We start from the raw sequence: 56003 nt of genomic DNA, 5'->3' as shown, positions 1-56003 counted from the left end.
GCGACACGGTGCGGTCGAAAAGCCGCACCGGCAAACCCTCACGCCAGCTTCGCTCGCCATGGACCGACGCGTGGGAAGCCGAAGGCGCGCCGAAACCGCTCCCGATGCCGCTCCAGTCGCTCGTCAGCGAACCCGCGCTGCGCAAGGTCGATAAATTGTCCGAAGGCGGCCACGAGGGGGCAAAGGCGCTCGCAACCTATTGGGTCGGCCAGGGCGTTGGCCTGATGAACGAGGCGATGGGCGCCGGACAGGTGGTGCAGGAGTTCAAGCAGGACTGGGTCTCCGCCTGCGAGCGGCTCAACAATTTTATCGGGGACTAGCCAAAAATCCCCGCCGAAGCGGGGATTTTCAAATCAGCTGACGGTCGCCTTGACGATCTTGCCGGGTTCGCGCGGCGGCTCGCCCTTGGGCAGCGCATCGACATTGTCCATGCCTTCGATCACTTCGCCCCAGACGGTATACTGGTTGTCGAGGAAGCGTGCGTCGTCGAAGCAGATGAAGAACTGGCTGTTCGCGCTGTTCGGATTCTGCGCACGCGCCATCGAGCACACGCCGCGGACATGCGGTTCGCTGCTGAATTCCTGCGGCAGGTCGGGCAGCGGGCTACCGCCCATACCGGTGCCCGTCGGATCGCCGCCCTGCGCCATGAAGCCCGGGATCACGCGGTGGAAAACCACGTCGTCGTAAAAGCCTTCGCTCGCGAGGCCCGTGATGCGCTCGACATGCTGCGGTGCCAGATCGGGGCGCAGGCGGATGACGACATCGCCGGTGGAAAGCGTAAGGGTGAGGGTCTGGTCGGACATAAGATGCTCCTGCATTGGGGTTGGCGGTGCCATAGCGGGGCGAATTCGCCAAAGCCACGCATTTAATACGCACCCCGCCTCCCCACCGTTGCCATATGGCGGCTCCGGCACTAGGGGAAGGCACGGCCCGCCGGCGACCAGCGCCGCAACAGGACAGGGAGGACCGCGATGGATAAACGCGAAGAGTCCCTGCCTCCCGAAGATATCGACATCGTCGACGATCGCGATCGCGAACCGTCGCAGCGCGAGACCGAAACCGAACTCGACGAAGACGACCGGCTGAAGCCCGAATTCGTTCGCGACGTGATCGATCTGGCCGAGGCGGGCGAAGGCGAAGCCGCGCGCGAGCGGATCGGGCGCCTTCACCCCGCCGACATCGCCGACCTGTTCGAGCTCGCCCGTTCCGACGAGCGCCCGATGCTCGCCGCGGTGCTCGGCGACATGCTCTCTGCCGACGTTCTGGCGGAAATGAACGATTATGTTCGCGAAGAGCTGATCGATCTTCTCGCGCCGGAGCAAGTGGCCGAACTGGCATCCGAACTCGATACCGACGACGCCGTCGCGATCATCGAGGATATGGAGGCCGACGAGCAGCAGGCGGTGCTCGAGGCAATGGAGCCCGAAGATCGCGCCGCGATCGAGGACGCCCTCTCCTTTCCCGAGGAATCTGCCGGCCGCCTGATGCAGCGCGACCTCGTCGCGGTGCCCGAGCATGTGACGGTCGGCGATGTCATTGACCGGTTGCGCGAAGATGCCGACCTGACCAGCGATTTCTGGGAGATCTTCGTCGTCGACCCGATGCACCGCCCGGTCGGATCTTGCCAGTTGAGCTGGATCCTCCGTACGCCGCGCGACATCGCGATCAGCGACGTGATGAAGCGCGAGCAGACCCTGATCCCGGTCGACATGGATCAGGAAGAGGTCGCGCTGCGGTTCCAGAAATATGCACTGATCTCGGCGGCGGTCGTCGACAAGGGCGGGCGCCTCGTGGGCATGATCACCGTCGATGACGTCGTGCATATCATCCAGGAAGAAGCCGGCGAGGACATCCTGCGCCTGTCGGGCGCCGGCGACGGCGACATCAACGAGCCGATCCGCGAAACCTACAGCGCGCGGGTGCGCTGGCTGATCGCCAACCTCGGCACCGCGCTCGTTGCGTCGACGATTGTTGGCCTGTTCGGCGGCGCGATCGAGCATATGGTTGCACTCGCCGCGCTGATGCCCATCGTCGCCGGCGTCGGAGGAAACGCGGGGACGCAAACGCTGGCGGTTACGGTCCGCGCACTCGCGATGAACCAGCTTACCGATTCGAACAGCTGGCGCGCGATCTGGCGCGAAATGAAGATCGCGCTGCTCAACGGCGGAACGATTGCCCTGATCGCCGGCACGGCAACCGCACTGTGGTTCGCGAACCCCATGCTCGGGGGGGTCATCGCCGCGGCGATGATCGTCAATATTTTCGTCGCCGGGGTGGCAGGCGTCGCGATCCCGCTCTTGCTCGACCGGCTCGATCAGGATCCCGCAGTCGCGAGTTCGATCTTCGTGACCATGACCACCGATTCCATGGGCTTTCTGGCGTTCCTGGGGCTGGCGGTGCTCAGCGGATTGACCAGTCTCTGATCGCAAATCTCTGGAATCCAAGCGATTCAAAAGATTCACCAAAAAAATTTCATCGCGGCGATTTTTTTCGGGAACTTATCGTCCGCATCGGTCGTTTTCCCTTCGAGCAGCGGTCATCGCCCCCCCGCAGCGCTGCTCAGCAACATTGGCCCGGCCCGCATTCCCTCCCCCCCCTCGAAAGCGTGCCGGGCCATTTTGCACCACATCCTGAGAGGTTGAATATATGACGAGCTTCCGCGCAATCATACTCGCCCTGTTGGCAAGCGTCCTGGTAACGGGCTGCAACACCGTCAAGGGCGCCGGCCGGGACATCGAGTCCGTCGGCCAGGCTGGTAGCGACGCCATCGATTGATCGGGTCTGACCCGCTTACCTAAGCCTCTTCGAGAGGTTCGACAGGCGCCTCTTCGGCGCCTGTTTTGCGTCGGCGCTGGGTAAACCAGATCGCGAAGATCGATATTTCGTACAGAAACACCAGCGGCACCGCGAGCAGCAGCTGGCTCAGGATATCGGGGGGGGTGAATACCGCCGCAATGGCGAACGCCGCGACGATCATATAGCGCCGCGCCGAGATGAGTTGCTCGCGCGTGACAAGCCCCGACCGTTCGATCAGCATCAACAGGATCGGCAGCAGGAACGCGATACCGAACGCCATGATGAACTGCATCGTGAAGCTCAGATAATTACCGACCGAGGGCAGCGCTTCCTGCGTGATGCCGCCGACATTGCCCTGATAACCAAGCAGGAATTTCAGCGCGATGGGAATGGTGATGAAATAGGCGAAGCTCGCCCCGATCGCGAACAGCACCGGCGTCGCGAGCAGGAAAGGCAGCAACGCCCGCTTTTCCTTGCGGTAGAGCCCCGGCGCGACGAATTTCCAGAGCTGGTTCGCGATCACCGGAAAAGCAAGCATCGTCGCCGCGAACAACGCGACCTTGATCTCGACGAAAAACGCCTCGAACAGCTGGGTATAGATCAGCTTGCCCTGCCCCGCGCGCACGAGCGGCTGAACGAGAATACCGAAGATCGGCTTGGCGAAATACAGGCAGACGCCAAAGGCAATACCAACCGCCAGAAGCGATTTGAGCAGCCGCGAGCGGAGTTCGATCAGATGATCGAGCAGCGGCATCTTGCCGCCAGCGCCATCCTCGATCCCGGCAGTGGCCGGCGTTTCCCCGGTCATGGCAACGGGCCATCCCGGGGCGGCACCGCGTGCGTTTCGGAGGGATTGGCTGCCGCCGCCTCGTCCATGTCGGTTTCGGTGGCGGGCTTGGGCCCTGTGGTCGGCGTCGACGCAGAGTTTGGCGAGGCGTTCAGGTCATCGATACGCGGAAATTCGCGCATGATTGCATCATTCTGCTCGCGCCACTGCTTCTCCAGCTCTTCGAGCTCGGCCTCGCGCATCATCGTGTCGAGCCCGGCGCGGAAATGGCGAGCCATGCCGCGCGCCTTTCCCATCCATTTGCCGACGAAGCGCATCGCCTTGGGCAGGTCCTTGGGGCCGATGACGACCAAGGCCACCACCACGACGAGCAGCAACTCGGTGGGCGCAACATCGAACATTCAGAAGCCCAATCCCGCAGTCAGCTGATTATCAGCGGTTTTCGGTTTCCGCAGTCGGGGTCGGCGTCGCGGTCAGGTCAGGCGCTCGCTGACCCTCGATATGCTTCGGTGCCGGCGTCGGCGCATCGTCTTCCGACATGCCCTTCTTGAAGCTTTTGATGCCCTTGGCGACATCGCCCATCATGTCCGAAAAACGGCCCTTGCCGAACAGGAGCAGGACGAGAATCCCGACCACGAGCCAGTGCCAGATGCTGAAGCTACCCATCTCAAATTCTCCTTGAAGGGCTCATCTAGGCCTCTTCACCGTCTTTTACTAGGTCCAGTTCGCCCATCGCTTCGTCGAAAGCGAGATCGACCGGGTCGAGCAGTCCTGCCGCGCGCAAATCTTCGATGCCCGGCAGATCCTTGCGGCTCGTGAGGCCGAAATGTTGCAGGAAAGCGTCGGTCGTCTTGTAAATCAGCGGTCGGCCCGGAACCTCGCGCCGTCCCGCGGGAGCGATCCATTCCGCCTCCATCAGCACGTCAAGCGTACCCTTCGACGTCTGGACGCCGCGGATCGCCTCGATCTCCGCGCGACTCACCGGTTCGTGATAGGCCACGATCGCAAGTACCTCGGCCGCCGCGCGCGACAGCTTGCGCGGGTCGTCGCGTTCCCTGCGGAGCAAGTGCGCGAGGTCCGCGGGAGTCTGGAAATGCCAGTGCCCGCCGCGCTCGACGAGTTCAATACCACTCCCCCCATGGCGCGCCGCAATCGTCTGGATGATCGCACGCACCTCGGCCGGAGTCATTTCGTCGCCGAGCCGCGCCGCAAGCTGCCGTGCATCGAGCGGCGCATCGCTGGCAAACAGCATCGCCTCTATCGCGCGTTCGAGATCGTCGATCATGCCCGCTGCTCCACAATTGCGGCTTTCAGATAGAGTGGTTCGAACGCGCCGTCCTGCTTCAGGTCGACGCGGCCCTGCCGCGCCAGTTCGAGCGCCGCCACGAAACTCGATGCGATCGCCGACCGGCGGAGCGGCCCGTCATAATCGGGCGGCAGGAAATCCGACAGTTCGGCCCAGTCGAGCCTGACACCGATCATCCGCTGCAAATGCTGGAGCGCCGCATCGAGCGTGATCACCGGGCGCCGCGATACCATATGCACGACAGGCTCGCTGCGCAGCTTGACCTGCCCATAGGCGGAGAGGAGGTCATAGAGGCTGGCATCCCACCGCCGCACCCGGACATCGCGCAATCCCTCGGGCTTCGCGCGCAGGAACACATCGCGGCCGACGCGGTCGCGGGCAAGCAGCCGCGCCGCGGCCTCGCGCATCGCCGCGAGGCGCTGCAGCCGCAATTGCAGGCGGAGCGCGAGTTCATCGGGCGACGGATCCTCAAGCGGATCCTTGGGGAGCAGCAGCGCCGATTTGAGGTAGGCAAGCCACGCCGCCATCACAAGATAGTCGGCCGCCACCTCGAGCTTCAACTCGCGCGCCTCGGCGATGAAGGTCAGATACTGCTCGACGAGCGCGAGGATCGAAATCTGCTTGAGGTCGACTTTCTGACTGCGCGCGAGGGCGAGCAGCAGATCGAGCGGGCCCTCCCAGCTTTCCAGCGAAAGTTGCAGCGCGTCTTCGCGCTCGGGCGCTGCCGGCGCGATTTCGAAATCGAGCGGCAGTTCTTCCATCACCCGGATCAGGCCGTAGCCAGCAATGCGTCGCGCTGGTCGACCAGCGTCGCGAAAGTCCGGTCGTCGCCGCGGCCCGAAATCCGGTCCATCGCGCCTTCGAGTCGTGCGAGCGAGACGGTACTGATCGGGTCCAGCGCGTTGGCGATGCCCACCATGTCGTCCATCTTGCCCCAGCAATTGAGCGCGATATCGCAGCCCGCGGCGATTGCATCGGCGGCGCGCGAGGGGACGTTACCCGACAGCGCTTCCATGTCGAGGTCGTCGCTGAGCAGCAGGCCATGAAAACCGATGCGCTGGCGGATCACGCTGTCGATGATCAGCGGGGACAGCGTTGCAGGCCGTTCGGCATCCCATGCGGTGAAGACGACATGGCACGTCATCGCCATCGCCGCATCGCGCAGCGCCGCAAAGGGTGCGAGATCGGTCTGGAGATCGCGGTCGGGCGCCGTGACGACAGGCAGTTCCTTGTGCGAATCGAGCAAGGCGCGGCCGTGACCCGGGATATGCTTGACGATGCCGACGACACCGCCGTCCTGCAGTCCGCTGAGGATTGCGCGCCCCAGTGCGGCGACGCGCATCGGTTCGCTGCCGAGCGCGCGGTCGCCGATCACATCGCTCGCACCCGGCTGGCGGACGTCGAGCAGCGGCAGGCAATCGACCGTGATACCGACTTCGGACAGCATCGCGGCGAGCGCCATCGCGTTCAGCCGCGCCGCCTCGATCGCGCTCGCGGGCGCGCGCTCGTAAAGCGCGTCGAACGCCGCCCCGCTCGGGAAAGCCGGCCATTCGGGCGACTTCATTCGCGCGACACGCCCGCCTTCCTGATCGATCAGGATCGGCAGGTTGTCGCGCCCGTCGAGACTGCGCAGTTCGTCGGTAAGCCGCCGCAATTGTTCGCGATTCTCGATATTGCGCCCGAACAGGATATAGCCTGCAGGGTCGCTGTCGCGAAAAAAGGCGCGCTCGTCGCCGGTGAGGGTCAGGCCCGACAGGCCAAAAACAGCGGGTATCATCGTGCGTCAACCTCCATCGGCCGGCGCCCCCTCAGGCGACAACCAGGGCAGGTAACATGCCACAGGGCCGAGACCGCACCAACGGAGTCTGCGGCCAAGCGGGCCGAATCAGCGGACGACGACGCAATTTTCACCGGCAACGCGCAATTTTCCGCACAAATTCGTGGCATTGGCTGCCGTTCCTGCCGATACGCGCAGGCGATAGACCGTTCCGCCTCCGACCTTGGCGGGCGACACCGATTTGTTGAGGTCCGCGAGATAGGCGAAGCGCTTCGACAGGTTCGTCCATGCCTTCGCGGCGGCCGCGTCGCTGCTGAAAGCGCCGAGCTGGATCATCGCCCCCGACGTGGCCGGCGCCACCTTGGCTATTGCTTCCGGAGCCTTGACCGATGCCGCAGCCGGCTTCGCCTTCCCCTTGTCGGCCGCCGCACGCGCTGCTTCGGCCTTCCTTGCAGTTTCCGCCTTCGCCGCCGCCTCACGTTCCGCGGGCGTCACTGCGGGCTCTTCGGGCATGCGCGTCGGATCGACCTTGCCCGCCGGCTCCGCACCTTCGCTGGCCGAGAAGCTTGCATCGCCCTCACCCTCGAACGCCTTGGCGCCATCGTTCGCGGGGGCGACCTTGTAATCGCCTTCCTGTGCGGCGATCAGCTCGCCCTTGCCGCGCGTGCCGCCATTCTGGATCCACCAGAGGCCGCCCAGCACCGCGCCGATCAGCAACAGTCCGCCAAGCACCATCACCAGCAGGCGCGCCGGCGACACTTCGCCGTCTTCGTCGAACCCGTCCGCCGCCTCGAGCCACGGCAGACGATCCTCGTCCTCCAGCCCCAGTCCGGCATCCCCCTGCTCGGCGTTCCTGTCCCCGGCCATCAAACCATCTCCTCGAGCGCCTCTACCCCCATCAGGTGCAGCCCGTTACGAATAACCTGCCCGATTCCGTCGGCCAGATAAAGCCGCGTCGCAGTCAATTCGGGATCATTGTCGAGCACGATCCGCGCCGCGGGATCGTCATTGCCCATATTGTACCAGGCATGGAACGCCGCTGCGACATCGGCGAGATAGAAAGCGATCCGGTGCGGCTCGCGCGCCGACGCCGCCGCCTCGACGGTCCGGGGGAATTGCGCCAGCAGCTTCACCAGGTCCAGTTCATGGGCGCCAAGCCGTGCCGGCGCCGGCGCCGTCAGCGTGATGCCCGCCTCCGCGGCCTTCTTGCGAAGGCGCGAGATCCGCGCATTGGCATATTGCAGATACCAGACGGGATTGTCGCGCGAGGCCTCGACCACCTTGGCAAAGTCGAAATCCATCTGCGCGTCGGCTTTCCGCGTCAGCATCGTGAAGCGCACCGCATCCTTGCCGACCTCGTCGACGACATCGGCGAGCGTGACGAAATTGCCGGCGCGCTTCGACATCTTGAAGGGCTCACCATTTTTGAGCAGACGAACCATCTGCACCAATTTGACGTCGAAGCGGGTCTTGCCGCCGGTCAGCGCCGCGACGGCCGCCTTGATCCGCTTGACCGTCCCTGCATGGTCGGCACCCCATATGTCGATCAATTCGTCGGCATTCTGGCTCTTCTGGAAATGATAGGCGAGGTCGGCGCCGAAATAGGTCCAGCTGCCATCCGATTTCTTGATCGGGCGGTCCTGATCGTCGCCGAACTGCGTCGAACGGAACAGCGGCAACTCGACCGGCTCCCAATCCTCGGGCGTTTCGCCCTTCGGCGCTTCGAGCTGGCCATCATAAACGAGATCATGCTCGCGCAGCCATTTCTCGGCGGCGGCAGGCTTGCCCTCGGCCTGCAACTCGGCTTCCGACGAGAAGAGGTCATGATGGATACCGAGCTTGGCAAGGTCGGCGCGGATCATGTTCATCATCGCGCTGACCGCCTCGGCACGAAACAGACCGAGCCAGGCGCTCTCGGGCGCGCCGACGAAACGGTCGCCATATTCGGCCGCGAGCTTGCTCGCGACCGGGATCAGATAATCGCCCGGATAAAGTCCCTCGGGGATCGTGCCGATCTCTTCGCCAAGCGCTTCGCGGTAGCGCATGTGGACCGAGCGCGCGAGCACGTCGACCTGTGCGCCCGCGTCGTTGACATAATATTCGCGGATCACCTCATGCCCCGCATATTCGAGCAACGCGGCGAGCGCGTCGCCGACGACCGCGCCGCGGCAATGACCGACGTGCATCGGCCCTGTGGGGTTGGCCGAGACATATTCGACGTTGACCCGGCGCCCCTGCCCCATTGTCGAGCGGCCATAATCGCCGCCTTCGCTGAAGATCAGCGCGAGCTCGTCGCGCCAGCTATCGTCGACAAGACGCAAGTTGATAAAGCCCGGACCAGCGACGCTGGCTTCGGTAACCTCAGCGAGTGCACCGAGTTCGGCGACAAGCAGGTCGGCGAGCGCACGCGGATTCATGCCCGCCGGCTTGGCAAGCACCATCGCCGCGTTCGTCGCGACATCGCCATGCGCGGGATCGCGCGGCGGCTCGACGCTGATCGCCGCGCGGTCGAGATCGGCTGGCACAGCCCCGCGCGCGGCGAGCGCGTCGAGTGCGGCGTTGATATGGTCGGAAAAGCGGCTGAACAGGGTCACGGGCAGGCCTATCTTCGGTCGAAAAGTCGTGAGCGCGCCCTATCGCAGCTTGGCAGGCGCGAAAAGCCCTGCGTCACCGGTCGGCGCGCAGGGCGTAATGATGCGAACGCCGCCGGGACGCCGCCACGGTTCTATCGTCGGACGTTATATTCCAGCTGTTCCTGCGTCAGCTGGAAACCGACGAGCAGTTCGAAGCTGGCACGCTGTACTGCGGCGCGCACCTCGGGAAGACTGAGCGGATCGATCGCGGCATCCTGGTCGCCCGCCTTGCGCTTGCGGGTGATGCGTTCCTGAATGTCGGCGGGAAGCGTCGCTGCGGCGCGATCGACATAGGCCGACGCCTGCCCGCGGCCGGTGCCACGGGTCTGGCCTTCGGCAAAGGTCACCGCGACATTGCCGAGACGCTTTGCGACAACGACGGTGCCGCCCTGCAACACGGTGGCATAATAGGGAAGCGTAACGGTGCGTGCCGGGCCGGCATCGCGGCGGGTGGCGATGACGTCGAAGCTGGCGAGCTGATACACTTTCTCGCTGGCGTCGTTGCACTGCGGCGTCACATTGGTGATCGCAGCGACGACATCGACAGCGCTGGCGTCGCGGCTCGTCGCCGGGTCGAACAGCGTGATATCGCCGGTGTGCAGCGGTACCGCCACCGCCGGGCAGGCGCTGCGTGTCGCGGTGATACCGACGCCGCCCGCGACGTCGATTTCATTGTCCTTCGCGCAGCCCGTCACCGTCGCCATGGCTGCCGCGCCGCACAGCACGGCCATGAACTTACGCGACGGGAACGAAATGGACATCATGATAATCGGACTTTCCAAACAGGCGCACAGTCAGGTGTCGGGACAAATGATCCCGCTTCATGCGCGCCGCTTCTTATCGGCGCGATGAACAAGGCGCAACGGTGCGAAGTGGCTTTACCGCATGGCGGGGGCTGGGCTAGAGCGCCCGCGAGATGAATGCACCCCATCATATCGGCCCGACGGGCGACGGCCAAACGGCGGAACTCAAGGTCTTGATCGCCGCACCGCGCGGTTTTTGCGCCGGAGTTGACCGGGCGATCCGCATCGTCGAGCTGGCGATCCAGAAATATGGTTCGCCCGTCTATGTGCGGCATGAAATCGTCCACAACCGCTACGTCGTTGACTCGCTGAAGGCAAAGGGCGCGATTTTCGTCGAATCGCTTGACCAGGTTCCCGATGGCGTGCCGGTCGTGTTCAGCGCGCATGGCGTACCCAAGGCCGTGCCTGCGAAAGCCGAAATGCGCGGCCTCGACTATATCGACGCGACCTGCCCGCTCGTTTCCAAAGTCCACCGCCAGGCAGAGCGCGCGCACGAAGGCGGACGGCATATCATCTTTGTCGGGCATGAGGGACACCCCGAGGTTATCGGAACGCTCGGCCAACTTCCCGAGGGCGCGATGACGCTCGTCGAATCGGTCGACGACGTCGCGGCGCTGTCGCCGCCCGATCCCGGGATGCTGTCCTTTCTCACGCAAACGACGCTATCGGTGGACGACACGCGCGATATCGTCGCCGCGTTGCAACACCGTTTCCCCGCGATCACCGGTCCGCGCGGCGAGGATATCTGCTATGCCACGTCCAATCGCCAGGAAGCGGTGAAGGCGATCGCCGGGGAGTGCGACCGCATGATCGTCATCGGCGCACCGAACAGCTCGAACAGCCTGCGGCTTGTCGAGGTCGCGCAGCGGCTCGGCACCCCCGCGCATCTCGTCCAGCGCGGAACCGACGTCGATCCGGCGTGGCTGCAGGAAATCACCACGCTGGGCATCACCGCGGGCGCGAGCGCGCCCGAGACGCTGGTTCGCGAAGTGATCGACGCGGTTGCCTCGGTCCGTCCGATTGTCGAAGATATCGTGGTGACCGCCGAGGAAAATATGGTGTTCAAGCTGCCGCGCGGGCTCGACGTGACCTGATGGCGGTTTATACCCACGTCGATCCCGACGACCTTGCCACGCTTGTAGCCCGATATGATATCGGCACCGTCGTGTCGTGCAAGGGCATCGCCGAAGGCGTCGAGAACAGCAATTTCCTGCTCGAAACGACAGGCGGGCGTTTCATTCTCACGCTCTACGAAAGGCGCGTGAGCGAAGCCGACCTGCCCTTTTTCGTCGACCTGCTCGACCATCTCGCAAAACATGACAGCCCGGTCCCCGCGATGATCCGCGACCGGAACGGCGCCGCGATCCAGCAAATCTCGGGGCGCGCAGCTTGCGTCATCCAGTTCCTCCCCGGCATTTCGCTTACCCACCCCACGCCAGGACAATGCGAAGCGGCGGGCGCGGCCCTTGGCGCGATGCATCGCGCGGTCGCCGATTTCGGCGGGGCACGCGAAAACAGCATGGGCCACCGGCATTGGCGCGCCGTCGCCGGGGGCGCGGGCAATCTCGATACGGTCCTCCCCGGACTTCAGGCGATCGTCGATGATGAACTGGCCTTTCTCGACGCGAACTGGCCCCGCGACTTGCCGGCGCACGTCATCCATGCCGACCTTTTCCCCGACAATGTGCTGATGCTGGGCGAGCGGGTCACCGGCCTGATCGACTTTTATTTCGCCGCGAGCGATTTTCGCGCCTACGATCTGGTGATCACCCACGCATCCTGGGCCTTTTCGACCGACGGCACGCATTGCGACCCGTCGCGAGCGCGGGCGCTGATGCGCGGCTATGCCGGCGAGGTCACGCTGACCGGAGCGGAAATCGCGGCGCTCCCGGTGCTCGCGCGCGGCGCGGCGCTGCGTTTCCTGCTGACCCGCTCGCACGACTGGATTCACACACCCGCCGACGCGCTTGTCACGCGCAAGGATCCGTCGCCCTTTCTGGCTCGTCTTGAGCGATATCGCGCCGCCGATGCCGCCGGCCTGTTCGCCGCTGCATGACCGAAAGCACGGGCAAGACGGTGATCGTCGCCACCGACGGCGCGTGCAAGGGCAATCCCGGTCCCGGCGGCTGGGGCGCGGTGCTGCGGTGGGGCGACGTGGTGAAGACCCTGTCGGGAGGCGAACCCGACACGACGAACAACCGGATGGAACTGATGGCCGCGATCGAAGCGCTCGCGGCGCTGAAACGCGGCTGCAGCGTCGAACTGTCGACCGACAGCGTCTATGTCCGCGACGGCATCACCAAATGGGTTTTCGGCTGGCAGAAGAATGGGTGGAAGACCGCCGCGAAAAAGCCGGTCGCCAACGCCGACCTGTGGCAACGGCTGGTCAAGGAGGCCGCGCGGCACAAGATCGAGTGGCTGTGGGTCAAGGGCCATGCCGGACACGGCGATAACGAGATGGCCGACCAGCTCGCCAGCGACGCGGCGCTGGAAATCGCGCGGGCGCGCTGACGCCCGCACGCATGGCCTATTCGGTTTCGCGTACTTCGGCGCCCGGACCATTCTTCAGAATCGACTCGATTGCGTTCCTGGCGGAGGCCTTGCTGCTATACCCTTCGGTCCAGAAGATCGGCTCGCTATTATATTTGAAATAGGCGACAAATTCGCCGGCCTTGTTCTTCTTGATCTCGAAATAATGGGCCATGCCATCCTCCACGGTCGAACCACGCCGGGGGTGGCGCGGGCAAGTCGATGTTAATCGGGTAATTTGGTCGTGCAAGTCGCCCGGCGGCTCAGCCAAAACGTGTCGGTGCATAGGGAGAGACATCGACGCGGCCGATATCGCCGACAGGCGCCGGAGCCCCGAGCTGCGCCGCCAGCAATCCCGCGATCGCGGGGGCAGTCTGGATACCGAAACCGCCCTGCCCCGCGCACCATATAAAAGCGGGTTCATGGCGATCCGTGCCGAACACGGGAGCCCGGTCGGGCGCAAAGCTGCGCAGTCCCGCCCATTTTCGCTCGACCGCATCGATCGGCCAGTCGACAACCGACTGCAGACGCTCGATCGCAAGCGCGACATCGATCTCTTCCGGCGCCGCATCATGGGGGCCCGTCGGGGTTTCATCATGCGGGCTCAGCCAGATGCGCCCTTCGCTCTCGCCCTTGAAATAGAAATCGCCGCCGACATGGACGACGAGCGGCAGTTCGGCCGGGACCGGAACGCCCAGACGCAGCTGGATCACCGTGCGGCGGTAGGGTTGAATACCGACAGGGACGATGCCGCACGCCATCGCAACCTCGTCGGCCCACGCGCCGGCGGCATTCACGATCAGCCCGGCCTGGACATGATCGTCGCCCAGCCGCACGTCCCATCCGCTGCCCAGGCGCCGCGCGGATCGTAACGGTGCACGCGTCGCCAGCACCGCGCCCCCCTTTCTTGCGGCTCGCAGGCAGGCGGCGTGAAGACGGCCGACATCGATATCGCTGCACGCCGCTTCATAGGCAGCGTCGCTCCATTCGGGCCGCACGCCGGGTACTCTTTCAGCGATTTCGTCGCCCGCCATGCGGATCACATCCACGCCTTTGGCAGTGAATTCGGCGGCAAAGGCGTTGACCGCTGCTGCCTCCGAACGCCGCCCCAGCGTCAGCGCGGTGCGCGGCGACAGGAACCCGCGCTCGGCAAAGCCGGGGGCCGGATCGTTCAGTGCCCCGAAAGAGGCGGCCGAAAGCGGCTGTACAGCAGCGCCGCCATAGGTCTCGTGCCAGAAAGCAGCCGAACGCCCGGTTGCATGATAACCCGGCGCATCCTCCGCCTCGACGAGCAGGATCCGGCGCCATGGCGACAGCGCGGCCGCAAGGCTGGCGCCGGCAATACCCGCGCCGACGATCAGCACGTCGGTAGCGGAGGGCGGCTTCTCGGTCATGCCCGCCGCATATCCTCTGGACCACGGATTGCAAGCCGCGCCGGCGCCCCGCCGAACATGGTTACTCTTTGGTAAGCCATAATGGGTACGAGAGCGCCGATGGACAGCACCGCGATCTCTCTGGCCCTGATGGCCCTGCTGGGTCTGCTGATGATCGCCGCGGCGATCAGCGACCTCAGGTCGAGAAGCATATCCAACGAGCTCAATGCGGCCATGGCGCTGCTCGCCATTCCCTTCTGGATCGCGAGCGGCCTGTCCCCTTGGCCCGACGTGCCGGTCCAGTTCGGCGCGGCCTTTGCGGTCTTCCTCGTCTTCGCGGGCCTGTTCGCGATCGGCGCGATGGGTGGCGGCGACGTGAAAATGATCGGCGCGGTGATGCTCTGGATCCCGCTTCCGCTCTTCCTGCCCACGCTTACGGTCATGGCGTTCGGCGGCGGTATCCTGTCGGCAGTGATGCTTATCCATATGAAATTGCGCCCTTCGGACAAACTGCCCGAGGTTCCGTACGGGGTCGCCATCGCGGCGGCAGGCCTTTGGGCGCTTCACCAACAATATCTTAACCAGTTTCAGGTTATCGGATGACCTGAGGGAAAAGCACGACCGTCTCTGGTGGGTGCAGGAGGGCGAAAACTCGTCATGGATACGCGAAAGATAATGCTGATCGTCGGCGCGCTGGTGATTGCCATCAGCGCAGCGTTCGGGGTCAACCAGGTCATGCGCGGCGCAGCCGCTCCGCCCGCTCGCGCAGCCGCGGCACCAGAGATCACCGGACCGATGATCCTCGTCGCGACGCGGCAGTTGCCGATGGGCACGATCATCGGCCCCGATAGCTTCCGTTTTCAGCCCTGGCCGAAGGATCTGGTCGAAAAGGCCTATTTTCTGAAGGAAAAGACCAACGTCAATACGCTGGTCGGCACTGTCGTGCGCTATCCGGTCACTGCGGGTCAACCGCTGACCCAGGGCGCGCTTGTCCATCCGGACGACCGCGGCTTCCTCGCGGCGGCGCTTGGCCCCGGCATGCGCGCCGTGACGGTCAAGGTATCGCAGGAACAGGGCGTCGCAGGCTTCGTCTTCCCGGGTGACCGGGTCGATGTCCTGCTGGCCCAAACGCTCTCGGTCAAGGAGGGCAGCTCCTATCCCGACGATCAGCTTTTCACCGCCGAGACCATTGTGCGCAACGTTCGCGTGCTCGCCACCGACCAGCGCTATGATGCCGAGGACGAAACGGGCAAGACCCCGGTGCGTACCTTCGGTTCGGTCACGCTCGAAGCGACGCCCGAACTCGCCGAACGCATCGCAGTCGCACAGAGCATGGGCAAATTGTCACTCGCGCTGCGCCCGCTCGCGGAAAGCACCGGCGAACTCGAGGCGGCGATCGCGTCGGGTGACGTCAATGTTCCCGAAAAGGGTGGTGCCGCGGCTGAGCGCCGCATGCTGGCGGAAGTCCAGGCCCGCCCGATAACCGCCAAGACGGCGACCACGGGCGGCGATGTTTCGCGCTTCTGGGTCCCCGTTCGCGGCCGGGTCGGCGGCGACGCGCGCCCGCGGCCGATGGAGAATGGCGCGCCAGCCGCATCGTCGGCGCGAAATCAGGGGTCGGGATTCGGTGGCGGACCGGTCGTTCGCGTCACGCGCGGCGACAAGGTCACCGAAGTTCCGGTTGGGGGAAAGTAAGATGAACAGCAAAGCCAGTTTCAAGGGCGCGGCGATAGCCCGCACCCTCGCCATCGGCCTGATGGCGGCCGCCCTCGTCTCCGCCCCGTCACAGCAAGCGGCAGCGCAGGCGGTCCAGAATGCGAGCAGCAGCATCGACCTTTCGGTCGGTCGTGGTCGCCTTGTCAGCCTCCCCGCCTCGATGTCGGACGTCTTCGTCGCCAATGACGAAGTGGCGGACGTTCAGGTGCGCTCGGGTCGCCAGCTCTACATCTTCGGCAAGAAGGCGGGTGAAACCAGCATCTATGCCACCGATGCCAGCGGCCGCGTCGTCTATTCGACCGTCGCGCGCGTCGGCAACAATATCGAGACGATCGATCAGATGCTGTCGCTCGCAATGCCCGAAGCCAGCATTTCGGCGAACACGATGAACGGCTTCGTATTGCTCACCGGTACGGTTCAGTCGCCCGATGACGCCGCAGAAGCCGAACGACTGGTGCAGGCCTTCGTCGGCGAAGGCACCAAAGTGCTTTCGCGGCTTCGCACCGCAACGCCGCTGCAGGTCAATCTGCAGGTTCGCATTGCCGAAGTGAACCGCACGCTGGTCAAGGAAATCAGCGGCAACGTACTGACCGCCGACCGTGACGGCCCGCTCGGAAACGGTTTTCTCGGCGGCGTGTTCCGCGGGCGCAACGCTGGCAAGATCACTTACAATCCCGACGGCACCACCACCTATGAAATCGCTTCTGCCGAGGGCAGGAACACGCTTGCGGGCGCTGGCCGCCTCTTCGGACTTGACCTGATCGCCTCGCTCGATCTGGGCGAACGGTCGGGTATGGTCGCAACTCTGGCACAGCCGAACCTGACCGCAATCTCGGGCGAAACCGCCGACTTCCTGGCGGGCGGCGAATTCCCGATCCCGGTCCCCGGCAACCTCGCCGGCACGACGATCGAATATCGCAAATATGGCGTCAGCCTGGCGTATACGCCGACGGTACTGTCCAACGGCCGGATCAGCCTGCGCGTCCGTCCCGAAGTGTCGGAACTGTCGACCGAAGGCGCGATCCTGATGGATGGTTATCAGGTCCCTGCCCTGACCGTCCGCCGCGCCGAAACGACGGTCGAACTCGGGTCGGGCGAAAGCTTCATGATCGCCGGCTTGCTGAACAACCGTTCGATCGGCGCGATCGACAAGATGCCCGGCCTTGGCGACGTACCGCTGCTCGGCATGTTGTTCAAATCGGACAGCTTCCGCCGCGGCGAGACCGAACTGGTCATTGTGGTGACACCCTATCTCGTCAATCCTGTTTCGGCGAACGAGATCAAGCTGCCGACCGACGCCTATCAGGCCGCAAACGATCTCTCGCGACTGCTGCTCAATCAGGAAAGCGAGGGCGTGACGGGCGGTGATCGGCCGAAGCCGCGTCTGGACACCTCGGTGGGCGATGCTGACCGACCCCGCGGCACCGGCGACGCGTCGCCCGGCTTCAGCATCAAGTGACGCGGGATTTCAGGAGCAAAGTGATGAAAAAAATCGCAACTTGGACGGTCCTGGCCCTGGCCACGTCGCTCGCAGCATGCAGCACCGGCACCGCCTACAGCAATCGCGGTCTGGATTCGGTGCATCAACCGGTCGTACGCAACAGCATCTATCAGTTCGACCTTGCCACGGCGAACGGCGACCTGGCCCCCAGTGAACAGGGCCGCCTGCAAGGCTGGCTCGACGCGATGGGCGTCCGCTACGGCGACCGGATCGCGATCGAGGATCCTTCGGCCTATGGCGCAGGCGCGGCGCGGTCAACGATCCGCTCGATGGTCGAACGCCGGGGATTGCTGCTTGCCGCCGACGTTCCGGTCACCACGGGCGCGGTGCCGCAGGACCATCTTCGCGTCGTCGTCACGCGGGCGTCGGCCTTCGTGCCTGGCTGTCCCAACTGGGACAGCAAATCGGCGATCAATCCGGTCAATGCAACCTCCTCCAACTATGGTTGCGCGTCGAACGCCAACCTGGCCGCAATGGTCGCCGACCCCAACGACTTGATCAAGGGCGCCCGCAACGACGGCAGCGATCCCGCGGCCGCCACCCGGGCGATCCGTACCTATCGCGAAAAACCGCAGACCGGCGCCGGCGAACTGCGCAATAACGCAACAAGCAACAGCGGAGGTGGCAAGTGAACGCTCCTTTCAAAATGGCGGGCGCGCGGGACCCGTTCAACGCGTTCGTCTGCGACGAAGACACGCTGGAGCTGATCCGCGCCGCGGCGGCCGACATGGGCTGGCCGGCTGAAAAATGTAACAAGGGTGGTCTGCGCAATGCCGTACAGTCGCTGTCGGTTTCCGCCAGCCCGAACGTCCTGTTCGTCGACATGTCGGAATCGGGCGACCCGATAAACGACATCAACGCGCTGGCCGAAGTCTGCGAGCCCGGCACGGTCGTGATCGCCGCTGGCCAGGTGAACGACGTTCGCCTGTACCGCGACCTTCTGTCGAGCGGTATTCAGGACTATCTGCTGAAGCCGCTGTCGATCGAGCAGGTGCGCGAATCGCTGACGATGGCACAGGCCATGCTTGCCGCGCCGAAGCACGCCGACATGCACGATGACAAGCCGCACCACATGATGGGTGTCGTGGGCGTGCGCGGCGGTGTCGGCGCATCGCTCGTGTCGACGTCGCTCGCATGGGCGATCAGCGAACAGGCCGGCCGTCAAACCGCGCTGCTCGACCTCGACGTGCATTTCGGCACCGGCGCGCTGACGCTCGACCTCGAGCCCGGCCGCGGCCTGATCGACGCAATCGACAACCCCAGCCGCATCGATGGACTGTTCATCGAGCGCGCGATGGTGCGCGCATCGGACAAGCTCAGCCTGCTCTCGGCCGAAGCGCCGATCCATCAGCCGGTGATGACCGACGGTTCGGCCTTCTTCCAGCTTGAGGAAGAGCTTCGTGGCGCCTTCGAGATGACGATCGTCGACATTCCGCGCCAGGTCCTGATCCCCTTCCCGCACCTCGTGTCGGAAGCGGGAACGATCCTGCTCGTCAGCGACGTGACGCTGGCCGCGGCGCGTGACACGATCCGACTGCTGTCGTGGTTCAAACAGAACGTCCCCGGCGCGCGTGTAATTCTGGTCGCCAACAAGTTCCAGAACGCCATCGGCGAGCTGTCGCGCAAGGAGTTCGAATCGTCGATCGAGCGCCCGATCGACATCGTTATTCCGTTCGATCCGAAAATGGTGAGCCAGTCGGCAAAGCTCGGCAAATCATATGCCGAGGTCTGCAAGGGCACGAAGTCGGCGCAGGTCTGGAACAATCTGATGCGCCTCATCCTCGACGGCGCCGATGTCGAAGCCGAAGAAGCCCGGACCGCAGACGCAAAGGGCAAATCGGGCGGCTCGCTGCTCGGCAAGCTCGGCCTGATGACCAGGAAGGGTGCGAAACAGGCGGCGTGAGGTTCCACGAGGACCATGCACGGCCTACAGCGATAGAAGCGGACATCAGCCGACCATGAATCTGCCAATCATCCTTATCATCGCAGGGGCCTTCCTGGCCTTCGCCCTGCTCGTGCTTCTGCTCGGCGGCCCGTCGGTCGGCAAGGCGAAGACGCGGAGGCTGGCGTCGGTCAAGGATCGTCACGCGGCCTCGACCGAAGCGGTGGTGGCGGCACAGATGCGCAAGACCATCGCGTCGGGCGGCCAGGCGTCGGCCCTCGCCAGCATGATGCCGCGCCGCGAAGAGATGGAAAAGCGGATACGCCGAACCGGCAAGAACTGGACGGTCACGCAATATATGTTCGCTTCGATGGCATTGTTCGTCGTCGTGACGGGTGCGATGCTGGCGGTGCGCGCGCCAATATTGATGGCGGGCCTCGTAGGGCTCATGATGAGTCTCGGCATACCCTATTTCATTGTCGGACGCGCGATCAAGAAGCGCGTGACCCAGTTCAATGCCCGCTTTCCCGATGCCATTGACCTGCTGGTTCGCGGCCTCAAATCCGGCCTGCCCGTCACCGAGACCTTCCAGGTCGTGAGCAACGAACTGCCCGGCCCTGTCGGGGAGGAGTTCAAGGGTGTCGTCGAACGCATCCGTATCGGTAACACGATGGAAGCGGCGCTGCAGGAATCGGCGGTTATGCTTGGAACGCCCGAGTTCCAGTTCTTCTGCATCACGATCGCGATCCAGCGCGAGACCGGCGGCAATCTGGCAGAAACGCTGGGCAATCTTTCCGACGTTCTGCGCAAGCGCGCGCAGATGAAGCTCAAGATCCGCGCCATGTCTTCGGAAGCGAAAGCGTCGGCCTATATCGTCGGCGCGCTGCCCTTCTTCGTCTTCGGCATCGTCTGGACAATGAATCCCGGCTATCTGCAGGGCTTTTTCTTCGAGCCGCGCCTGATCATCGCCGGCATCGGCGGATTGATCTGGATGAGCATCGGCGGCGCCATCATGGCCAAAATGATCAGCTTCGAAATCTGAAGGGGCAGTATCCGTGAACAGCAGCCTCCTTCTCGCGACTTTCACCGGCGCCCAGAGCGGTCCGACGCTGATGGGCGTCGATGTCGTCTGGGCCGGCACCATGCTGGCCGCAGTCGGCGTATTCGCCGTCCTGTTCGCCATCTACAACGCGCTCACCGTGCGCAATCCGATGACCAAGCGGGTCAAAGCGCTGAACGAGCGTCGCGAACAGCTCAAGGCCGGCATCACTGCTTCGACCGCCAAGCGCCGCGCGAAACTCGTTCGCAAGAACCAGCATGCCGACAAGATGCGGACCTTCCTGGGCAAACTGCAGGTGTTGCAGGAAGAGCAGATCAGGGATGTCCAGCAAAAGCTGGCGCAGGCGGGCATCCGATCGAAGGATCTCGCCGTTGCGGTCATTTTCGGCCGCATGGTCCTGCCGATCGTGTTCGGCGGCCTCGCCGCCTTCCTGATCTATTGGGTCGACATGTGGCCCGATATGACCCCATTCAAGCGGTCGGGCGCCACGATGGCGATGCTCGTGCTCGGCTACAAGGCGCCCGACCTGTTCGTGCAGAACAAGCGGGCCAAGCGCACCGACGCGATCCGCAAGGGGCTTCCCGATGCGCTCGATCTGCTCGTTATCTGCGCCGAAGCCGGTTTGACCGTCGACTCCGCCTTTTCGCGTGTGTCGAAGGAACTGGGCCGCGCCTATCCCGAACTGGGTGAAGAATTCGCGCTGACCTCGATCGAACTCGGCTTTCTGACCGAACGACGCCAGGCCTTCGAAAATCTGGCCTACCGTGTGAACCTGGAATCGGTGAAGGGCGTGGTCACGACCATGATCCAGACCGAGAAATACGGCACACCGCTCGCTTCGGCGCTGCGCGTGCTGTCGGCCGAATTCCGCAACGAACGCATGATGCGCGCCGAGGAAAAGGCCGCACGCCTTCCCGCGATCATGACGGTGCCATTGATCCTTTTCATCCTGCCGGTGCTGTTCATCGTGATCCTCGGCCCTGCGGCCTGCTCGCTCAGCGACGCCATGTCGGGCGGCAGCTTCGGCGCAAAATAGCCCGGCGCACCGGGATCATATCGAAAGAGGGTGGAAGCCGGTTCCACCCTCTCTTCCGTCAGGCCACGCTCTGCTCGATCGCACCGAAGATGCTGTGGTGCCGGTCGTCATCCATCCAGATCCGGACCGTATCGCCCTTCTGCATGAAGGGTGTCTTGGGCTCGCCCTTCAGGATCGTTTCGACGGTCCGCACCTCGGCCAGGCAGCAATAGCCGAGCCCGCCTTCGGCGATCGGTTTGCCCGGGCCGCCGTTGGCATCGCGGTTCGACACCGTACCTGAGCCGATGATCGTGCCGGCGCCCAGGTCGCGCGTCTTCGCGGCGTGCGCGATCAAGGCGCCGAAATCGAAGGTCATGTCGACGCCCGCATCGGCCCGGCCGAGCGGCTGGCCGTTCAGGTCGACCGACAGCGTGCCGTGGAGCTTGCCGTCTTTCCAGCGCGCGCCGAGCGCTTCGGGCGTCACGAAGACCGGCGACATCGCGCTCGACGGCTTCGACTGGAAAAATCCGAAGCCCTTGGCAAGTTCGGCGGGAATCAGGCCGCGCAGAGAGACGTCGTTGGTAAGGCCGACGAGCAGGATCTTCGCGCGCGCCGCGACCGCGTCGATGCCGGCGGGCACATCGCCCGTCACGACGACGACCTCGGCCTCCATGTCGCAGCCCCATGCCGGATCGCCGAGCGGGATCGGGTCGCGCGGGGCGAGAAACGCATCGCTGCCGCCCTGGTACATCAGCGGATCGTGCCAGAAACTGTCAGGCATTTCGGCGCCGCGGGCCTGCCGTACCAGCGCGACATGGTTCACATAGGCGCTGCCATCGGCCCACTGATAGGCACGCGGCAACGGCGAGGCCGCTTCGCGCTCATGGAAACGCTCTTTGGGAATAGCATCATGATTAAGATCCTCAGCCAGCGCCGCGAGCCGGGGTGCCGCATAGGCCCAATTGTCAAGGGCTGCCTGCATTGTCGCCGCGATCTGGCCGGCGTCCGCATACCAGGCAAGATCATCCGAAACGACGACGAGACGCCCGTCGCGACCCTTTTTGAGTGAAGCTAGTTTCACGAAAACTCCCTTGTCTGACGATGCCGGCCGAAACCGCCATCGCCTGTCGGGGAGCGATAATCAGCGCGACGTCGTGATCGATGCGAAACAGGTAAAGCCGCTCTGCCCCGCCTGCAAGCGCCGGATATACTGGAGGTATGCCTGCGACTGATTGTAGGTCGCCCCCGGCAGCGTCTGGCCGCGAAATGCGCGCTTTACTTCCTCGCCCGTGAACGGCCGCACCGCGCCCGGGAATGCGCCCTTGGTTCCCGGCGGAACCAGCTTGCCGGCGGCATCGATATATTTGCCCGCGCCCGTCGGGCCCGGAACGGGAATCTGGCAGTTCATCACCGACACGGCGGTCTGCGCGAAAGCGGGACGGATCGTGAGAGCGGCCGACACGCCGACCGCGCCCAGCGCCAGCATCCGCCGCCGCGAGGGAATGGCTTCTTCCGCGTTCACGGGGTTTTCGGCCGGAATGTCGCTGTTATCCATGGCGCGCGCATAACCCAATGAAGCGACAAGGAAAAGCAAAACACCGCCCACACCCCTCCGCATCCCGCTTTGGGACATTCGTCAATCGGGTGTTAACGGCCGCAAAGCCGCTTGCGCGAATCCCCCGCTTCGTGCGACGCGGGCGGAGCATGTTCGATCGCCTGTCCAGCCTGGTCATCGCCCTCACCCTGATTGCCATCGCGGCGATTTTCGCGGCGCTGACCGGCGGTGACGCCCTGTCGATCGCGATCATGGCCGTAGCAGGCGCCGTTGCTGCCGTAACGGTCCATGGCGCGCTGCCCGCCGCCTTGCCAGACGCGCCGGGTGCAGAACCCGCAACGCCCGCCCCCTCGCCGGTCTCGCTGCTACGTCATCCCGACTTCGCGCATTGGGTCGATCAGGAGAAGGAGCCGTTGCTCGGCATCGCCGACAATATCGTCACGATCGCCAACGACGCGGCGATCCGGCTGCTCGGGCGGCATATCGTCGGCGCCGATATCCGCACCGCGATCCGTCATCCCGCCGCTGCCGAATGGCTGTCACGCATCGACGACAATGTTCCGCTCGAAACGATCAACCTCGTTGATTTTCCGCGCCCCGGACAGCGCTGGACGCTGCGCATCGCCGCCTTGTCGGGCGGCGAGAGGATCGTCTTTCTGTCCGACCGTTCGGCGATCGACTCTGCCGACCGGATGCGATCGGACTTTGTCGCCAATGCGAGCCATGAGCTGCGCACGCCGCTCGCCGCCATCCTCGGCTATGTCGAAACGCTGCAGGATATGAATGGCGACGCAGACGCGTCTACGCGCGAGCGTTTCCTGTCGATCATCCATCGCGAGGCGGGGCGGATGCAGCAACTCGTCATTGACCTGCTCTCGATCTCGCGCGTCGAGGCCGACCGCTTTCGCCGCCCGACCGCGACGGTCGATCTCGCCGCCACCGTCCAGACGACGATCACGCAGTTGCGCGACAGTGAACAGCTGCGCGCGAAGGATATCGTCGCCAGACTGGGCGACGATATCCAGCCGATGCTGGGCGACGGCGCACAACTCGGACAACTCGCCCACAACATCATTTCGAACGCGATGAAATATGGCCACGCCGATACGCCGGTGACCGTCGAGCTGACGCGCGAAGGACGCCGCGTCCGGCTGTCGGTCAGCGACGAAGGCGACGGCATCGCGCCCGATCACCTGCCCCGCTTGACCGAACGCTTCTATCGTGTCGACGAAGCCCGCAGCCGCTCCGTCGGCGGCACCGGCCTCGGCCTCGCGATCGTCAAGCACATCAGCGAACGCCATCAGGGGCAGCTCGATATCGACAGCGAGGTTGGCAAGGGGACGCGTGTTTCCGTCGCTTTCCCGCTGCTTGCGGAGGACTGACAGAGAGGCCCGAGAAGCGAGAATCCCGGACTATCCTTGACTTTTGACCATATAAGACCCATCTTGCACCGGCTATCGTCGCCTACGACGGATTTTTTTGCCTGATCGGCGGACACTTCCATCCTCACGCTACCTGGCGCCGTCGGCATGTGCCGATGGTAACTCCGATTCCGTGAAAGGAACGACCCCATGCCCATCGGCACCGTAAAATTCTTCAACACCGAAAAAGGTTATGGCTTCATCGCGAACGAAGACGGTTCGGGCGACAACTTCGTCCACATCACCGCCCTCGAGCGCGCCGGGATGACGACGCTGAACAAGGATCAGCGCGTGTCCTATGACCTGGAGACTGACCAGCGCGGTAAAACGGCTGCGGTTAACGTCCAGCCGGCCTGATCTTTGGCCAAAGAGGAACTTCTGGCCCTCGACGGCCAGATCGATGAAATTCTTCCCGACGGACGCTTCGGCGTCATGCTGGAAAATGATCATCGTATCATCGCTTACACGGCAGGCCGGATGCGGCGTTTCCGCATCCGGTCGGTCGTTGGCGACGCCGTACGGGTCGAAATGACCCCGTATGATCTGACCAAAGGCCGCATCGTCTACCGCGACCGCGGTCCGGGTCCAGCCGGTGCCGGCCCCCGCAAGGGAGCCCGGCGCTGATCTCACAACCAAAACAAAACAAAACCACAGGATATCATGAACTTCAAATTGAATGCGTTTCCCTCCCTTCTTCGGCCCTATTCCGCCATCGATGCGCGGGCCGACAAGCCAGCACGGCGATCGCCGACGCTGTCGCGGCGAGAACTTCGCCGACTGATCGCCCAAATGGTCGACTGATTTACCCAGCCGGACCTTCATCTTAACCCAAGGATTTTCCGCCATGTCGAACACCAGCGATTTCTACCTGATTCAGGCGGACAAATGCGCGGCCGACGCGGCGGAGAGCAGCCTGTCACAGGTTCGCGATCGCAATCTGCGCGCCGAACAGGCGTGGCGCACGATGGCCGAACGGCTGATTCAGACCGAAGCGACCCGCGCGCGGCAGACTGCCGCGGCGGCGGCCAAGGCGGAAGCCAAAGTCGGCGCCGGCTGACGGCCTGTCCGTCAGTCGATCTTGCCCAGCAACTCTGCAATCTTCCCGAACATCTCGTCGATCTGCTCGCGTTCGACGATCAACGGCGGCGACAGCGCGATGATGTCGCCCGTTGCGCGGACCAGCAAACCATTGTCGAAACAGGCGTGGAACAGCTCCATCGCCCGCGCGGTCGGCGCGCCGGGGCGCGGCTCGAGTTCGATCCCCGCAACAAGGCCGATCGTACGAATATCGATGACGTGGCGCCGACCCTTGAGGCTGTGCGCCGCATCTTCCCAATAGTCACCGAGTTCGTTCGCGCGGTCGAACAGACCTTCGCGCGCATAGAGATCTAGCGTCGCTATCCCTGCGGCGCTCGCCAGCGGATGCCCCGAATAGGTATAGCCGTGGAACAGTTCGATCCCGCCCGGCACACTGTCGATCACTGCATCATGCAACTCGCGCTTCACCGCCACGGCGCCCATCGGGATCGCGGCGTTGGTAAGCCCTTTTGCCATGGTGATGATGTCGGGGGCGACGCCCCAAGCCTCTGACGCGGTTGCCGCACCAACGCGGCCGAAGGCGGTGATCACCTCGTCGAAGATCAGGATGATGCCGTGCCGGTCGCAAATCTCGCGCAAGCGCCGGAGATAGCCGACCGGCGGCACGAGCACGCCGGTCGATCCCGCCATCGGCTCGACGATCACTGCCGCGATCGTGTCGGCACCATGCAAATCGACCAGCCGCTGAAGGTCGTCGGCCAGTTCGGCGCCATGCTGCGGGAACCCACGCATAAAGGCATTGCGCTCGATATCGTGCGTGTGGCGAAGGTGGTCGACCCCCGGCAGTCCTCCACCAAAGGCGCGGCGATTGTTGACGAGCCCGCCGACGCTGATGCCGCCAAAGCCGGTACCATGGTAGCCACGTTCGCGTCCGATCAGCCGCGTCCGCGTCCCTTGCCCCTTCGCACGCTGGATATTGAGCGCGATTTTCAGCGCCGTATCAACCGATTCCGAGCCGCTGTTGGTAAAGAAGATACGGTCGAGGCCGTCAGGCATCAACGCCGCGAGCCGCTGCGCCAGTTCGAATGGCAGCGGGTGCCCCAGCTGGAAAGTCGGCGCGAAATCGAGCGTCGCAGCGGCCTTCGCGATCGCGTCGGTGATCTCGGGCCGGCAGTGCCCCGCGTTGCTGCACCAAAGGCCCGACGTTCCGTCGAGGATCGTCCGCCCGTCGCCCGACTGATAGTGCATCCCGCTCGCCGAGACGAGCTGACGCGGGCTCGCCTTGAACGACCGGTTCGCGGTAAAAGGCATCCAGAAGGACGCCAGCGGATCATTTTCACCCTTCACACCGAACTCTCCCGAGCATCAGACGCCTGCATAGTGTCTGGCGTGCGGCATGCTGGCAATGTCGAAAATGGCCGATAACGGCCCCTCTGGCGCTTCGTCCAGCTTCGCGATAGGCTGCGCCTTCCACAACGGGCCGGATCCTCGGCCCAATCGGGGGCGCATGTCAGTCAATCTGGAACAATGGATCAGCGAACATAAGATCGACGAAGTCGAATGCATCGTCCCCGACATCAACGGGGTCCAGCGCGGCAAGGTGCTGCCCGCGAAGAAGTTTCTCTCCTCGGTCAAGGACAAGTCGCTGCGCATCCCGGGCAGCGTCTTCATCTGCACGATCGACGGTCATTATCCCCAAGACATCGACGACATCTGGGACAAGGATCCCGACAAGATATTGATCGCCGACCCGGGCACGATCTGCGTCGCGCCGGGTTTCACCTCGCCCACCGCCTTCGTGATCGCCGACGCCTTCAACGGCGACGGGACCGAAGTCGATATCGCACCGCGCACGATCCTGAAGAAGGTGCTCGGTCTTTACGAAGAAAAGGGGTGGAAGCCGATCATCGCGCCCGAAGTCGAATTCTATCTCGTCTCGCAGAACACCGACCCCGATTTCCCGTTGACCCCTCCGGTCGGCCAGTCGGGACGCAGCGAGAGCGCGAGCCAGCCCTACGGCCTCGAGGCGATGAACGAATATGAGGATATCATCGACCATATCTATGACGATTGCGAGCTGATGGGGCTCGATATCGATACGATGATACACGAAATGGGTGCAGCGCAGCTCGAGGTGAATTTCATCCACGGCAATCCGCTGCGCCTCGCCGACGAGGTGTTCCTGTTCAAGCGTGTCGTGCGCAACGTCGCAAAGCAGCACGATGTCTATGCGACCTTCATGGCGAACCCGATGGCGGGACAGCCGGGCAGCGCGATGCATATCCACCAGTCGGTCGTGGATGCCGATACGGGACGCAATCTGTTCGCGACCTCGAACGGCCGCGACAGCGCGGCCTTCCGTTCCTATGTCGCCGGCCTCATTCGTTTCATGCCGCAAATCTCGCCGATGTGGGCGCCCAATGTGAACAGTTTCCGCCGCATGCGCCCCGACAGCGCGGCGCCGATCAATGTCCAGTGGGGCGTCGACAACCGGTCGTGCGGGTTCCGCATTCCGGTGTCCGACAAACATAATCGCCGCGTCGAAAACCGCCTGCCGGGCGCCGACAGCAACCCCTATCTCGCGATCGCGGCGTCGCTTGTCTGCGGCTATATCGGCATGGTCGACCGCATGGTCCCGCCCAAGCCGATCACCGGCAGCGCCTATAACCGCGCGCGCACCCTGCCGCGCACGCTCGAAGCCGCGCTCGACCGCTTCGCCTCGTGCAAGAAGGTCCGCAACCTGCTCGGCGACGATTTCTTCGAAATCTTCTTTGCGGTGAAGGATTACGAGCTTTTCAACTATCAGTCGGTGGTGTCGAGCTGGGAACGCGAACATCTGCTGATGCGGGTCTGACCCGGGCAGCGGCGATGACCGATCCGCTCGCCAACAGCTATTATGCAGCGACCGCGCACGAGCGGACCGCGCGTAGCGGCATCCGGGGTGACTCGCGCTGCGATGTCGCGGTGATCGGCGGCGGATTTACAGGTCTCAGCGCCGCGCTTGCCTGTGCCGAACGCGGCTTCTCGGTCATCCTCGTGGAAGTCGCGCAAATCGGCTTCGGCGCTTCGGGGCGCAACGGCGGACAGCTCATTCCCGGCCTCCGCTGGACCGCATCGGAACTGGAAGAGGAATTCGGCAGCGAACGCGCCGACGCGCTGTTCGATCTTTGCTGGCGCGACAATCGCGTGAAGGCACGGATCGCCAGACACGGAATCGATTGCGATTTGAAGGCCGGGCACCTGGAGGCGGCATGGACGCTAAAGGATTTCGATGCGACCCGGCGTGAAGCGGATTATCTCGCGAAGCGATTCAACTACGCAAGCAACGTGGTGGCCAAGGCCGATATGCCCGCTCATATCGCAACTACGCTTTACCAGGGCGGTGTCCATGACCCGCAGGGCGGTCATTTCCATCCGTTGAACTATGCTGTCGGGCTTGCCCAAGCTGCCGAAGCAGCGGGCGTCGATATTCGGGAGAGCCACCGAGCCTTTCGTATCGAGGATACGGCAGATGGCCTTCGTGTGAATACCGACCGGGCCGAAATAGACGCGCGTTACGTGATCGATGCCACCGACAGCTGGATCGGAGACGTCGAACCCGACCTCGGCCGCTACACCATCCCGATCATGAACTATAATATCGCGACTGCTCCGCTCGAAAATGCCGACAGGCTGCTCCCCGGCGACGCCGCGGTCGCCGACAGCCGTTTCGTGCTCAACTATTTCCGTCTGTCGGCCGACAAGCGCCTGATCTTCGGCGGCGGTGAGCGCTATTCGCAGACCCCGCCGCGCGACATCGCGGCGTTCGTGCGGCCGTTCATGGCCGAAGTGTTCCCCCAAATCGCCGATGCGAAGATCGACTTTGGCTGGGGTGGCGCGGTCGCAGTGACGCGGAACCGCCTTCCGCACTTCGGGCGGCGCGGGAATGTATTTTACGCGCATGGCTTTTCGGGGCACGGCGCGCTGGTGACGACGCTCGCGGGCGAACTGGTCGCCGAGGCGATGGCGGGAACCGCCGAGCGCTTCGATGTGCTCGCGAGCTTGCCGTCCAGGCCCTTCCCGGGCGGAAAATGGCTACGGCGGCCGCTCGCAACGCTGGGATTGCTCTGGTATGCGCTGCGCGACCGGTTGGGGTGAAGGAGCGCGTATCATGTCGAAGTCATCGGGCGTGATCGCGCTGCGGTCAGAAGCCGAGGCCTTTTTCACGGCTAATCCCGACGTCGATTCGATCGAGATGATCTACACCGACATGGGCGGTGTGCCGCGCGGCAAGCGGCTGCGCCAGCATGAGGTGCTCGCGGTCTACGAGAGCGGGCGCATGATGCCCGGCTCGATCACCGTCGTCGACATCACCGGACAGGACACGGTCGAAACCGGCCTCGTGTGGGAAGATGGCGACGCCGACAGGTCGATGAAGCCGGTCCCCGGCACGCTCGTCCGCACGCCCTGGGGTGGCGACCATGCGGCGCAGTTCCTCGTCGGCTTTCACGAACTCGACGGCACGCCGCACGACCTCGACCCGCGCCATGTCCTCGGCCGCGTAATCGACCGCTTCGCCGCCGACGGGCTGACCCCCGTGCTCGCGGTGGAGCTCGAATTCTACCTCGTCGACCCGCGCCGCGCACGCAACGGGTCGATCCGCCCCGCCCGCCCCGGCTACAATCGCGACACACCGCGCAATGTCGAGGTGTATGGCCTGCGCGAACTTGAGGACTTCCGGCCGTTCTTCGACGCGCTTTATGCGGCGACCAACGTGCAGGACCTGCCGCTCGAAAGCGCGATCTCCGAATTCGCGCCGGGCCAGTTCGAGCTGACCTTGCGTCACAAGCCCGACGCGCTTCGCGCCTGCGACGACGCGATCATGTACAAAAGGCTCGTCAAGGCGATCGCCCAGAAGCACGGTCTCGAAGCGACTTTCATGGCCAAGCCCTTTGCCGATCAGGCCGGCAGCGGAATGCATATCCACGTCTCGGTCGACGACGACGGCGGCGCCAATATTTTCGCGAGCGACGATCCCGAGGGAACGCCCGTGCTGCGCCACGCGATCGGCGGGATGATCGGCAGCGTCGGCGACGCCTTTGCGCTTTTTGCACCGCATGCGAACAGCTATCGCCGGTTCAAGGCGAACAGCTACGCCCCCGTCGCGCCGACATGGGGCGTCAACAACCGCACCGTGTCGTTCCGCATCCCCGCCGGGCCGCCGGCTAGCCGTCACGTCGAGCACCGCGCGTGCGGTGCCGACGCCAACCCCTATCTTGCGGCGGCCGCCGTGCTGGCCGGGATGCACCGCGGCATGACGGACAAAAGCGACCCGGGCGCGGCGGTCGTCGGCAACGGCTATGACCGCGACGCCTCGGGCGACGGCAAGCCGCCGGCCAACTGGTTCGCGGCGGTCGACCGTTTTCACGGTTCGAAACTGATGCGTGATTATCTCGGCGAGCGTTTCGTCGACATGTTCAGCATTGTGAAGCGCGTCGAGCAGGAACGCTATTTCAGCGTCGTCCCGACGCTCGATTACGACTGGTATCTGCGCAACGCCTGACTGCAGTAACAATCTTTCAAAGTTTGCCGCCGCCGCGCAAAAAAGTCTCTTTTCAAGACGGACGTATTGGGTCAGCTTGGCTTAAACACAGGGAGCTGCACATGAATCCATACGAGCTGATCAAGCAAACCCGCGGGCGCCGCTCGCTCCTCCAGGCCTTGGGGGCCGCGGCGGTCGGGATCAGCTTCGGCGGCCTCGCCGCGTGCGGCAAAGACAAAGGCAGGAAGCTCGCGAACGGCGAGGAGGCCAAGCTCAACTTCTATAATTGGGACACCTATATCGGCGACACGACGCTCGATGATTTCGAGGAAGCGACGGGCGTCGACGTCAAGATGGACCTGTTCGACAGCAACGATACGCTGTTCGCCAAGTTCAAGGCAGGCAATCCGGGCTACGACGTCATCGTCCCGTCGAACGATTTCGTCGAGCGGATGAGCAAGGCCGGCCTGCTGATGCCGCTCGACCACGCCCAGATCCCGAACAAAAAGAATATCGACGCTGCCTATATCAACGTCGAATATGACCTTCAGCGCAAATATTCGATGCCCTACACTTGGCTCGTGCTGGGCATCGGGTATCGCAAGTCGAAAGTTTCGGCGACCCCCGACAGCTGGAAGACGCTGTTCGACAGCCCGGAATATGCGGGACGTATGGCATGGCTGTCGGAGGCCGGCGACATGTTCCGCCTCTACGGCAAATATCTCGGTAAATCGATCAATGCGCTGACTCCCGCGGATGTGGCGACGATCGAAAGGATGATGATCAAGCAAAAGCCCAATGTGAAGAAATTCCACGAGGATGACGGCCAGGACCTGCTGCTCAAGGGCGATTGCGATATCGTGCTCGAATATAATGGCGACATTGCGCAGGCGATGGTCGAAGACAAGGACATCGACTTCGTCATTCCGAAGGAAGGCAGCCAGCTCAATTCGGACAATCTGTGCATTCCGAAGGGCGCGCCGCATCCGAAGAATGCGCATGCCTTCATCAACTATATCCTCGATGCGCAGGTGGACAAGAAGATCACCGAAACGATCCTCTTCCCCACCCCTAACTCCGCCGCAAAGGCGCTGATGCCCGACAGCTACCGGAACAACCCGGTGATCTTCCCGCCCGCAGATGCCCTTGCCAAATGTGAATATTCGCGCTTCGACCCCGAGCTTCAGCCGCTCTACGAAGAAGCCTTTACGCGGGTGCGAGCCGCCTGACGGTCCGAAGGGGCATCGGGGGTGGCCGACCAGGACTGGAAAACGAACAGGCGGGCTTTCGCGGCAGTATCGCTGCCGACGCTGCTATGGATCACGCTTTTCTTCATCGCCCCGATGGCTATCGTCTGGCTCTACAGCTTCGGCGAGAACAAGGGACTGACCGAAATCGACATTTCGGGCACGCTCGACAATTACAAGCGCGCGACCGAATGGCTGTACCTCTCGATCTTCGGCAAGAGTTTCGCGGTCGCGGCGCTCGTCACGCTGATCTGCCTGATAGTCGGCTTTCCGGTCGCAATGGCGATCACTTTTGCCAGCGAGAAATGGCGGCCTTGGCTGCTTCTTGGCATCATGCTGCCCTTCTGGACCAATTTGCTGGTCCGCACCTATGCACTGATGATCCTGCTCGGGTCGCAGGGCTATGCGAACAAGGGCCTCGGCGCGTTGTGGGACGGCGCAAGCGGGGTGAAAACGCTCATCGGTCTCCAGCCGCTGCCGACGTGGGAGCCGGTACAACTGCTCTTCAACAATTTCGCGGTCGTGCTGGGGCTGGTCTATGTCCACCTGCCTTTCATGGTGCTGCCGCTCTATGCGGCGCTCGACCGGCTCGACCGGAGCCTGATCGAGGCCAGCCTCGACCTTGGCGCCGGGCATTTCCGCACGATCATGCGTATCGTCGTCCCGCTCGCCGCGCCGGGAATCGTCGCCGGGGTGATGATCACGCTGATCCCCGCCCTCGGCGCCTATCTCACCCCCGACCTGATGGGTGGAACCGACAGCCAGATGATTGCCAACGTGATCGAGCGCCAGTTCAAGAAGGCGAATGACTGGCCGTTCGGCGCCGCGCTGTCCTTCCTGCTCATCTATGCGATGTTCATTCTGATCGCGCTGCAATCGATGCGCCGCAAGACACCAAGGGTTCGCTGATGCCGCTGTTCGCCCGCACGGCGCGCGCGCCGCTCGAATATAGCCGGACGCTGTGGATGCGCCTGTGGGTCGGCGCGGTGATGCTCTTCCTCTATGCGCCGCTGATCGTGCTGATGATCTTCAGCTTCAACGACAGCAAGCGCAACGTCGTCTGGCGCGGCTTTACCACCAAATATTACCAAAAGGCGCTCGGCAACGACCAGCTCGTCGAAGCGCTGCTCAACTCGCTGACCATCGCGGCGCTCGCCACGATCGTCAGCGTTGTGCTCGGCGCGATCGCGGCCGTGATGCTGTGGCGCTTCCGTTTCCCCTTCAAGAGCGCGGTCGACGGCACGATATCGCTGCCGATCATCGTTCCCGAAATCTGCCTCGGCGTCGCTTTCCTGATGTTCTTTGCGGCAATCGGCTGGCCGACCGGCCTCGTCTGGCCGTTCAACCTCGGCGCAATCACCATTGCCCACATCACCTTCTGCTTCCCCTTCGTGACGATGGTCGTGCGCTCGCGCCTCGCAAGCTTCAACTGCGAGCAGGAGGAAGCCGCGAAGGATCTCGGCGCGAGCGAGTGGCAGATGTTCCGTGACGTGCTGATCCCGCACATCAGGCCGGCACTCGTCGCCGGCGCGCTGCTGTCCTTCACGCTCAGCCTCGACGATTTCGTCATCACCTATTTCACCAGCGGTCCCGACACGATCACCTTTCCCGTGAAGGTCTATTCGATGGTCCGCTTCTCGGTGACGCCCGAGGTCAATGCGGCCTCGACCCTGCTCGTCATCCTGACCGTCGTCCTGACCTTTATCGCGCTGAAACTTCAGGGCGTGAAAGCCGTTTCGGAAACCCGTTGACCATGACCGACCCTGTCCTCCCGATAATCCAGATCCGGAATGTCTCGAAACGCTTCGGCAAGGTGACCGCGGTCGACGATGTCAGTCTCGACATCAACGCGGGCGAGTTCTTCGTGCTGCTCGGCCCTTCGGGCTGCGGCAAGACGACGTTGCTGCGCATGATCGCCGGCTTCGAACTGCCGAGCGAGGGAAAGATCCTGATCGACGGGCAGGACATGGCCGGCATCCCCCCGAACAGGCGCCCGGTGAACATGGTGTTCCAGAGCTACGCCATCTTTCCGCACATGAGCGTCCTCGACAATGTTGCCTATGGATTGAAGATCGCCGGCGTGAGGCGCGGTGAAATCGGGGACCGCGTTGCCGAAGCGCTCGAACTCGTCAAACTCGGCGGGTTCGAGCGCCGCATGCCCGACCAGATGTCGGGCGGGCAGCGTCAGCGCGTCGCGCTGGCGCGCAGTCTCGTGATGCGGCCCAAGGTGCTGCTGCTCGACGAACCGCTGTCGGCGCTCGACGCAAAGCTCCGCGCCCGGATGCAATTCGAGCTGTCGGAACTGCAGGCAAAGGTCGGCATTACCTTCGTTACCGTGACCCACGACCAGGATGAGGCGCTGTCGATGGCGTGCCGCATCGCCGTGATCAACAAGGGCGAGGTATCACAGCTCGCGACCCCGTCGGACCTCTATGAATATCCCGCCAATCGCTTCGTCGCCGATTTTGTCGGATCGGTGAATATCTTCGAAGGCAAGCTGGCGCTCGACGATCCCGACAAGGCGAGAATCGACTGCCCGGGTTTGGGAAAGGTGTATCTCAACCATGGCGTCACCGGATCGCGCGGCGCCAACGTCTGGATCGCGCTGCGACCCGAAAAGATCTATCTCCACGTTCCCGGCGCGGGCAAGGCCGTCAATGCCGCGGCGCAGGACGCCCCCGAAGGCCATAATTTTGCGCGCGGCACGATCAGGGGCATGCGCTACCTCGGCGATATCACCCTGTTCGAGATCGAGCTCGAAACCGGCGCACGCATCCGTGTGTCGCGCCCGAACCTGTCGCGCCGCGACCAGGAGGATTTTACCTCGGGCGACAAGGTGAGCATGCACTGGCGCGCCGACAGTCCGGTGGTGTTGCTCGGCTAAGCGTGGCGGCATCCCGGATCGGGTCCGGGATGACGAACTCAATGCGCCGTTTTCTTTCCCGGGATCAGGTGCAAGGCGCCGACAATCACGCCGCCCAGCAACAGCCCGAACACGCCCGCTCCGCCCGCACTGATCAGCCATTCCCAAACACCCGCACCCGGCAGGTTGCCCGCGACCGCATGCGCGAAATCATGCAGTCCGTGTCCGATATTGCCGATGTGATATTCGTCGAGCCCGTGCAGGAAAATCTGTCCGCCGACCCACAGCATCGCGGCGGTGCCGATCAAGGCGAGCGCTGCCAGCAGCTTCGGCATGAACGCGACCAGCCCGCGCCCGATCGCGCGGCGCGCGCTGTTGCCTTCCTTCGCCATATGCAGGCCGATATCGTCCATCTTCACGATCAGCCCGACCACGCCATAGACCGCGATGGTGATCGCAACCGCAACCACCGCGAGCGTCGCCGCGCGCATTGCGAAATGTTCGTCGAGCACTTCGTTCAAGGCGATCACCATGATCTCGGCCGACAGGATGAAGTCGGTGCGCACCGCGCCCTTCACCATCGCCTCTTCATGATCCTTGTCCGCCACGATCTCGGCGTCCTCGGCGAGACTCGTCTTGTCCTTCTGCAGTGAGTGCAGCACCTTTTCCGCGCCCTCGAAACAGAGATAGGCGCCGCCGACCATCAACAGCGGCGTGATCGCCCATTGCGCAACCGCCGACAGCAGGAGCAGCGCGGGCAGGATCAGTACCAGCTTGTTGAAGATCGATCCCTTGGTGATCCGCCAGATGATCGGCAGTTCGCGATCGGGAGTAAAGCCGGTGACATAGCGCGGGGTTACCGCGGTATCATCGACCACCACCCCGGCCGCCTTCACCCCGGCCTTCGATGCGGCGGCGCCGATATCGTCGATGCTCGCGGCGGCGACCTTGGCGATCGTCGCAATATCGTCGAGCAGGGCAAAAAGGCCGGAGGGCATAGGGTTTTGGTCTTTCCTGTTCAGAGCGCGCGGAGTTTCGGCATAACCTCATCGAGTGATTTTCGGATGATGGCAACCATCTCGTCGATCTGTTCGATCGTGATGATCAGCGGCGGGCACATGACCAGACTGTCGCGGATGCCACGCACCATAAGTCCATTGGCGATGCAGGCGTCGCGCGCCATCGGTCCCGCAGTTCCCTCGGCGCCGCCAAAGCGCGCGCGCGTGGCCTTGTCCGCTACGATCTCGACCGCGCCGAGCAGGCCAACCGAACGCGTTTCGCCTACCAGCGGGTGGTCGTCCAGGGTCGCGAGCGCCCTGGCGAGATGCGGACCGGTCACCCCGCCGGTGCGTTCGACAAGGCCTTCTCGCTCGATGATCCCGATATTCCCGAGCGCGACGGCGGCAGCGACCGGATGCCCGGAGTAAGTGAAACCGTGAACGAAGTCGCCGCCAGTCTTGAGCACCTCGACGACATGCGCCGCGACTGCGGTCGCCGAAATCGGCAGGTAGCCCGACGACAGCCCCTTCGCCATAGGCATCAGGTCGGGGGCGAAGCCCATTGTCTCATGCCCCCACATCCTGCCGGTCCGTCCAAATCCGCAGATCACTTCGTCCGACACCAGCAGCAGGCCATATTTGCGCACCACCGCCTCGACCTTCGGCCAGTATGCCTCCGGCGGAATGATGACACCCCCGGCGCCCTGCACCGGTTCGCCGATGAAGGCGGCGCAATTTTCGGGGCCCACCTCGAGAATCCTGTCCTCGATCGCCTGCACGCAAGCGTCGCAGAACTCCTCCTCGGTCAGTCCCTGCCCTTCGCCATAGGCATAGGGTTGGCGAACATGCTCGACCCCGGAGATCGGCAGATCGCCCTGCGCATGCATCGCCTTCATGCCCCCAAGCGAGACACCCGCGACGGTCGAACCATGGTAGGCGTTCCAGCGGCTGATGAAGACGGTGCGCTGCGGCTCGCCCTTGAGCTTCCAGTAGTGGCGCACCATGCGGAAGACGGTATCGTTCGCCTCGCTGCCCGAAGCATTGAAGAAGACATGCGGCAGGCGATTGCCGGTCAGGCTGGCGATCTTCGCCGCGAGCGCCACCGTCGGCGGTGTCGCTGTCTTGAAAAAGGTGTTGTAGAAGGGCAGCTCCCGCATCTGCGCCGCGGCCGCCTCGACCAGTTCCTCGCGGCCATAGCCGACATTGACGCACCACAGGCCCGCCATCCCGTCGAGGATGCGGTGGCCGTCACCGTCGTGAATATAGCAGCCCTCGGCATGGGTGATGATGCGGCTGCCGCCGAGCTTTTCGATTTCGGCCCAGTCGGCCTGTGCGGGCAGATGATGCGCGACGTCGAGGCGGCGCAGTTCGGCGATGTCGTGATTGCGGGGCATTTCAGAACTCCTGATCTCTATAAACCGTTCGCATAGGGCGAAATCGAGATGCTCCGGTTTGGATCAGGGAGAGAAGCAGAGCCGGGCAAGGTAGCGGTCGTAGCGGGTAACCTGCCGGTTCACAGTGCGCCCCGCAGCGCCTGTCCGAGCAGGCGAAAATAGGTCTGGCTTTCGGCATTGCCATCGACCGCCCATTCGGGATGCCATTGCACTGCGAGCAAGGGCGCGCCGTTGGGACGCGCGCTGAATGCCTCCACCAACCCGTCCGGCGCCTGTGCCTCGACCGACAGGCCGTCAGCCAATCGCCCGACGCCCTGGTAATGAACCGAGTTCACGTCGAGCGACGATGCGCCATAGGCCGACTCGAGCATCCCGCCCTCGACCAGATCGACATGGTGGCGGTGATCGAACATCGCGTCGAACAGCGTCCCGTCGGGGGTGTGATGACGCAGCAGTTCGCCGTTTGTGGCGGTGTCGCGTCGCAGCGTCCCGCCGAGCGCGACATTGATATCCTGAAACCCCCGGCAGATGCCGAACAGCGGCCGCTGTGCGGCGATCACCGCCTCGACGAGATCGCGCATCATCCGGTCGCGGTCGGGATCGAATGGCCCTTCCCCGGCGGCGTTCTCGCCATAGCGTGCGGGTTCGACGTTGGACGGCGATCCTGTGAGCAACACGCCGTCGAGCCGCCCGACAATCTCGTCAGCTCGCATATAGTCGGGAAGCGAGGGAATGAGCAGCGCCGCGCAATCGGCATGCCGCATCGCGGCCTTCGCATAGCGGTTCATCACCGCCTGCGCATATTCCGCGCCAACCTGCCGGTTACACGCAATGATGCCGAGGACGGGACGGACGGACACGGGCGGAGGAATCCTTGTGCGTAACGAGGCTTCCTTGCTGCCGATTTTCGCCGGCCGATGCCAGCGATATTTGCGTCAGCCGTACTGGCGGGCAAAGGCCGCGGCGGCGCCAAACAGGCCGGGCTGTGGATGCGTGATCAGCTTGACGGGAAGCGCCGACATGAAACCTTCGAAGCGCCCCTTTTCGATGAAGCGCTCCGGAAAGCCCGAACGCACGAGGCTATCGCGGATGCGAAGCCCCAATCCGCCGGCGATGACGACCCCGCTCGCGCCTTGTGCCAGCGCGAGGTCGCCCGACACGCTGCCCAGCGACAGGCAGAAACGATCGACCGCCGCCGCCGCCAGGCTATCCTGTCCGCCCAGCGCATTGGTCCAGATCGCCTTGTCGTCGAGCGGCGTCACCGGACGCCCTTCGAGCATCGCCAGCGTTTCATAGATGTCGACGATACCGGGACCCGACACGATGCGTTCGATCGACACGCGCCGGTGCCGCTTGCGCAGCCGCGCGAGGATCGCATCCTCGATGCTGTCGAGCGGCGCGAAATCGATATGCCCGCCCTCGGTCGCCTGGACGCGATAATCGGCGCCGTCGCGCCAGATATGCGCGACACCGAGCCCGGTGCCCGGGCCAATAACGCTGATCGTGCCAGTTGCAGGAAGTGGCTCGTCGGGGCCGGTCAGCCGCTCGAAATAATTTTCGCCCGCCTGCGCGACGGCATGTCCCACCGCCTCGAAGTCATTGACCAGCGTATAGCGATCGACGTTGAGCTTCTCGCCGATCAGCGCGGGACGGATGATCCACGGATTGTTGGTAAAGCGGATGATCTCGCCGCGCGTCGGCCCGGCGATCGCGATCGCAACCGCGCGCGGCAGCGATCCGCCCTGCTGGCGTTCGAAATCCTGCCAGGCAGTCTGAAAGCTCGCATGATCCTTGGTATGCTGCGTCGTTTCCTCGCCAAGCGAGACCACGCGGCCATCCGCAACCTCGGCAATCGCAAAGCGGGCGTGGGTGCCGCCGATATCGACCGTGACGATGGCTTCGCTCATGACTCTCCCTTGCCGGTCAGATGTTGCCAGCCCATCCTCCGAATGTCGCATGGGCGGGGGCGATGCAACAGGGCATAGCTATGCGCGGTCCTTGCCCTTTGGCCGCTACGTATATTTGCGAATTAAGGCCGCCGCCGTTCGCCCCGGCGAACATGTCCTCGACATCGGTAGCGGGTCAGGCACGCCAACCTTCGAGCTGGCGCAGCTGGTGGTGCCGATGGCCACGTCCTCGGCATCGACATATCGAAGCAGCTGGTCGATCTGGCGCAGGCGCAGACCGCCGGCGGCGCGCCGGTCCCCTTACCTGCGCGGATGCGGCGACGGCGACGCTGTCCGCTGCCAGCTTCGACCTGATATTCTCGCGCTTCGGCGTGATGTTCTTCGACGATCCCGCGGCCGCCTTCGCTCACATGCGTCAGGCGCTGAAGCCGGGCGGGCGGCTGGTCTTCGTCTGCTGGCGCGGCGCGCAGGAAAACGACTGGGTCCGCCTGCCGATGGCGGCGATCTGCGATATCGTCGAGGTCGTGCCGGCCGATCCGGATGGGCCGGGCCCCTTTGCTTTCGGCGATGCCGCGCGGCTGCAGCGAATCCTCACGGATGCCGGCTTCGCGGACGTCGGGATCGCGCCCTTCGACACGATCATTTCATATGGCCACGGAGAAACCGGCGAGAAGGCGATCGACGATGCGCTCGACATGGTGTTTCAGGTCGGCCCGCTTGCCCGCGCGCTGGCCGACAAACCCGATGGAGTTCGTGCCCGTGCGGCGGATGCCGTGCGCGCCGCCTTTGCTCGCCGCGTGGGCGCGACGTCGGTGTTGATCGACGGCGCCGCATGGATCGTGACCGCGCGCAACCCGGCCAGTTAAGGCAGCCAGCCGCTCGATCCTGGCGATTTTGGGAAAGTGGCGCACCCGGAGCGATTCGAACGCCCGACCCTCAGATTCGTAGTCTGATGCTCTATCCAGCTGAGCTACGGGTGCGTGGAGAGGCGCCTTTAAGGGGCGTCGCGCGGGGGCGCAACCCCCTATTTCGGATTTGTGACCACCCGGCACGACGATTGGCGACGCACCGCGTCGAGACCGCCGATTTCCGCCGGGTCCTTGAGCAAAAGGCGGATCAGCGCGATGCCCTTGTCATGATTTGTGCGCACGGTTTCGGCGCCCGCGGGCACAGCCTGTCCCTCGCGCGCGACGATGATTCGATACGGCCTGCCGCCTGCCTCGATATCGTTGCGCACAAAAATCACGTCGGTCGCGGCATCGAAGATGCTGAGCGAGCTGTAACGGCCGGGAACCGGCGCCGTGTCGATCGCAACCGGTCCCTTCGACAGATCATAGGGACAGCTTGAATAAGCGAGGTCGGGGCTCGGTCGCACGACCGGCTGGCGCTCGGGCGTCGCGAGGTTGCCGTAGGACATGGTGTTGATACCGCCCTGCCCCAGCCGGTCGATCGCAACATTCATCAGGCCATAGGGGATCGCCCAGATCGCGGCACAGGCCGTAGCGGCAGCAACGATCAGGCCAAGGACGAACGGGCCGAGCCATTTGCGCATCTCAGCAGCCCTCCTTGACGATTTGCGGGAGCACCGCCTTGGCCGGACTGGCGCGGAAGGCCTTGCCGGGGTTGTACATTCGCAAGGTCAGATGGAAGGGCTGTCCCCCGGTTCCGGGCAACCAAGCTCCCTCCGCAGGCTTTGACGGAGAAATCGTGACGCGCCATTTGCCCTTGGCGTCGAGCGCTACATTGGCGCCGTTGACCGACCAGATGTTCGCAGGATTGGCGACGAGATAACCCGCCGCGTCGTAGATGGTCACGCTCCACCAGCGCGCGTCGAGCGGGGTCCCGGACAGGCTGTAGCGGCAATTGCCGTCGAGCGGCGCGCCCGCGGCATCGGTCTTGGCCGACCAGTAGACGGTTTCCTCTGCCGGAAGCGCGAGCAAGCCCGCGCGCGCAACCGCAGCGCGAGTTACCGGATCGGTCGCCTTGGTGCCGTAACCGAGCGAGGTGGTCCACGGACCGTTGGCGATCTGCCCATCCTGCAGACCACCGCCGGTTACCGCCCATGCGGCGCCGAGCCCCACCGCTATCCCGCCCACCAGAGTGATTGCGTAGCGGTGCCAGCTCTTCATGCGCGTTCCCCCGGTTATTTGCCCTTTTTCAGCGCGGCCTGAGCGGCCGCGAGCCGGGCGATGGGGACACGGTAAGGCGAGGCACTGACATAGTCGAGGCCCGTCTTTTCGCAGAAATGGATGCTCGGCGCGTCGCCGCCATGTTCGCCGCAGATGCCGAGCTTGACGTCGGGGCGCGTCGCCCGTCCCCGGTCGGCGGCGATCTCGATCAGCTGCCCGACCCCTTCGACATCGAGACTGACGAACGGGTCGGTCAGGAAAATGCCCTTGTCGACATATTGCGTGAGGAAGCGGCCCGCATCGTCGCGACTGATGCCGATCGTCGTTTGCGTCAGGTCGTTGGTGCCGAAGCTGAAGAATTCGGCGCTCCCGGCGATCTCGCCCGCCATCAGCGCGGCGCGCGGCAGTTCGATCATCGTGCCGACGAGATAGGCGATCTCGCGCCCCTTCTCGGCGAACACTGCCTTGGCCTGGGCATCCACGACCGCCTTCATCAGATCGAACTCGCGGCGCGTCGCGACGAGCGGAATCATGACCTCGGGAATCGGCGCGGCGCCGGTTTCGGCGGCGACGTCGCACGCTGCCTCGAAGATCGCACGCGCCTGCATCTCGTAGATTTCGGGATAGGTGACGCCCAAGCGACAGCCGCGGTGGCCGAGCATCGGGTTGAATTCGTGCAGCTCGTTCGCGCGCGCTTTCAGCGCTTCGATGCCGACACCGGCGGCGGCGGCGACGTCCGCGAAATCCTCCTCGCGCGTCGGCAGGAATTCGTGGAGCGGCGGGTCGAGCAGGCGGATGGTAACCGGCAGGCCAGCCATCACCCCGAAGATCGCGGCGAAGTCACCGCGCTGTTCGGGAAGCAGCTTCGCGAGCGCGGCACGGCGGCCGTCCTCGCTGTCGGCGAGGATCATTTCGCGCACCGCGGTGATGCGCGCGGCGTCGAAGAACATATGCTCGGTGCGGCAGAGCCCGATGCCCTCGGCACCGAAATCGCGCGCGACCTGGGCATCTTGCGGCGTTTCGGCGTTGGTGCGTACCTTCATTCGGCGGACCTTGTCGGCCCAGCCCATCAAAACACCGAAATCGCCGACGAGTTCGGGCAGCAGGGTCGGAACCTCGCCCGCCATCACTTCGCCGGTCGAGCCGTCGAGGGTGAGGATATCGCCCTCGCGAAGCTCGCGCCCGCCGACGCGCAGCACGCGCGCCGCGCCGTCGATCGAGAGGCCGCCGGCGCCCGAGACGCACGGACGCCCCATGCCGCGCGCGACGACCGCAGCATGGCTCGTCATCCCGCCGCGCGCGGTCAGGATGCCCTTCGCCGCGTGCATGCCGTGGATATCTTCGGGGCTCGTCTCGACACGAACGAGGATCACCGCCTCGCCCATGCCCGCCGCCTTTTCTGCGCTGTCGGCATCGAACATGATCTTGCCCGATGCCGCGCCGGGGCTCGCTGGCAAGCCCTTGGTCAGCACGTCGCGCGCCGCATTCGGATCGAGCGTCGGGTGGAGGAGCTGGTCGAGCGCGCCCGGATCGACACGGCCCACGGCTTCCTCTTCCGAAATCAGCCCTTCGGCTGCCATTTCGACCGCAATGCGCAGCGCCGCCTTGGCCGTGCGCTTGCCCGAGCGTGTCTGGAGCATCCACAGCGTCCCGCGTTCGACGGTGAACTCGATGTCCTGCATGTCGCGATAGTGGGTTTCGAGGGTGTCGAAGACGCGGCCGAGCTCGCCGAAGGTTTCGGGCATCGCCTCTTCCATCGACAGCGGCTTGGCGCCCGCCTTCTCGCGCGCGACCTTCGTCAGATATTGCGGCGTGCGGATGCCCGCGACGACGTCCTCGCCCTGCGCGTTGATCAGCCATTCGCCGTACCAGGCGCGCTCGCCGGTCGCAGGGTCACGCGTGAAGGCGACGCCGGTCGCCGAGGTGTCGCCCATATTGCCGAACACCATCGCCTGCACATTGACCGCGGTGCCCCATTCGCCGGGGATCGAGTTCAGGCGCCGATAGACTTTCGCACGGTCGCTTTCCCAGCTCGCGAACACGGCGCCGACCGCGCCCCATAGCTGGTCGTTCGGCTCCTGCGGGAACGGCGCGCCCGTCTCGCGCTCGACGATTGCCTGATATTCCTTGACCAGCGCCTTCCAGTCTTCAGCCGACATCTCGGTATCGAGGTAGAAGCCCCTGTCTTCTTTCGCGATTTCCAGCGCTTCTTCGAATTCGGCATGGTCGAGGCCCATGACGACGTCGGCGTACATCTGGACGAAGCGGCGATAGCTGTCCCACGCGAAGCGCGGATCGCCCGAAGCCTCCGAGAGGCCAACAACGGTGCGGTCGTTGAGCCCGAGGTTGAGGACGGTGTCCATCATTCCCGGCATCGAAACGCGCGCGCCCGAGCGGACCGAGACGAGCAGCGGATCGGCCGCATCGCCGAATGTCTTGCCGGTAATGCCTTCGATGTGCGCGATGCCCGCAGCAACATCCTCGACGAGGCCCGCCGGGAATTGCTCGCCATTGGTATAATAAGCGGTGCAGACGTCAGTGGTGATCGTAAAGCCCGGTGGTACCGGCAGGCCGATCGAGGCCATTTCGGCGAGGTTCGATCCCTTGCCGCCCAGCAATTCCTTCGACCGCTCGGCTGTCGTCGCGTCGCCGCCGAACAAATGCACCATCTTCGTCATCATATGCTCCTGCTGCCCCGGGGAGGAGGTTGCGGCTGGATAGGGTGGAGAGTTGTTATCGTCGATTCAGTTTTACTTCGTTCGTTGCAAAGCGGCCGTAGCGTCAGCCCTCGATCTTCGAGAAATCGGCGACGCCATGCACCGCGCCGGTAAATCGCGCGAGCAGGCCAAGCCGATAGGCGCGGACCGCTTCGTCGGGATCGTTGACCATCACGCCGTCGAAGAACGCATCGATCGGCGCGCGCAGGCTGGCCAGCGCGGCCATCGCGTCGGTAAAGCGCTCTTCGGCAACCGCGGCGGAGGCTGCGGGTTCGGCGGCGTCGAGCGCGGCAAGCAGCGCGGCGTCGGCATCGGTCGATGGCTTCGCAGCCGTGGTGCCGCTCACCTCGCCCGCCTGCTTCAGAATATTCGCCGCGCGCTTGTATCCCGCGAGCAAATTGGTGCCATCCTCGGTCGCCATGAACGCCTGCAGCGCCTTCACGCGCGCAAGCAGGCGAACGAGATCGTCCTCGCCGCCAAGCGCAAACACCGCGTCGATCAGGTCGTGGCGGACACCGGCTTCGCGTTGCTGGACCTTGAGGCGGTCGGCGAAGAAATCGAGGACGGCCTCTATGACCCGTCCGGTTTGTGCCGGCTCGACAATGTCGTTCTGCCATTGCGACAGGATCGTCCAGAGCGGCGCACGCGATCCGCTCCGCTCAATGAGCAGAATCACGCCAAGAGCGGCCCGGCGCAACGCGAAAGGATCGCGCGAGCCGGTCGGCTTCTCGTCTATGGCGAAGAATTGGAAAAGGCTATCCAGCTTGTCCGCCAACGCCACGGCCACCGTCACCGGCGCGGTCGGCACGTCATCGCCCTGCCCGACCGGCTTGTAATGGTCGCGGATCGCGTCGGCGACCGCGTCGGGCAAGCCTTCGGCGCGAGCGTAGTAGCCGCCCATCAGGCCCTGCAGTTCGGGGAATTCACCGACCATTTCGGTGACGAGGTCGGCCTTGGCCAGCTCCGCCGCCTGCCGCGCGAGCGCGGGGTCGCAGTTCGGGACGATGCCTTCGCTCGCGAGCCATTCGGCGAGCTTCGCGACGCGCTCGACCTTGTCGGCGACGGTGCCGAGCTTTTCGTGGAAGGTGATGTTCGCGAGCTTCTCCGCATGCTGCGCGAGCGCCTTCTTCTGATCCTGTTCCCAGAAGAAGCGCGCGTCGGAGAGGCGCGCGGCGAGGACCTTGCGGTTGCCCGCGACGATCTCGGCGCCGCCGTCGTGCGCATCAATGTTCGCGGTGCAGACGAAGCCGTTGGCTAGCTTTCCGTCCTTGCCGTTCACGACGAAATATTTCTGGTTCACGCGCGCCGTCAGCTGGATGACCTCGGGCGGCACTTCGAGGAAGGCTTCGTCGAAGCGGCCGAGCAAGGGCACCGGCCATTCGGTGAGGCCGGCATTCTCGATCACCAGTCCCTCGTCCTCGACGAGCGTGAGTCCAGCATCGGCCGCGGCCTTGGCGGCGCCGTCGCGGATGATCGACTGGCGTTCCTCATGGTCGACGATGACGTGGCAGGCGCGCAGCTTCTCGGCATAGTCTGATGCCGAGCCGATCGTGATCTCGCCCGGGCAATGGAAGCGGTGGCCGCGCGTCGCGAAACCGGCGGGAATCCCACTAACTTCACATGGCACAAGGTCTTCGCCGAAGATCGCGACGATGCCCGAGAGCGGGCGCACCCAGCGCAGGCTTTCGCTGCTCGCGCTTTCCTTGCCCCAGCGCATCGACTTCGGCCAGGCGAAGGCGCGGACGATCGCGGGGATCGCCTCGGCGAGCACCTCGGCGGTCGCGCGGCCGGGCTTGTCAATGACAGCGAAAAGTGTGGGTCGCCCTTTTACATCGCGAACTTCACACGCATTGAACGTGATTTGTGCTTTACGCAAAAATCCATCGATGGCGGGTTGCGGAGAGTCTGCTGGAGGCCCCTTGAGTTCCTCACGCACAGCCGCCGTCGCTTCGGGCAGATCGCGGGCGATCAGCGCGAGGCGGCGCGGGGTCGACCATATGGTGAGGTCGCCCGCTTCGAGGCCCGCGGCGCTGAGCTGCGCGCGGAACAGCTTTTCCAGTTCGGCGCGCGCGCCGGCCTGCATCCGCGCCGGGATTTCCTCGCTGCGCAGTTCGAGAAGAAAATCGGTCACAGCGTCCACCCCGGATATTTTTGGGTCCAGCGCTCGGACTGGCTGTCGATCCATGCCTTGCAACTGCCCTTCGCGAGGTCGCGGACCCGTGCCATATAGTTCGCGCGTTCTTGCACGCTGATCACGCCGCGCGCCTGCAGCAGGTTGAACAGGTGGCTCGCCTCGATCGCCTGATCATAGGCGGCGAGCGGCACATTCGCCTCAATCGCGCGCTGGCATTCGGCCTCGGCCGCCTTGAAGCCCGTGAACAAGGTATCGGTGTCGGCAACCTCGAAATTCCATTTCGAGAACTGCTTTTCATTCTCGAGGAACACGTCGCCATAGCTGACCGCCGCAACATCGCCGACCGCATCCGAAAAGCGCAGGTCGTACACATTGTCGACATTCTGGATATACATGGCGAGGCGTTCGAGCCCGTAGGTGAGCTCGCCCGCGACGGGCTTGCAGTCGAAGCCGCCCATCTGCTGGAAGTAAGTGAACTGGGTGACCTCCATCCCGTCGCACCAGACTTCCCAGCCCAGCCCCCACGCGCCAAGCGTCGGGCTTTCCCAATCGTCCTCGACGAAGCGGATGTCGTGGAGCAGCGGGTCGATGCCGATCGCGGCGAGGCTGCCGAGATATTGTTCCTGCAGGTCGGCGGGCGATGGCTTCAGGATGACCTGATACTGGTAATAATGCTGGAGCCGGTTCGGGTTCTCGCCATAGCGGCCATCGGTCGGGCGCCGGCTCGGCTGTACATAGGCGACGTTCCACGGTTCGGGACCGAGGCTGCGCAATGTCGTCGACGGGTGAAAGGTGCCGGCCCCCACGCGCATGTCATAGGGCTGCAAAATCGCGCAGCCGCGTGCGCTCCAGTAGTTGTGCAGCGTCAGGATCATGTCCTGAAAGCTGAGTGGTGTCTTGTCCGCCCCGTCGGCCACAGCCGCAATTCCTTCGCAGGTGCAAAAATCGCCGCCGCATTGGCGCAGCAGCGGCGCAGGGTCAAGGCTCGCCGACATGCCAGCCGCCCCGAAAACGGCCACCCATGTCATGGTCACAAAACTTTTTGTCAGGTTTTATTGACATAGTCAGCGAATCGCGACATATAGTCATGGAAACCTGACACAAAGACAGGTGAACGCGACCAATGCCAGCCAAGAAGGAACGACGCCATGATGATCCGCACCGCAATTCTTGCCATGTCACTCGCTTTCGGGGGCCCTGCCCTTGCCGCTCCGGTGTCGGACGACGCGACCATTGTCGTTCGCATCGACGACCTGAATCTTGCGTCGGCAAGCGGCCGCGAGACTCTCGATGCACGGGTCATGACCGCGGCGCGCCGTCTTTGCCGTTCCGACCTGCGCGGAACGAACGAACTCGCGCTCCAGTCGCAATGCATCGCGGGCGCACTCGCCGGCGCGAAGGTGCAGAGCGAACGGGCGATCGCGGAAGCCGGCCGGGGTGTCCAGCTGGCGGCCTTGCCGATCACGGCCGCGCGCCAGATCCGGGAATGACGGGTTTCACCCTTTCGTTTCGGCCATCACTCCCCGGTAATGGCCGGCAACTTGAGCTGGAGCGTCATCCTTCGGGCGGCGCTCCAGTCTCTTGTCCAGCTTTGGCGCGCCCGTGAAACTTTCCGTTGCACTCTTGCGGATTTTGACCATGCCGGTCCGATCCGTTTTCCGGGCAGGCTGGCGAGGCGCCGAATGAATAACAAACTGAAAGTCCTGCGCGCGATGCGAAACTGGAGCCAGGCCGAGCTAGCCGACCGGCTCGACGTGTCGCGACAGGCGGTGAACGCGATCGAAACGGGCAAATATGACCCGTCATTGCCGCTCGCCTTCAAGCTGGCGCGACTGTTCGCGATGCCGATCGAGGAAATTTTCGACGATGGTGAGGGACATGACGATGAAAAATGATGTTGGCCGCGCCCGCGGCGTCGCACTTATCGGATGGCCTATCGCGATCATCATCGGCTCGACGATGCTCCTCGGCGGCTTCGCCGGCTATAACAAGGCCACGCTGGACAACGGGGGCACTCCGCTGTCCGCATGGGCCGGGCCGCTCGTGGCACTCGGTTTCGGGATCCTCGCCTTCGCCGCCTATTTCCGGCGCTACGCCACGACATGGCAGGGGTGGTCGCCCCGCAAGCGGCGTTACTGGTTCACTCTCGGCTTTTGCACCGTGATCGGCGGTGTCGTCGGGGCGGGACTCGTTGCCGACCAGCCGGGTGGCCGCGATTTGACCGAAACGCTGGTGAGCGGCTCGCTGAGCGTTGGCTTCGCGATCGGCGCGTCGCTGCTGTGGGTGGTCGGACTGACGATCGGCATGATCCTCTATCACCGCTCGATCGACGATCATGAGGAGCGCGCCTGGCTGTGGGCCGGGGTGGCGGGCTGGTACGCCTTCATCTTCCCCGCCCCGGTCTGGTGGACGCTCCACCGCGCCGGCCTCGCGCCGCCCGCCGATGCCATGCTGCTTTTCTTCCTGTCGCTGGTGGTGAACTGCATCGTCTATCTGTGGCTGAAATTTCGCTGATTCCGTTCCCGCTGCGCAATTATCCGAGCCGACCCAAGAAAGGCCTGTTTTTCATGAAGTCCTGGTTCAAGACGTTCGCCGCCATCTGCGCGATCATTCCCTTCGCGCAGTGCGCGGTGGTCCCCGGCAACAATGCCGCCTCCGCCGCCGAGCCCGTCGCTGCGGCCGCAACAGCTACCACCGACGCCGACCCGGCGCTTTGGGTGGTGAAGGACGCGGATACCACCATCTATCTGTTCGGCACTGTCCATGTGCTGAAACCCGGCCTCGGCTGGTTCGACGAGGCGGTCAAGGATGCCTTCGACAAGTCCGATCAGCTGATGCTCGAGATCGTCCTGCCCGACGACCAGATGGAAGTGGCGAACACGATGATGCCACTGGCGATCGACCAGAGCGGCAAGACGCTGTCCTCGCGCCTCGATCCCGAACAGCTCAAGGCCTATGAGGCCGCAATGGCAAGCGTCGGCCTGCCCGCGGCGCAATTCGACAAATTCGAACCATGGTTTCCGGCGGTCACGCTGTCGATCCTGCCACTGACGAAGCTTGGTTACGACCCCGAACAGGGTGCCGAAAAACAGCTGACCCGGCTCGCCAAAAGCGCTGGCAAGCCGGTCGCCGGACTCGAGACGCTGGGCGAACAACTCGGTTTCTTCGACACGTTACCCGAAACACAGCAGATCGCCTTCCTCAATTCGGTGGTCAAGGACCTCGACAAGCTGGGGCCGCAGCTCGACAAGATGGTCATGCTGTGGGCCAAGGGCGATCCCGACGGACTGGCAACCGCGATGAACGAGAGCATGGCTGCTACCCCCGAACTCGCCAAGACCCTGCTGTGGGACCGCAACGCGCGATGGGCCGGGCAGATCAAGGAACGGATGGATCAGCCGGGAACCGTCTTCATCGCGGTCGGCGCCGGACATCTTGCCGGTCAGCATAGTGTGCAGGACTATCTGAAGGAACGCGGACTGACCGTGAAGCGGGTCGAATATTGAAGCCGGAACCGCATTCCGATCAAAAGGGCCGTCGGTTCGCGGCGGCATTTTTGACTTGCCTGCTCGCCGCGTGCGGCACCGCCGCGCCGTCGCCGCAGGCGCGGCCCGCGATGTGGCTGGTCGAGGATGCCGATACGCGTATCTATATATTGGGAACGATGCACGCCCTGCCCCGCGGCACCGATTGGGACGAAGGCAAGGTCGCGGGCGCAATCCGTGCCGCCGATGAGCTGGTGCTGGAATTACCCCCCGCCGAGCTCGCAGCTGCAGGCGACATGTTCCGGAAGCTCGCCCCTCGCGACACGCCGCTCAGGATGGAAGCGCGGCTGTCGGGCGAAGCGCTCGCCCGTTATCGCGCGCTCGAAGCGAGCGGCGGCGACTTTGGCGGCGACCGATATGACGACTGGGCGGTGATGGTCTTGATGGGACAGCGCGTTGCCCGCAACGCCGAACTGTCACCGGCCGATGGCGTCGAAACGGGCCTGACCGCCGAGTTCGAGGCGGCGGGCAAGCCGATCGGCGGCCTCGAGACCGCGGAGGGGCAGCTCATGTTGTTCGAAAAGCTCGATGCCGCCACGCAGCGCAGGCTGCTGACGCGGGCAGCCGAAAATTCGGAGGATGCGGTCCGGGAGGTCACTGCGCTGACGGCCGCCTGGGGCCGCGGCGATGTCGCGGCGCTTAAAAAGGTGATCAACGAGGATGTCGACATGGTTCCGGCTGCGCGCAAGGCGATCATCACCGATCGCAACCGGCGCTGGAGTGCGTGGGTGAAAAAACGGATGGAACAGCCCGGCACCGTGTTGATGGCGGTCGGCGCGGGCCATCTGGTCGGGGCCGACGGCGTCCCGGCCATGCTCGAAGCGGACGGGCTGAAAGTCAGCCGGGTGCAATAATCGCGCCGACGCTTGCATTTCCGGCGTTCGCCAGCTATGCGCCCGCGCTTCCGTTATGGTCATCCCTGGAGGCGTGACGGAACTGTGTAACCGAATCTCGGAGAAATATTATGAGCGATCAGCTGACGCTGACGGCCGAGACGCGCGAACGCGGAGGCAAGGGAGCCTCGCGTGACCTGCGTCGTAATGGCCGCGTCCCCGCCGTTGTCTATGGCGGCAAGGAAGAACCCCTGATGATCCACGTCGAAGAAAAGCTGCTGATGAAGCAGCTGATGACGGGTCACTTCATGAACTCGGTCGTGATGATCGACGTGGGCGGCAAGACCATCCGTACCCTGCCGAAGGACGTCGCCTTCCACCCAGTCAAGGATCGCCCGATCCACGCCGATTTCCTGCGCATCACCAAGGACGCCAAGGTCCAGGTCGCGGTGCCGGTCTCGTTCCAGAACGAAGAAGCCTCGCCGGGCCTGAAGCGCGGCGGCGTGCTGAACATCGTTCGCCACGATCTCGAACTCGTTTGCGACGCGGACAAGATTCCTGACGAGATCGCGATCGACGTCACCGGCTTCGACGTCGGCGATTCGATTCACATCAGCAACGTCAAACTGCCCAAGGGCGTCGAAAGCGCGATCACCGACCGCGACTTCACCATCGCCACCATCGTCGCCCCGTCGGCGCTCAAGTCGAGCGACGGCGACACGACGAAGGATGAAGGCGAAGACGCTGCTGCCGAAGGCGGCGAAGAAGCCTGAGCATTTCGGATCGCCCCTCCCCCGAGCGGGAGGGGCGTTTCCACCAGACCCGGGAAAGGCAGTATCATGCAGCTCTGGGTCGGTCTCGGCAATCCCGGGCCCCAATATGCGATGCACCGCCATAACGTCGGCTTCATGGCTGCCGACGTCATGGCCGACGTCCACGATTTCCCCGCACCCGCTAAGAAATTCCAGGGCTGGATCCAGGACGGACGCATCGGATCGCAGCGCATCCTGCTGCTGAAGCCCGGCACCTTCATGAACGAAAGCGGCCGCAGCGTGCGCGCCGCGCTCGATTTCTACAAGCTGGCGCCGCAGGACGTCACCGTCTTCTATGACGAACTCGACCTCGTACCGATGCAGGTGAAGGTCAAACGCGGCGGCGGCGCGGCCGGTCACAACGGCATCCGCTCGATGATCCAGCACGTCGGCGAAGATTTCCGCCGGGTCCGTATCGGCATCGGTCACCCGGGCCACAAGGATCGCGTTACCGGTCATGTGCTGGGCAATTATCACAAGAGCGAGATGGAACCGCTGATCGACCTGCTTGGCGCGATTGCTGCCGAAGCGAAGTGGCTGGCCGATGGCGACGACGTCCGGTTCCAGAGCGATCTCGCTCTGCGCCTGCAGGGGTGACCGCGACCCGCTCCGCGACAATTGCCGATCGCGACGCAGTCGTCGCGATCTGGGAAGCCTGCGGCCTCATCCGCCCGTGGAACGATCCGCAAGCGGATTTCCGGCGCGCGCTGGAGCATGACGCCTCGACCGTCATCGTGGCCGAACAGGGCGCGCGGATCCTCGCCACCGCCATGACCGGCTTCGACGGACATCGCGGATGGATCTATTATCTGGGCGTCGCGCCGGACCACCAGGGTCAGGGCATCGCGCGCCAGCTGCTCGACGCCGCGTGCGAATGGCTCGGGCAGCGCGGCTGCCCCAAGGTCGAGCTGATGCTTCGCGACGGCAATCCGGCGGCGGGCCTTTACGAGCATCTCGGCTGGGAGCGACAGGACGTGCGCGTATTCGCCCGGTGGCTGGTCTGATCGGGCGGCGCGCCGCATATTTGGCGGACGTCGCGAACTGATGCATGATGCCCTTCGAAAGGAGCATCCGCCATGTCCGAACCTTTACGCCCCGGCCGCCGCGAGTTGATCGCCGGTGCTGTCGCCCTCACCGCCGCGGCTCCCGCCCTTCTCCACGCCTCCACGCCCGTCGCCGCGCCGTCGCTCAAGGGCCGGACCGTGCTGATCACGGGCGCGTCGAGCGGTTTCGGACGCATCGGCGCGCTTCACTACGCGAAGCTGGGCGCGAAAGTCATCGCATCAATGCGCAATCTTCCGCGCCCGGAAGCCGAAAGCCTCACTGCCGAGGCGGCAAAGGACAAGCTCGACCTCCACCTCGTCGAGATCGATGTGACAAGCGACGAATCGGTGAAGAGCGGAACGGGAAAAGCCCTCGAAATCGCCAACGGCCGGATCGACACGCTGGTGAACAACGCCGGTATCGGCATCACCGGCCCGGTCGAGGTGCAGGATATGGACGCGACGCGCCTGATCTTCGAGACCAATATCCTTGGTATCCAGCGCATGCTGCTGGCGCTGCTGCCACAGATGCGTGGGGCGAAGAGCGGACAGATCTTCAATATCTCGTCGCAGCTCGGGCGCGTGATCGTGCCCGGCGGCGGCCATTATTCGGCGACCAAGTTCGCGGTCGAGGCACTGTCCGAACAGCTAGCCTATGAACTCGTACCGCACGGGATCGAGGTGACGATCATTCAGCCCGGCGGTTACCCGACGCGCGTGTGGCAGAACCGGAACGTCTATACCGGCGCGCTCAGCAAGCGCAGCGATCCGGCGCTTCTCGCGGCCTATGAGCCCTTTACCAGAGGGATGGGAACCGAGGATGGCAGCGGACGCAGCGCCGATCCTGCCGATGTGCCGCGCGCGATTGCCGAGATCATGGCCATGCCCGCAGGATCGCGCCCGCTCCGCCGTGCGGTGCATCCCGGCGCCAAACCGCAGGAGGCAATCAACAAGGTTGCGGCCGACGTGCAGCTTGCATGGCTCGGTGGCTCACCGCTCGGTCCGCTGATCAAGGCGGTGCACGACTGATCGTTACCGCGGTCACAAGAGTGTCACGCGAGTCCCATCTTTCCGACATGACGCAGCAATGCTGCTGACACCTCCCTCTGCAATCGGGGTGCCTCCCGCCGGCACCGCCGGGGCCCGGGCCCAACCGAACAACAGGGGTACTGCATGTCCTATCTTACCGACGAAGCCCGCGCGCCTTATCGCCGTGAAGCCGACGGGCTTCCGGGACCGGATAGCCTGGAAGCCATCGTAGCCGAAAACCCGTCGCGCCGTTCGCTCCTGCGCGGCGGCCTGTTCGGCCTGTCGGTGCTGCCGGCGATGGCGCTTGCAGCATGCGACGACACGAGCGGCGATCCGTCGGTGACGCTGCCGACCCCTACCCCGACCCCCACGCCGACTCCCACCCCGACCCCGTCGGCGAGCTATGCGATCAATTTCACGTCGGTGGCGGCGAACCAGAACGACGCCGTCACCGTCCCCGCCGGCTATACGGTCGACGTGCTGCTGAAAGCGGGTGATTCGGTCGAGGCGGGCGCGCCCTATTCGGGTAGTTTTCCCACGCCGGCGGTCGCCGAGAAATGGGCCGGCGGCAATCACGATGGCATGGAATATTATGCCTTCCCGGGCGTCGACGCCAATAATCGCGGCCTCCTCGCGATGAACCACGAACTGCCCGACTTCAACATCCTGATGGCGGGCTCCTACAACGCCGCCACGGCTACCGCGGACCAGAAGGCGCTGGCGCTGTCGGCGGTCGGCATCAGCGTCGTCGAAATCGGCAAGGGCAGCGACGGCAAATGGGCGGTCCAGCCCGGATCGACCTATAACCGCCGCTACACCGGCAACAGCAGCTATCGCGCCGGCGGTCCTGCCGCTGGCCTGCTTTCGGGCTCGATCAAGGGCATGCTGAACAATTGTTCGAGCGGCCGCACGCCGTGGGACACCTATCTCACCTGCGAAGAGACGATGGACAATTATCTCGACCCGACGCAGCCGCGGAACGATTATGGCTGGGTCGTCGAAATCGACCCGCGGCGAGAACTGGCGCAGCCGACGAAGCGCACCGCCATGGGCCGCTTCAACCATGAAAACGTCGCTTTCATGGCGAACAGCGACAACCGCGTCGCTTTCTATATGGGCGACGACACAACCCCGGGCTGCATTTATAAATTCGTGCCCGATCGCGCCTTCAGCACCACGAACCGCGCCGCGAACACCGAACTGCTCGACTATGGCACGCTCTATGTCGCGCGCTTCAACGCCAATGGCACGGGCGAATGGCGGGCGCTGGTCGTCGGGCAGAACGGCCTGACCGCAGGCGCATCGGATCCGGGCAATGTCAGCCAGAGCACGGCGCCGCCGGCGCCGACGATCGTCAATTTCAACAATCAGGCCGACGTGCTGATAAACTGCCAGTCGGCGGCACGCGTTGCCGGCGGCACCGTGATGGATCGCCCCGAATGGCTGACCGTCGCGCCCGACAACAAGGCGGTGTTCTGCACGCTGACCAACAACAGCGGCCGCCGCGTCGTCGATCCGGCGAACCCGCGGGTCACCAACCTCCACGGGCATATCCTGAAGTTCCGTGAAGACGGCGATTCGCCGCTGGCGACCAAATTCAGCTGGGAAATCTTCCTGACTGCGGGCGATCCGTCGCTGGCATCGGGCGGCAGCAATCTTGTCGGCAACATCGACGGCGACACCTTCTCCAGCCCCGACGGCCTCCGCATCGACCCGCAGGGCCGCATGTGGGTCCAGACCGACCATAGCGTTCCGGGCAGTTCGGGCGTCGCGGGTACGACGATCGATCAGGCGTTCGGGCATAACGCGATGTTCCATGTCGATCCGGCGACGAAGAAGTCGAAGCGCTTCCTGGTCGGCCCTCTCGGCTGCGAGATTACCGGGCTGGCCTACACGCCCGACCTCAAGACCTTCTTCGTCAACATCCAGCATCCGACGGGTAACTGGCCGGTGGCCGGCGAGCAGCCGCGCTCGTCGACCATCGTCGTTCGCCGGACCGACAGCCAGCCGGTCGGCAACTGATCATGCTGCGTCGCCCGCTCCTCTCGCAGGAGCGGGCGGCCGCTAGGGCGCGCGTTTGGGCGGTGGCGGCGGCGAGCCGTCGTGTGTCTGCGACATCAGCGTCACGCACATCGTCCGGTGTACCGGATGCCGCCCGCACGCGATGCCGGCATAGCGATGCGTCGAACGGAGCAGGCTATGCCGGTGACCGCGATCGGGCACGCCATCGTCGATCAGCAGCTGGTCGACCACGCCTTCGGGCGTGTGATGGCCATAGGTGATGACCTCGTTGACATAGGGGCCGCCGCCGCGCGCCTTCATCCGTTCGCCGGGGCCGCTTCCCCTTGTATAATGGCCGACCGCGCCCGAGCGTGACTGGACCGCGACATGGTCGGCCGCGGCGCGCGCCAGCGCACCACTCCATTCCAGCGTCGGCAAGGATTTCTCCCGGCGCAGGTCGCGGATCGCCTCGTCGACCGCAACGACGCCCTCGCGCGTCATGATGTCGATCTCGCTGTCGTCGTCGGCAACCAGCAGCTTGCCCTCGAAGCGCGGGCGATAGTCGCGCAGATATTCGGTGTAGGCGGCGGGATCGCTGCGAAAGCGATTGAGTTCGGTGAAAACGCCCTCCTCGAACC

The 56003-nt window shown here is 64.2% G+C and carries 60 protein-coding genes and 1 tRNA gene (1 of these 61 running past the window's edge); 35 read left to right on the top strand and 26 right to left on the bottom strand.

Going from position 1 to position 56003, the window contains the following annotated elements:
- Window positions 1–320: the end of a nitronate monooxygenase gene (locus tag VN047_RS12530; protein ID WP_325543151.1), read on the top strand. It extends 817 nt beyond the left edge of the window; only the last 320 of its 1137 coding nucleotides appear in the window; its start codon lies off the left edge, out of view; the stop codon is at window positions 318–320.
- Window positions 321–353: 33 nt separating this feature from the next.
- Here the strand turns inward: VN047_RS12530 and VN047_RS12525 are convergent, their stop codons facing one another.
- Complete coding sequence (locus VN047_RS12525) at window positions 354–803, bottom strand: peptidylprolyl isomerase (protein WP_325543149.1); 450 nt, start codon at window positions 801–803, stop codon at window positions 354–356.
- Between the two features lie 168 nt (window positions 804–971).
- Here VN047_RS12525 and mgtE point away from each other — a divergent pair, with 168 nt between their 5' ends.
- Window positions 972–2423, top strand: a complete 1452-nt coding sequence (mgtE, locus tag VN047_RS12520; RefSeq protein ID WP_325543147.1) for a magnesium transporter — start codon at window positions 972–974, stop codon at window positions 2421–2423.
- Between the two features lie 223 nt (window positions 2424–2646).
- Window positions 2647–2775, top strand: a complete 129-nt coding sequence (locus VN047_RS12515; RefSeq protein ID WP_325030356.1) for an entericidin A/B family lipoprotein — start codon at window positions 2647–2649, stop codon at window positions 2773–2775.
- A 19-nt stretch (window positions 2776–2794) separates the two neighbouring features.
- Here VN047_RS12515 and tatC read toward each other — a convergent pair whose 3' ends face one another.
- The 9 genes from tatC to VN047_RS12470 form a co-directional block, all read right to left on the bottom strand.
- A complete protein-coding gene (tatC, locus tag VN047_RS12510) occupies window positions 2795–3604 on the bottom strand; it encodes a twin-arginine translocase subunit TatC (protein WP_325543145.1) in 810 nt (269 codons plus the stop codon).
- Entirely contained in the window at window positions 3601–3984 is a 384-nt protein-coding gene (gene tatB / locus VN047_RS12505) for a Sec-independent protein translocase protein TatB (protein WP_325543143.1), read from the bottom strand. Before tatB ends, tatC begins: the two co-directional genes overlap by 4 nt.
- 31 nt (window positions 3985–4015) lie before the next feature.
- Window positions 4016–4249, bottom strand: coding sequence for a twin-arginine translocase TatA/TatE family subunit (locus VN047_RS12500; protein ID WP_325543141.1), 234 nt, complete (start codon window positions 4247–4249; stop codon window positions 4016–4018).
- Between the two features lie 25 nt (window positions 4250–4274).
- Window positions 4275–4868 (bottom strand): SMC-Scp complex subunit ScpB, encoded by a 594-nt coding sequence (gene scpB / locus VN047_RS12495; RefSeq protein WP_325543140.1) that lies wholly within the window; start codon window positions 4866–4868, stop codon window positions 4275–4277.
- The gene (locus VN047_RS12490) at window positions 4865–5650 is read right to left on the bottom strand and encodes a ScpA family protein (RefSeq protein ID WP_325543138.1); all 786 of its coding nucleotides are present in this window, start codon (window positions 5648–5650) and stop codon (window positions 4865–4867) included. The genes scpB and VN047_RS12490 overlap by 4 nt, the downstream gene beginning before the upstream one ends.
- A gap of 8 nt (window positions 5651–5658) precedes the next feature.
- Complete coding sequence (nagZ, locus tag VN047_RS12485) at window positions 5659–6666, bottom strand: beta-N-acetylhexosaminidase (protein WP_325543136.1); 1008 nt, start codon at window positions 6664–6666, stop codon at window positions 5659–5661.
- A gap of 108 nt (window positions 6667–6774) precedes the next feature.
- Complete coding sequence (locus tag VN047_RS12480) at window positions 6775–7533, bottom strand: SPOR domain-containing protein (protein WP_325543134.1); 759 nt, start codon at window positions 7531–7533, stop codon at window positions 6775–6777.
- Window positions 7533–9260 carry an arginine--tRNA ligase gene (gene argS, locus VN047_RS12475; protein ID WP_325543132.1) on the bottom strand — a complete coding sequence of 576 codons (1728 nt, stop codon included), beginning with the start codon at window positions 9258–9260 and terminating at the stop codon, window positions 7533–7535. The genes VN047_RS12480 and argS overlap by 1 nt, the downstream gene beginning before the upstream one ends.
- A 131-nt stretch (window positions 9261–9391) precedes the next feature.
- Entirely contained in the window at window positions 9392–10063 is a 672-nt protein-coding gene (locus VN047_RS12470; protein ID WP_325543130.1) for a hypothetical protein, read from the bottom strand.
- Window positions 10064–10215: 152 nt separating this feature from the next.
- Between VN047_RS12470 and ispH the strand changes: the two genes are divergently transcribed.
- The 3 genes from ispH to rnhA are packed head-to-tail and all read left to right on the top strand — an operon-like array spanning window position 10216 to window position 12613.
- Complete coding sequence (gene ispH, locus VN047_RS12465) at window positions 10216–11196, top strand: 4-hydroxy-3-methylbut-2-enyl diphosphate reductase (RefSeq protein WP_325543128.1); 981 nt, start codon at window positions 10216–10218, stop codon at window positions 11194–11196.
- Window positions 11196–12158, top strand: a complete 963-nt coding sequence (thrB, locus tag VN047_RS12460) for a homoserine kinase (protein ID WP_325543126.1) — start codon at window positions 11196–11198, stop codon at window positions 12156–12158. The genes ispH and thrB overlap by 1 nt, the downstream gene beginning before the upstream one ends.
- The gene (rnhA, locus tag VN047_RS12455; RefSeq protein ID WP_325543124.1) at window positions 12155–12613 is read left to right on the top strand and encodes a ribonuclease HI; all 459 of its coding nucleotides are present in this window, start codon (window positions 12155–12157) and stop codon (window positions 12611–12613) included. Before thrB ends, rnhA begins: the two co-directional genes overlap by 4 nt.
- A 16-nt stretch (window positions 12614–12629) precedes the next feature.
- On the opposite strand, the gene VN047_RS12450 is transcribed toward rnhA, so the two are convergent.
- Both VN047_RS12450 and VN047_RS12445 read right to left on the bottom strand, forming a co-directional pair.
- Entirely contained in the window at window positions 12630–12806 is a 177-nt protein-coding gene (locus VN047_RS12450; protein WP_325543123.1) for a YegP family protein, read from the bottom strand.
- A gap of 88 nt (window positions 12807–12894) precedes the next feature.
- Window positions 12895–14025, bottom strand: coding sequence for an FAD-dependent oxidoreductase (locus VN047_RS12445; RefSeq protein ID WP_325543121.1), 1131 nt, complete (start codon window positions 14023–14025; stop codon window positions 12895–12897).
- Window positions 14026–14124: 99 nt separating this feature from the next.
- Here VN047_RS12445 and VN047_RS12440 point away from each other — a divergent pair, with 99 nt between their 5' ends.
- From VN047_RS12440 to VN047_RS12410, 7 genes are all read left to right on the top strand, one after another.
- Complete coding sequence (locus VN047_RS12440) at window positions 14125–14607, top strand: A24 family peptidase (RefSeq protein ID WP_325543120.1); 483 nt, start codon at window positions 14125–14127, stop codon at window positions 14605–14607.
- A gap of 54 nt (window positions 14608–14661) precedes the next feature.
- On the top strand, window positions 14662–15699 hold the full coding sequence (gene cpaB, locus VN047_RS12435; RefSeq protein ID WP_325543118.1) for a Flp pilus assembly protein CpaB: 1038 nt from the start codon (window positions 14662–14664) through the stop codon (window positions 15697–15699).
- Between the two features lies 1 nt (window position 15700).
- A complete protein-coding gene (locus tag VN047_RS12430) occupies window positions 15701–17179 on the top strand; it encodes a type II and III secretion system protein family protein (RefSeq protein ID WP_325543116.1) in 1479 nt (492 codons plus the stop codon).
- Window positions 17176–17853 (top strand): CpaD family pilus assembly protein, encoded by a 678-nt coding sequence (locus VN047_RS12425; RefSeq protein ID WP_325543115.1) that lies wholly within the window; start codon window positions 17176–17178, stop codon window positions 17851–17853. Before VN047_RS12430 ends, VN047_RS12425 begins: the two co-directional genes overlap by 4 nt.
- A complete protein-coding gene (locus tag VN047_RS12420) occupies window positions 17850–19124 on the top strand; it encodes a pilus assembly protein CpaE (protein ID WP_325543114.1) in 1275 nt (424 codons plus the stop codon). Before VN047_RS12425 ends, VN047_RS12420 begins: the two co-directional genes overlap by 4 nt.
- Before the next feature lie 55 nt (window positions 19125–19179).
- Window positions 19180–20145 (top strand): type II secretion system F family protein, encoded by a 966-nt coding sequence (locus tag VN047_RS12415; RefSeq protein WP_325543113.1) that lies wholly within the window; start codon window positions 19180–19182, stop codon window positions 20143–20145.
- Window positions 20146–20215: 70 nt separating this feature from the next.
- Window positions 20216–21199: a type II secretion system F family protein gene (locus VN047_RS12410; RefSeq protein WP_325543166.1), complete on the top strand. Its 984-nt coding sequence runs from the start codon at window positions 20216–20218 to the stop codon at window positions 21197–21199.
- 58 nt (window positions 21200–21257) lie between these two features.
- Here VN047_RS12410 and VN047_RS12405 read toward each other — a convergent pair whose 3' ends face one another.
- Window positions 21258–22259, bottom strand: coding sequence for a fumarylacetoacetate hydrolase family protein (locus VN047_RS12405; protein ID WP_325543112.1), 1002 nt, complete (start codon window positions 22257–22259; stop codon window positions 21258–21260).
- A 60-nt stretch (window positions 22260–22319) separates the two neighbouring features.
- The gene (locus VN047_RS12400) at window positions 22320–22733 is read right to left on the bottom strand and encodes a hypothetical protein (protein ID WP_325543111.1); all 414 of its coding nucleotides are present in this window, start codon (window positions 22731–22733) and stop codon (window positions 22320–22322) included.
- Window positions 22734–22882: 149 nt separating this feature from the next.
- On the opposite strand from VN047_RS12400, the gene VN047_RS12395 reads away from it, so the two are divergent.
- The 4 genes from VN047_RS12395 (at window position 22883) to VN047_RS12380 (ending at window position 25211) form a co-directional block, all read left to right on the top strand.
- On the top strand, window positions 22883–24115 hold the full coding sequence (locus tag VN047_RS12395) for an ATP-binding protein (protein ID WP_325543110.1): 1233 nt from the start codon (window positions 22883–22885) through the stop codon (window positions 24113–24115).
- A gap of 189 nt (window positions 24116–24304) precedes the next feature.
- Window positions 24305–24511 (top strand): cold-shock protein, encoded by a 207-nt coding sequence (locus VN047_RS12390; protein ID WP_325543109.1) that lies wholly within the window; start codon window positions 24305–24307, stop codon window positions 24509–24511.
- Between the two features lie 3 nt (window positions 24512–24514).
- Window positions 24515–24778 (top strand): translation initiation factor IF-1, encoded by a 264-nt coding sequence (gene infA / locus VN047_RS12385; protein ID WP_325543108.1) that lies wholly within the window; start codon window positions 24515–24517, stop codon window positions 24776–24778.
- 220 nt (window positions 24779–24998) lie between these two features.
- Entirely contained in the window at window positions 24999–25211 is a 213-nt protein-coding gene (locus VN047_RS12380) for a hypothetical protein (RefSeq protein WP_325543107.1), read from the top strand.
- Window positions 25212–25222: 11 nt separating this feature from the next.
- On the opposite strand, the gene VN047_RS12375 is transcribed toward VN047_RS12380, so the two are convergent.
- Window positions 25223–26539, bottom strand: coding sequence for an aspartate aminotransferase family protein (locus VN047_RS12375; RefSeq protein ID WP_325543106.1), 1317 nt, complete (start codon window positions 26537–26539; stop codon window positions 25223–25225).
- 160 nt (window positions 26540–26699) lie between these two features.
- Here VN047_RS12375 and VN047_RS12370 point away from each other — a divergent pair, with 160 nt between their 5' ends.
- The 7 genes from VN047_RS12370 (at window position 26700) to VN047_RS12340 (ending at window position 34844) form a co-directional block, all read left to right on the top strand.
- Entirely contained in the window at window positions 26700–28046 is a 1347-nt protein-coding gene (locus VN047_RS12370; RefSeq protein WP_325543104.1) for a glutamine synthetase family protein, read from the top strand.
- A gap of 14 nt (window positions 28047–28060) precedes the next feature.
- Entirely contained in the window at window positions 28061–29329 is a 1269-nt protein-coding gene (locus VN047_RS12365) for an FAD-binding oxidoreductase (protein WP_325543102.1), read from the top strand.
- Between the two features lie 13 nt (window positions 29330–29342).
- Window positions 29343–30734, top strand: a complete 1392-nt coding sequence (locus VN047_RS12360) for a glutamine synthetase family protein (RefSeq protein WP_325543101.1) — start codon at window positions 29343–29345, stop codon at window positions 30732–30734.
- Window positions 30735–30835: 101 nt separating this feature from the next.
- Window positions 30836–31942 carry a spermidine/putrescine ABC transporter substrate-binding protein gene (locus VN047_RS12355; RefSeq protein ID WP_325543099.1) on the top strand — a complete coding sequence of 369 codons (1107 nt, stop codon included), beginning with the start codon at window positions 30836–30838 and terminating at the stop codon, window positions 31940–31942.
- Window positions 31943–31963: 21 nt separating this feature from the next.
- Entirely contained in the window at window positions 31964–32869 is a 906-nt protein-coding gene (locus VN047_RS12350; protein WP_325543097.1) for an ABC transporter permease, read from the top strand.
- A complete protein-coding gene (locus VN047_RS12345) occupies window positions 32869–33711 on the top strand; it encodes an ABC transporter permease (protein ID WP_325543095.1) in 843 nt (280 codons plus the stop codon). The genes VN047_RS12350 and VN047_RS12345 overlap by 1 nt, the downstream gene beginning before the upstream one ends.
- A gap of 2 nt (window positions 33712–33713) precedes the next feature.
- Window positions 33714–34844 carry an ABC transporter ATP-binding protein gene (locus VN047_RS12340; protein ID WP_325543093.1) on the top strand — a complete coding sequence of 377 codons (1131 nt, stop codon included), beginning with the start codon at window positions 33714–33716 and terminating at the stop codon, window positions 34842–34844.
- 38 nt (window positions 34845–34882) lie between these two features.
- On the opposite strand, the gene VN047_RS12335 is transcribed toward VN047_RS12340, so the two are convergent.
- The 4 genes from VN047_RS12335 to VN047_RS12320 all read right to left on the bottom strand — a co-directional run bounded on the left by VN047_RS12335 (window position 34883) and on the right by VN047_RS12320 (window position 39122).
- The gene (locus VN047_RS12335) at window positions 34883–35821 is read right to left on the bottom strand and encodes a DUF808 domain-containing protein (protein ID WP_325543092.1); all 939 of its coding nucleotides are present in this window, start codon (window positions 35819–35821) and stop codon (window positions 34883–34885) included.
- A gap of 20 nt (window positions 35822–35841) precedes the next feature.
- Window positions 35842–37215, bottom strand: a complete 1374-nt coding sequence (locus VN047_RS12330; RefSeq protein ID WP_325543090.1) for an aspartate aminotransferase family protein — start codon at window positions 37213–37215, stop codon at window positions 35842–35844.
- Between the two features lie 119 nt (window positions 37216–37334).
- The gene (locus VN047_RS12325) at window positions 37335–38075 is read right to left on the bottom strand and encodes a gamma-glutamyl-gamma-aminobutyrate hydrolase family protein (protein WP_325543088.1); all 741 of its coding nucleotides are present in this window, start codon (window positions 38073–38075) and stop codon (window positions 37335–37337) included.
- Window positions 38076–38150: 75 nt separating this feature from the next.
- Window positions 38151–39122, bottom strand: coding sequence for a glucokinase (locus tag VN047_RS12320; protein WP_325543086.1), 972 nt, complete (start codon window positions 39120–39122; stop codon window positions 38151–38153).
- Window positions 39123–39142: 20 nt separating this feature from the next.
- Between VN047_RS12320 and VN047_RS12315 the strand changes: the two genes are divergently transcribed.
- On the top strand, window positions 39143–39988 hold the full coding sequence (locus tag VN047_RS12315) for a class I SAM-dependent methyltransferase (RefSeq protein WP_325543084.1): 846 nt from the start codon (window positions 39143–39145) through the stop codon (window positions 39986–39988).
- A gap of 37 nt (window positions 39989–40025) precedes the next feature.
- Here VN047_RS12315 and VN047_RS12310 read toward each other — a convergent pair.
- The 6 genes from VN047_RS12310 to VN047_RS12285 form a co-directional block, all read right to left on the bottom strand.
- A tRNA-Arg gene (locus tag VN047_RS12310) sits at window positions 40026–40102 on the bottom strand.
- A 44-nt stretch (window positions 40103–40146) separates the two neighbouring features.
- On the bottom strand, window positions 40147–40674 hold the full coding sequence (locus tag VN047_RS12305) for a DUF1254 domain-containing protein (RefSeq protein ID WP_325543082.1): 528 nt from the start codon (window positions 40672–40674) through the stop codon (window positions 40147–40149).
- Between the two features lies 1 nt (window position 40675).
- Window positions 40676–41251, bottom strand: a complete 576-nt coding sequence (locus tag VN047_RS12300) for a DUF1214 domain-containing protein (RefSeq protein ID WP_325543080.1) — start codon at window positions 41249–41251, stop codon at window positions 40676–40678.
- A 14-nt stretch (window positions 41252–41265) separates the two neighbouring features.
- Window positions 41266–43929 carry a pyruvate, phosphate dikinase gene (ppdK, locus tag VN047_RS12295; RefSeq protein ID WP_325543078.1) on the bottom strand — a complete coding sequence of 888 codons (2664 nt, stop codon included), beginning with the start codon at window positions 43927–43929 and terminating at the stop codon, window positions 41266–41268.
- Window positions 43930–44032: 103 nt separating this feature from the next.
- On the bottom strand, window positions 44033–46099 hold the full coding sequence (glyS, locus tag VN047_RS12290) for a glycine--tRNA ligase subunit beta (RefSeq protein ID WP_325543076.1): 2067 nt from the start codon (window positions 46097–46099) through the stop codon (window positions 44033–44035).
- Window positions 46096–46977 carry a glycine--tRNA ligase subunit alpha gene (locus tag VN047_RS12285; RefSeq protein WP_325543164.1) on the bottom strand — a complete coding sequence of 294 codons (882 nt, stop codon included), beginning with the start codon at window positions 46975–46977 and terminating at the stop codon, window positions 46096–46098. The genes glyS and VN047_RS12285 overlap by 4 nt, the downstream gene beginning before the upstream one ends.
- 273 nt (window positions 46978–47250) lie before the next feature.
- On the opposite strand from VN047_RS12285, the gene VN047_RS12280 reads away from it, so the two are divergent.
- The 10 genes from VN047_RS12280 (at window position 47251) to VN047_RS12235 (ending at window position 55386) form a co-directional block, all read left to right on the top strand.
- The gene (locus VN047_RS12280) at window positions 47251–47592 is read left to right on the top strand and encodes a UrcA family protein (RefSeq protein WP_325543074.1); all 342 of its coding nucleotides are present in this window, start codon (window positions 47251–47253) and stop codon (window positions 47590–47592) included.
- A gap of 192 nt (window positions 47593–47784) precedes the next feature.
- Window positions 47785–47997 (top strand): helix-turn-helix transcriptional regulator, encoded by a 213-nt coding sequence (locus tag VN047_RS12275; protein WP_325543072.1) that lies wholly within the window; start codon window positions 47785–47787, stop codon window positions 47995–47997.
- Window positions 47987–48616, top strand: coding sequence for a hypothetical protein (locus VN047_RS12270; protein WP_325543070.1), 630 nt, complete (start codon window positions 47987–47989; stop codon window positions 48614–48616). The genes VN047_RS12275 and VN047_RS12270 overlap by 11 nt, the downstream gene beginning before the upstream one ends.
- A gap of 53 nt (window positions 48617–48669) precedes the next feature.
- A complete protein-coding gene (locus tag VN047_RS12265; protein ID WP_325543069.1) occupies window positions 48670–49608 on the top strand; it encodes a TraB/GumN family protein in 939 nt (312 codons plus the stop codon).
- Between the two features lie 50 nt (window positions 49609–49658).
- Window positions 49659–50501: a TraB/GumN family protein gene (locus VN047_RS12260; RefSeq protein ID WP_325543067.1), complete on the top strand. Its 843-nt coding sequence runs from the start codon at window positions 49659–49661 to the stop codon at window positions 50499–50501.
- Between the two features lie 110 nt (window positions 50502–50611).
- Window positions 50612–51253, top strand: a complete 642-nt coding sequence (locus tag VN047_RS12255; protein ID WP_325543065.1) for a 50S ribosomal protein L25/general stress protein Ctc — start codon at window positions 50612–50614, stop codon at window positions 51251–51253.
- Between the two features lie 66 nt (window positions 51254–51319).
- Window positions 51320–51889 (top strand): aminoacyl-tRNA hydrolase, encoded by a 570-nt coding sequence (gene pth / locus VN047_RS12250; RefSeq protein WP_325543063.1) that lies wholly within the window; start codon window positions 51320–51322, stop codon window positions 51887–51889.
- A complete protein-coding gene (locus tag VN047_RS12245) occupies window positions 51886–52296 on the top strand; it encodes a GNAT family acetyltransferase (RefSeq protein WP_325543061.1) in 411 nt (136 codons plus the stop codon). The genes pth and VN047_RS12245 overlap by 4 nt, the downstream gene beginning before the upstream one ends.
- A 72-nt stretch (window positions 52297–52368) precedes the next feature.
- On the top strand, window positions 52369–53364 hold the full coding sequence (locus VN047_RS12240; RefSeq protein ID WP_325543059.1) for an SDR family oxidoreductase: 996 nt from the start codon (window positions 52369–52371) through the stop codon (window positions 53362–53364).
- A gap of 144 nt (window positions 53365–53508) precedes the next feature.
- Entirely contained in the window at window positions 53509–55386 is a 1878-nt protein-coding gene (locus VN047_RS12235) for a PhoX family phosphatase (protein ID WP_325543057.1), read from the top strand.
- Between the two features lie 42 nt (window positions 55387–55428).
- On the opposite strand, the gene VN047_RS12230 is transcribed toward VN047_RS12235, so the two are convergent.
- The coding region (locus VN047_RS12230; RefSeq protein ID WP_325543056.1) for a CAP domain-containing protein at window positions 55429–56003 on the bottom strand (575 nt) is incomplete at its 5' end.

This window comes from Sphingopyxis sp., assembly GCF_035565275.1.
Classification (GTDB): domain Bacteria; phylum Pseudomonadota; class Alphaproteobacteria; order Sphingomonadales; family Sphingomonadaceae; genus Sphingopyxis.
This window is presented reverse-complemented; position numbering and strand designations above follow the sequence as displayed.

What these genes read in the sequence shown, in the direction of transcription:
- cpaB (WP_325543118.1), top strand. Translation starts at nt 14,662, where the DNA reads ATGGATACGCGAAAGATAATGCTGATCGTCGGCGCGCTGGTGATTGCC.
- VN047_RS12390 (WP_325543109.1), top strand. Translation starts at nt 24,305, where the DNA reads ATGCCCATCGGCACCGTAAAATTCTTCAACACCGAAAAAGGTTATGGC.
- VN047_RS12450 (WP_325543123.1), bottom strand. Translation starts at nt 12,806, where the DNA reads ATGGCCCATTATTTCGAGATCAAGAAGAACAAGGCCGGCGAATTTGTC.
- tatB (WP_325543143.1), bottom strand. Translation starts at nt 3,984, where the DNA reads ATGTTCGATGTTGCGCCCACCGAGTTGCTGCTCGTCGTGGTGGTGGCC.
- mgtE (WP_325543147.1), top strand. Translation starts at nt 972, where the DNA reads ATGGATAAACGCGAAGAGTCCCTGCCTCCCGAAGATATCGACATCGTC.
- VN047_RS12370 (WP_325543104.1), top strand. Translation starts at nt 26,700, where the DNA reads ATGTCAGTCAATCTGGAACAATGGATCAGCGAACATAAGATCGACGAA.
- VN047_RS12415 (WP_325543113.1), top strand. Translation starts at nt 19,180, where the DNA reads ATGAATCTGCCAATCATCCTTATCATCGCAGGGGCCTTCCTGGCCTTC.
- VN047_RS12480 (WP_325543134.1), bottom strand. Translation starts at nt 7,533, where the DNA reads ATGGCCGGGGACAGGAACGCCGAGCAGGGGGATGCCGGACTGGGGCTG.
- VN047_RS12320 (WP_325543086.1), bottom strand. Translation starts at nt 39,122, where the DNA reads ATGAGCGAAGCCATCGTCACGGTCGATATCGGCGGCACCCACGCCCGC.
- VN047_RS12525 (WP_325543149.1), bottom strand. Translation starts at nt 803, where the DNA reads ATGTCCGACCAGACCCTCACCCTTACGCTTTCCACCGGCGATGTCGTC.
- VN047_RS12400 (WP_325543111.1), bottom strand. Translation starts at nt 22,733, where the DNA reads ATGGATAACAGCGACATTCCGGCCGAAAACCCCGTGAACGCGGAAGAA.
- VN047_RS12265 (WP_325543069.1), top strand. Translation starts at nt 48,670, where the DNA reads ATGAAGTCCTGGTTCAAGACGTTCGCCGCCATCTGCGCGATCATTCCC.
- VN047_RS12380 (WP_325543107.1), top strand. Translation starts at nt 24,999, where the DNA reads ATGTCGAACACCAGCGATTTCTACCTGATTCAGGCGGACAAATGCGCG.
- VN047_RS12365 (WP_325543102.1), top strand. Translation starts at nt 28,061, where the DNA reads ATGACCGATCCGCTCGCCAACAGCTATTATGCAGCGACCGCGCACGAG.
- scpB (WP_325543140.1), bottom strand. Translation starts at nt 4,868, where the DNA reads ATGATCGACGATCTCGAACGCGCGATAGAGGCGATGCTGTTTGCCAGC.
- VN047_RS12490 (WP_325543138.1), bottom strand. Translation starts at nt 5,650, where the DNA reads ATGGAAGAACTGCCGCTCGATTTCGAAATCGCGCCGGCAGCGCCCGAG.
- VN047_RS12430 (WP_325543116.1), top strand. Translation starts at nt 15,701, where the DNA reads ATGAACAGCAAAGCCAGTTTCAAGGGCGCGGCGATAGCCCGCACCCTC.
- nagZ (WP_325543136.1), bottom strand. Translation starts at nt 6,666, where the DNA reads ATGATACCCGCTGTTTTTGGCCTGTCGGGCCTGACCCTCACCGGCGAC.
- ppdK (WP_325543078.1), bottom strand. Translation starts at nt 43,929, where the DNA reads ATGACGAAGATGGTGCATTTGTTCGGCGGCGACGCGACGACAGCCGAG.
- VN047_RS12410 (WP_325543166.1), top strand. Translation starts at nt 20,216, where the DNA reads ATGGGCGTCGATGTCGTCTGGGCCGGCACCATGCTGGCCGCAGTCGGC.
- thrB (WP_325543126.1), top strand. Translation starts at nt 11,196, where the DNA reads ATGGCGGTTTATACCCACGTCGATCCCGACGACCTTGCCACGCTTGTA.
- VN047_RS12440 (WP_325543120.1), top strand. Translation starts at nt 14,125, where the DNA reads ATGGACAGCACCGCGATCTCTCTGGCCCTGATGGCCCTGCTGGGTCTG.
- VN047_RS12500 (WP_325543141.1), bottom strand. Translation starts at nt 4,249, where the DNA reads ATGGGTAGCTTCAGCATCTGGCACTGGCTCGTGGTCGGGATTCTCGTC.
- VN047_RS12445 (WP_325543121.1), bottom strand. Translation starts at nt 14,025, where the DNA reads ATGACCGAGAAGCCGCCCTCCGCTACCGACGTGCTGATCGTCGGCGCG.
- VN047_RS12335 (WP_325543092.1), bottom strand. Translation starts at nt 35,821, where the DNA reads ATGCCCTCCGGCCTTTTTGCCCTGCTCGACGATATTGCGACGATCGCC.
- VN047_RS12515 (WP_325030356.1), top strand. Translation starts at nt 2,647, where the DNA reads ATGACGAGCTTCCGCGCAATCATACTCGCCCTGTTGGCAAGCGTCCTG.
- VN047_RS12315 (WP_325543084.1), top strand. Translation starts at nt 39,143, where the DNA reads ATGTTGCCAGCCCATCCTCCGAATGTCGCATGGGCGGGGGCGATGCAA.
- VN047_RS12395 (WP_325543110.1), top strand. Translation starts at nt 22,883, where the DNA reads ATGTTCGATCGCCTGTCCAGCCTGGTCATCGCCCTCACCCTGATTGCC.
- VN047_RS12355 (WP_325543099.1), top strand. Translation starts at nt 30,836, where the DNA reads ATGAATCCATACGAGCTGATCAAGCAAACCCGCGGGCGCCGCTCGCTC.
- VN047_RS12285 (WP_325543164.1), bottom strand. Translation starts at nt 46,977, where the DNA reads ATGATCCTGACGCTGCACAACTACTGGAGCGCACGCGGCTGCGCGATT.
- VN047_RS12240 (WP_325543059.1), top strand. Translation starts at nt 52,369, where the DNA reads ATGTCCGAACCTTTACGCCCCGGCCGCCGCGAGTTGATCGCCGGTGCT.
- VN047_RS12340 (WP_325543093.1), top strand. Translation starts at nt 33,714, where the DNA reads ATGACCGACCCTGTCCTCCCGATAATCCAGATCCGGAATGTCTCGAAA.
- VN047_RS12300 (WP_325543080.1), bottom strand. Translation starts at nt 41,251, where the DNA reads ATGAAGAGCTGGCACCGCTACGCAATCACTCTGGTGGGCGGGATAGCG.
- rnhA (WP_325543124.1), top strand. Translation starts at nt 12,155, where the DNA reads ATGACCGAAAGCACGGGCAAGACGGTGATCGTCGCCACCGACGGCGCG.
- VN047_RS12470 (WP_325543130.1), bottom strand. Translation starts at nt 10,063, where the DNA reads ATGATGTCCATTTCGTTCCCGTCGCGTAAGTTCATGGCCGTGCTGTGC.
- VN047_RS12255 (WP_325543065.1), top strand. Translation starts at nt 50,612, where the DNA reads ATGAGCGATCAGCTGACGCTGACGGCCGAGACGCGCGAACGCGGAGGC.
- VN047_RS12330 (WP_325543090.1), bottom strand. Translation starts at nt 37,215, where the DNA reads ATGCCCCGCAATCACGACATCGCCGAACTGCGCCGCCTCGACGTCGCG.
- tatC (WP_325543145.1), bottom strand. Translation starts at nt 3,604, where the DNA reads ATGACCGGGGAAACGCCGGCCACTGCCGGGATCGAGGATGGCGCTGGC.
- VN047_RS12360 (WP_325543101.1), top strand. Translation starts at nt 29,343, where the DNA reads ATGTCGAAGTCATCGGGCGTGATCGCGCTGCGGTCAGAAGCCGAGGCC.
- pth (WP_325543063.1), top strand. Translation starts at nt 51,320, where the DNA reads ATGCAGCTCTGGGTCGGTCTCGGCAATCCCGGGCCCCAATATGCGATG.
- VN047_RS12280 (WP_325543074.1), top strand. Translation starts at nt 47,251, where the DNA reads ATGATGATCCGCACCGCAATTCTTGCCATGTCACTCGCTTTCGGGGGC.
- VN047_RS12275 (WP_325543072.1), top strand. Translation starts at nt 47,785, where the DNA reads ATGAATAACAAACTGAAAGTCCTGCGCGCGATGCGAAACTGGAGCCAG.
- ispH (WP_325543128.1), top strand. Translation starts at nt 10,216, where the DNA reads ATGAATGCACCCCATCATATCGGCCCGACGGGCGACGGCCAAACGGCG.
- VN047_RS12270 (WP_325543070.1), top strand. Translation starts at nt 47,987, where the DNA reads ATGAAAAATGATGTTGGCCGCGCCCGCGGCGTCGCACTTATCGGATGG.
- VN047_RS12235 (WP_325543057.1), top strand. Translation starts at nt 53,509, where the DNA reads ATGTCCTATCTTACCGACGAAGCCCGCGCGCCTTATCGCCGTGAAGCC.
- VN047_RS12345 (WP_325543095.1), top strand. Translation starts at nt 32,869, where the DNA reads ATGCCGCTGTTCGCCCGCACGGCGCGCGCGCCGCTCGAATATAGCCGG.
- VN047_RS12305 (WP_325543082.1), bottom strand. Translation starts at nt 40,674, where the DNA reads ATGCGCAAATGGCTCGGCCCGTTCGTCCTTGGCCTGATCGTTGCTGCC.